A 56,034-nucleotide genomic window follows, 5' to 3' on the forward strand; every position below is an offset into this window, starting at 1 on the left:
CGGCCAGCAGGCGCATCGCGGGCAGCAGTTGCTCGTCGGGGGTCTCGCTGGTCAGGTAGACGCCTTCGGTGCGCTCGCCGCCCTCGTACAGGGCGGTGTAGACGTATGGCACGCGGTGCGCGATGCGGGGCGCGAGGGCCTGGCGCACCGAGGAGATGTGCCAGCCGGTCACGCCGTGCACCGCGCCGAGCGACACCAGCGCGTCGACCTCCGCGGCGACCCGCTCCGGGGCGGCCCCGCCGTCCACCGGCACCAGGCTCAGCTCCCGGCCCAGCACCCCGCCGTTGCGGTTGACCTCCTCGACGGCGAGCTGCGCGCACAGCTCGCAGGTCGGGCCGAAGATCCCGGCCGGGCCCTGCATCGGGAACACCAGTGCCACGTGGACGGTCTCCCGGAGGGTGCCCGTGTGCCGGCCGGGCAGTCCGGGGACGACCAGGCCGGGCAACCGCTGCGGCGGTACGGGCATGGGCACATGTTCCCGTGACCGGGGCATGATCTCCAGACGGTTCCCGCACTCGAAGCCATTCTGTAGCATGAGTCACGCCCATCGGTCGAGGAGGGACATGTCCGCCCCAGCGCCCCACGATCCGGCTCCCGATCTGCTGCACCTGCTCACCCAGGCTGAGCGTCTGCTGCAGCGGCGGTTGTCGGTGATCCTGCGCGCCGAGCAGTGCTCGCCGGAGGCGTGGCGGGTGCTGACGCTGCTGGCGGCCGAGGGCGGGCGGCCGATGACCGAGGTCGCCGACGGCGCGTTCCTGCCGCCCGGCACCCTGACGAAGGTCGTGGACCAGCTCGTCGAGCACAGCCTGGTGTACCGCCGGGTCGATCCGCTCGACCGCCGCCGCATCCGCGCCTACCTCAGCCCGCGCGGCCGCCAGCTGCACGACCGCATCGCGGCCCAGGTGCGGGGGAGCATCGGTGAGCTGCCCATGCCCGGGGCCGAACGCGACCAGCTCGCGGCGTTGCTGGGCACACTGACCGACGCGCTGTCGCGCCAGCCTGCCGCCGCCTGACGCGCCGCGGCCGCGGCCCATTGCCAGGCCGATAGACCTGTCTTAATATGAGGCTGCAGTGGGCGGGAGCGTTTCCACGGCTCGGGCAGGCACAGAGCCGTTCCGCGATGACATCGGGCGAACCGCGGGACGCAGCTCGGCTGCGCCGCCGGCCCGTGATGCACGCGTCGTGCCACACCCCTTCGACGACTGATGCTCGACGCCTTCACCGGCTTCCCTGACCCGTCCCGGTGCCCGGGGGTACAGCCCGCGCACCGGGACGCCTCTGTCGGCGCGTCGTGCTCAGGACACCATGTGCTGTTCGGCCAGCTCGGTCAGCCGTACCGTGCACAGGCCGCTGCGCTCGGCCTTGACGTCGGTGACCGTGAGCTGCGTGCCGGGCGCGAGGATGAACTCCTCCTCGCCGGTGAACGCGGAGAAGCTGCGGATGCCCACCGCCCGCACCGGCGTCACCTCGAAGATGGTCCGCTTGCCGCGACCGCCGAGGAACGCCTGCGCCACCCCGAGCTTCGAGGTGCACGACGACACGCCCCACCAGGTCACCGTCTGGCCGACCGGGTACTGCGCCCGCAGGTCCAGCGCCACCCCGCGCCACAGCGGCTCGGTGCGCGCGGGCAGCCGCGACACGGCCGAGAACAGCAGCCGCAGGTACGGCAGGAACGGCGTGATCCGGGTGCGGTCCGGGTGGCGCAGCGTGGCGTTGATCTGGCGGTAGAACGCCGATTCGCAGGTGTAGAGGTACAGCGCCGCGACCTCGTCGGCGGTCAGGCCGCCGGCCGCCTGCTCGGCGTGCCTGCGGCCGAAGTCGTGGGAGCTCTCCACGTACCAGTCGAGCCCGGACAGCACCTTCGCGGCCGGGGCGACGGCCTCGCGGAAGTCCATGAGCGGGGTGTCGAAGACGCCGGTGATCGCGGGCAGCGCCAGGCCCTCGTCCTTGACGCTGGCGAGCCGCTCCAGGTAGAGCTTGTGCAGCTCCATCGTGGACGCGATGAACGCCCCCATCCGGTCGGCGGTGTCCGTGTCGGCGCCCTGGCCCGCGCTCGTGTTCCAGCCCTTGCTCGGCAGCCAGTCGATCTCGTCGGCGCCGAGGTCGCGCAGCGCCTCGTTGACCGTGGCGAAGTGCTCGCCGTCGCAGAAGATGTCGCCCTGCGCCGCCGGGTTCGGGTGGTCGATGTGCCGGACCTCGACGTCCGGGTACTTCTTCTGCAGCCGGATCACGAGGTTCTTCAGGCCGCGGGCGTGCGCGCCCCACCACGCGAACACGACGCCCCGGTCCTGCTCGTCGGCGTTCTGCTTGGACCGCAGGATCTCCTCGACGAGCTTCTCGACCACCGGCCGCCAGAACGCGGTGTGCTGGTCGACGCCCATCGCCCCGTCACCGCTGGCCGTCAGCGAGGCGTTCAGCAGCAACACACCCTGGGTCAGCATCGCCTGGAACCACTCCGGCGGCTGCACCGTGTCATGCTGGCGCAGCAGCTTGCGGATGTCGGCGATCGGCGTCTTCTTGGGGATGCCGTGCTTCCACATCGCCGCGGCCTTGATGATGCACCGGATCGTGATGACCTTGCCGAACTGGCTGTCGTTCCAGTCGTGGAAGGTGTTGTCGAACATGGCGATGCCGGTCGCGCTCTCCGGCCGCGGGTAGGGGTTCTGCCCGAAGACGACGACTTTCCATTTGTGCGGCGGGTTCGGCTTGAGCGCCTGGAAGGTCAGCTCGCGGACGGGCACGACCTGCGGGCCGCGGCCCGGACCGATGAAGGTCGCCGCGGCGGGCTGGGCCTCGATGACCGGCTTGAGCACGGGCAGCCACGGCTCGCCGCCGCCGTTGAAGAGTTCGGCGAGGCCGAGCGGGTCGTCCTGCCCGGCGGGCGTCGGCGCGGCGTTGTCGCTCATGGAGTGCTCCCGGGGGCGGCCGTGCCGGGGCGGCACGGTGATCGGCTTGGACGCCGCGCGCGGCGACCCGAAGATCAGCCGCGCCAGGCGGACCGGACGCTAACACCGGACCACGACAACTCGCGGGGGTCCGTTCGATCACGACTCGGCCGCCGGGATTTCGTCGGTGCGGCCCGCTATCTTTCGAGCCGCTGGAACCACCCCTTCCCCGTGACCGGAGCGAACACATGACTGTCAGCGACATGAAGCCCCAGCTCAAGGTAGTGCTGAGCGACGTCAACACGAAGGTCGTGCAGGCGTGGCAGTCGGCGTTCGCCGACACCCCCGAAGTCGAGATCTCCCGCGGGTCGATCATCGACCAGCGCGTCGACGCGTGGGTCAGCCCGACCAACTCCCATGGGGAGATGAACGGCGGCGTCGACGCGGTCATCAAGCGGCACCTGGGCGCGGGCATCCAGCTGCGGGTGCAGCGGGCGATCCGGGACGGGTTCGGCGGCTCGCTGCCGATCGGCAGCGCGGTGTGTGTGCCGTCCGGCGCGGCCAACCCCAAGTTCCTGATTTCGACGCCGACGATGAACCAGTCGGTGGAGAACGTACGCGAGACGCTCAACGTGGCGCTCGCGTGCGCCGCCGCGTTCCAGGCCGTTCATCTGGCCAACGCGCGCGAGCCGGGCAGCATCACGTCGATCGCGCTGGTCGGCATGGGCGCGGCGACGGGCAAGGTGCCGCCGCAGGTGTGCGCGAACCTGATGTGGGCCGGCTACACGCTGTTCCAGGACCACTCGTTCGGCGACTACGACGAGCTGTGCTCGACGATCACGGCCCAGCTCGGCGACATCGAGAGCCGCCCGGTGCAGCGGGTGCGGATCACGCCCCCGGCCCGGCCCGCCGGTCGCCGCTGAGGCAGGCCGGTCAGCGGCGGGCGTGGTTGCCGCGGCGGCGTCGGGCGGCCGCGGAGAGCACCAGCCCGGCCGCCGCGATCACCGCGCCGAAGGCGAGCAGCGGCGGTGCGCCCGGCCCGCCGTCGCCCGCGAGCGCGTTCGTGCCCGTGCCCGGGGTGTCGGCGGCCTGGGCCGCCGCGGACGGGTTCGCGGCCGACGCGCCCGCGTCGACCAGCCGGCCGACCGAGGCGTCGGCGGGCTGGGCGAAGCCCCAGTCGAGCAGTGCGGCGCCCTGCTCCCAGCCGCGCAGCGGCACGTACTCGGCGCCGAGCACGCTGACGACCAGCCGCCGCCCGTTGCGCTCGGCCGCGCCGACGTACGTGTGCCGGGCCAGGTCGGTGTAGCCGGTCTTGCCGCCGAGCGCACCCGGATAGTTGTCGATCAGCAGGTTCTGGTTCTGGATCTGGAAGCCCTTGTGATGCTTGCCCTGGTCGGGGATCTGCGTGTACCGGGTGAGCGCGTACTTGCGAAACAGCGGCTCGGCCAGGCACGCCCGCATGATCAGGGCCAGGTCGTAGGCGCTGGTGAACTGGCCGGGTGCGTCGAGGCCGGACGGCGTCACCGCGTGCGTCTGGAACGCGCCCAGCTTCGCGGCCAGCTCGTTCATCTCGCGGACCCCGGCCTCGGCGGAACCCGCGCCCAGCCGGGCCAGCGTGTTCGCGGCGTCGTTGCCGGAGGCCAGCAGCAGCCCCAGCCACAGCGTCTCGACCGTGTACCGGCCGCCCTCGATCAGGCCCGCCGACGAGCTGCCCGGCTCGATGTCGACGTCCTCGCGGGTGATGGTGACGACGCGTTTCGGGTCGAGCCGCGCGATCATGGTCGCGGCGAGCAGCAGCTTCTGCACGCTGGCGGGGGTGGCGTACTCGTGTGCGCCGCAGGCGCCGAGCACCGCGCCGGTGTCGAGGTCGGCGACCAGCCAGGAGGTGGCGGTCACCGCGGGCGGCGCGGTGGCGGCCGCGGGCACGGCCAGCCCCGCGGTGGCCAGCTCGCCGCCGCCGACGGTGCGCAGGACCGGGTCGGCCGAGGGCGGCGAGGGGCGCGTCGGCGCGGACACCTTCGGGCCGGCGGGCTTGGGACAGGGCACGACACGCCAGGAGGCGGCCTGCGCTGGCGCGGCCCGGCCGGGCCAGACGGGTGCCTTCGCGGCCACGGGCGCGGCGGCGAGGGGGATCGCCAGCGCCGCGGTGGCCACCGCGAGAATGAGACGCTGCCGTGAAGGCGCAAACCGGTTCATGTACGGCAGAATAGTAATAATCGCCCGTAAGTGGAGATGTCTTCACGAAATTGTCTCGCCGGCTGCCCGCGGCGGCGGCTGCTGCTCGCCGCCGCCGGACTGTCGGCCGTCGCGGTGCTGGCCACGGCCGCGATCATGGTCGCCTCGGGCGCGGGCTCCGGGTCCGGGCAAGACGGTCGGCGCGAAATTCGCGGTCAATGTGCGGGACCACGACTACCAGGCGTTCAAGGCATACTCGGACGGCAGCGTCGCCTACCCGGCGGCGGGCGGCAGGAAACAGATCCATCCGGATCGCCCGGGTCCTGCCGCTGGCCTGAGCGGGCCGGAGACCATGTCCTCACCCCGCCCGCGCTCGACGTGGTCAGGGAGCGCGCGAACACGTTGTGGGACAGTCTGCCCTACGACCCGGACATCGACGGCCGAGCGGAGGCGGGCGGGTCGAACACCGCCAGCCGGGGATCGGTGGCCAGCGTGGTCACCTGCTCGCCGAGTGGCGTGTACTCGGCGCTGGCGGCCAGCGCGGCCCGCACGTCGGGCGTGTTGGTGATCGTCACCATGACCATGCTGTGGCCCGTGTAGACCGCCACCGACCACCAGTCCGCGTCGGTGCCCAGGCGGTGTCCCGCCTTCCGCGCCTCCGGCGTCTCGCGTACGCCGTACTGCTCGACGACCAGGCCGTCCTCGATGACGCTGGACAGCCGGCAGAGCGTGAGCCGGGCGCAGTGCCGCTCGTCCGGGAGGGCCGTGGTCGGGGCCACCGAGATGGTCACCGTGCCTCGCCCGCTCGCGGTGGTGATCCGCACCGAGACCGTCAGTGCCGCCGGGCCGATCGCCGGGTCGAGCAGCGCCGCCAGCGGCCGGGCGTCCCCGCGGTCGTCGAGCCCGAGATCGACTCGCTCCAGGCCGTCCGGGTTCACCCTGGTACGGAAGTACTCGGCGACCTCGCAGCTCAGCCGCTCTCGCCGGACCTGCTCGGGCATCACCGTCGCGCCCCGCAGCGGCAGGTCGCCGGTCAGCGCGGTCAGCCGGTCCATGCCCCCGTCGGCGGCGCTCGCCGACGGGTCCGGTGACGGGGTGGCGCTCGGCGGTGACGGGAGCCCGGCCATGCAGTCCTCTGCCTCGGGCAGCGGCGCTCCGCCCGGCACGGGCCGCAGCAGGAGCAGCGCCGCTCCGGCCGCGATCAGCCCCACCACGGTCACCGCCGCCGTGACGGCGCGGCGCACCTTCAGCCGGACCCGCCCGACGGCGATCAGCTCGTCGGAGGTGAACGGCGTCGGCGGCGCGAGCACATCCGGGCCTGCTGGCGTCTCGGTGTGATGATGGCGCAGCAGGCGGAGCAGCGCCTGCTCGGCGTACACCTCCGGGGGTTCGGAATGCGGAGAGTTCCCGCGCAGATAGACGTCCAGCAGAACCCGGCGGGTTAGCCGGTCGGCGGTGCCCCAGTCGCCGCAGCGCCCGTAGGCCAGCCGTCGCAACCGTCCGGCGTAGATGGTGACGAATTCGGTGAAGTCGGCCTCCCATAAGCGCACAACCGTCAGTGAACACCGCAGCTGGCATTGGCGTCATCCCCCGGAAGGCGAGCGCTCCTCAAGCGGTCGATCGAAAGCAAGTTCCCTGATGCTGGAAGGGCTGGAAGATCCTGGAGTCCGACCCCAGCTGGGTTGCGGCCGTGGTATTCGAACGAAATGCGGCCGACGCGGACAGCAGCTGCCGATCCGACCTCCACGCGCACGTCATGTCTGCCGTGCAGCCGGATCTCGCGCGATTTGCCGAGAAGCATTCGGCGTCGATCGCCGCGGTGAGGCAGCAATGGTCCGATTATCGGGCCAAAGTGACGAAGTAATTCATCGACCGGTCCGTGGCGGCGTTCGACCACTGCGGACCGTCTGTGTTGAAAGCTCGGTTGACCGCGTTTGTCGCCCGCCATGATCAGACGTCCAGGAAACCGCGTAGTACGTGTGCGTCCGGTGCGGTCGCGCTCACCAGCGTCGCCGGGCCGGACAGCGGCATACGCACCGCAGTGTCGGCGAGCACCACCGGTGGTCCGGGCAGGGCTTCCGGGTCGACGAGCAGCAGCGAGCCGGTCGCGCGAGCCCCGCCGAGCACGGCCGGCCCGTTCCAGCCAGGTGTGCCCGGCCCGATCGTCAGCGACTGGCGCAGCAGGGGAGCGCCGTCGTAGTCGACGATCGTGCTGACCACGGCGTCGCCCGGCTGCTCGTCGTGCCGCCCGCAGACCAGCTCCTCCCGCCACAGCAGCCGCGCCCCGCCGGCCAGCTCCACCGTGGACGTCGCCTGGTGCAGGCAGCCCGCCGCGGCGACCAGCTGCTCCGGCAGCCAGCGCAGCTCGCCACCAGCCGCGACGGTCGCGGTGACCGTCGTGCGGGACAGCGCCCCGTCCCGGCCGGGCAGGGCGATCGAGGCGGCGACGGTGCGTACGCACAGCGACGCGCCCTCGCCGACCTCGATCTCGATGCGCAGGTCGTCGCCGCCGAGCGGCCCGGCGGCGCTGCCGATCAGGTGCACCGTCGCCGTCGCCGAGCCGTCGGGGGTGTGCCGCAGCTGCAGCGGCGGCTCGCCGCGCAGGCGCGCCAGCCGGGTGCCGCCGCGGCCGTCGGCCTCGGCGACGATCCTGGCCAGCGCCCGCATCAGTGCGCCCCGGCGGGAACGTGGTCGTGGGCGTGAACGCCCGCGGCGTGGGCGACGACGTGTCGTACCCAGTCGGCGACCTGGCTCGCGTGCGGATCCTGCGCGATGGACTGGAAGATGGTGGGCAGCGTGCCGCGGCGGGCGCGGGCGTCGCGGTCCATCACGGCCAGGTCCGCGCCGACCAGCGGGGCGAGGTCGGTCTTGTTGATGACGAGCAGGTCCGACGTGGTGACACCCGGACCGCCCTTGCGGGGCACCTTGTCGCCGCCGGCCACGTCGACGACGAAGATCTGCTGGTCGATCAGGCCCTTGCTGAACGTGGCGGTGAGGTTGTCGCCGCCGCTCTCGACCAGCACCAGGTCCAGCGGCCCGAGCGCCTCCTCCAGCTCCTCGACGGCGTCGAGGTTGGCGGAGATGTCGTCGCGGATCGCGGTGTGCGGGCAGCACCCGGTCTCCACGGCCCGGATGCGCGCCGGGTCGAGGACCCCGGCCCGCTTGAGGAAGTCGGCGTCCTCGGTGGTGTAGATGTCGTTGGTCACCACCGCCAGCCGCAGCTCCCCGGCCAGCGCCCGGCACAGGGCGGCGACCAGCGCGGTCTTGCCGGAGCCGACCGGCCCGCCGATGCCGATGCGCACCGCCCGGTCCAGCCGCGGCAGCGGCGGGTGCGGGTCGACGCCCGGCTCCGGGTGGGTGTGGGGCACCGTTTCGTCGTGGTCGTAGGCGTTGTCAGCTCGCAAAGAGACGCACCTCCCAGGTGGCGTGCAGTTCGGCGGAGATGTCGGCCAGCGGCGCCGCGTGGGCCGGCAGCTCCTGCGGGGACTTGTGGGCGACCGCCGCGGCGGCTGCCGCGATCTCGTCGCATTCGCCGGCCATCCTGGCCAGCAGGTGCTGCACCCGATACGGGTCCAGCCCGAGCAGCCGCACCGCCGCGCTGGCCGGTCCGGTGAGCACCCCGTACGCCGCGATCTGCGCGGCCTCCTCCGTGGACAGTCCCGCCGCGGCCGCCGTCACGCCCAGCGCCAGCGGCTGGTGCGGCCCGTCCGGATGCTTCGGCAGGTGCCCGTACAGCTCGCTCGGCCACGTGTTCCGCCCGGCCCGCAGCAGCGCCTTACCCTGCCGCCGCGACGCCAGCCGCAGCGCCGGCGACACCGTCCGCGCCTCCAGCTCCCGATCCAGGGAAAGGAAGGGCACCTTCACATCGGATTCCGTGGAGGAAGGTGCCCTTCCCATCCGCGTGGCGGAGAGATGGGTGGCGGCGGTGAAGGCGGCGGTGACGGGGGCGGCGTAGCACAGGCGGCCGTGCAGGAAGGACTCCAGGCCGGCCAGGTCGGTGACCCGGCCGGCCGCGACGGCCGCTTCGAGGCCGCTGGAGTGGGCGTGGCCGCCGGACGGGAAGCGCCCGTCGGCCAGCAGCAGGTACGCGGTGCGGTGCATCAGAACAGACCGTGCCTCAGAAGAGGAAATACCGCTGGGCCATGGGCAGGACCGTCGGCGGGTCGGGGTCGACGACCTCGCCGTCGATGCGGACGGTGAACGTGTCCGCGTCGACCTCGATGCGCGGCATCGCGCTGTTGTGCGGCAGGTCGGCCTTGCCCCGCGAGCGTACGTTCGCGACGGGCACCAGGGCCCGTTTGACGTCCAGGTCCAGGCCCGCCTCCAGGGCCGCCGGGGCGACGAAGGCGAGCGAGGTCTTGGCGGGCACGACGCCGTACGCACCGAACATCGGGCGGGGCAGCATCGGCTGCGGGGTGGGGATGGACGCGTTCGCGTCGCCCATCTGCGCGTACGCGATCATGCCGCCCTTCATCACCAGGTGCGGCCGCACCCCGAAGAACGCCGGGTCCCACACCACCAGGTCGGCGAGCTTGCCGGGCTCGACGGAGCCGATCTGCTCCTCCAGGCCGTTGGCCATGGCCGCGCAGATGGTGTACTTCGCGACGTACCGCTTGGCCCGGTTGTTGTCGGCCGACGAGTCCCCGGCCAGCGAGCCGACCCGGTCCTTCATCACGTGCGCGGTCTGCCAGGTGCGCAGCACGACCTCGCCGATGCGGCCCATCGCCTGCGAGTCCGATCCGATGATCGAGATCGCGCCGAGGTCGTGCAGCAGGTCCTCGGCGGCCATCGTGGACGGCCGGATGCGGCTCTCCGCGAACGCCAGGTCCTCCGGCACGGCCGCGTTCAGGTGGTGGCACACCATCAGCATGTCCAGGTGTTCGGCCAGGGTGTTGCGGGTGTACGGCCGGGTCGGGTTCGTCGACGACGGCAGGATGTTGGGCAGGCTCGCCACCGTGATGATGTCGGGCGCGTGCCCGCCCCCGGCCCCCTCGGTGTGGTACGAGTGGATCGCCCGCCCGTTGATCGCGGCCAGGGTGTCCTGCACGAATCCGGCCTCGTTCAGGGTGTCGGTGTGGATCGACACCTGCACCCCGGACGCGTCGGCGACCCGCAGGCACGCGTCGATCGCCGCGGGCGTGGTGCCCCAGTCCTCGTGCAGCTTGAACCCGCCCGCCCCGGCCCGCAGCTGCTCCCACATGGCCTGCTCGGAGACCGTGTTGCCCTTGCCGAGCAGCAGCACGTTCACCGGGAACGTGTCCAGCGCCTCGAACATGCGGGCCAGGTGCCAGGCGTTCGCGGTGACGGTGGTGGCCTTGGTGCCCTCGGCCGGGCCGGTGCCGCCGCCGACCAGCGTCGTCACCCCGCCCGCCAGGGCCTCGTGCACGAGCTGCGGGCAGATGAAATGCACGTGCGTGTCGACCGCTCCGGCGGTCACGATCTTGCCGTTGCCCGCGACGACCTCGGTCGCCGGGCCGATGACCAGATCAGGGTGTACGCCCGGCATGGTGTCCGGATTGCCCGCGCGTCCGATCGCGACGATCCGCCCGTCGCGGATGCCGATGTCGGCCTTGACGATGCCCCAGTGGTCCAGGATCACCGCCCCGGTGATGACCGTGTCCAGCGCGCCCTGGGCCCGGGTGGCCCGCGACTGGCCCATCGACTCGCGGATCACCTTGCCGCCGCCGAAGACGGCCTCGTCGCCGCCCGCGCAGCGGTCCTCCTCGACCTCGATGAGCAGGTTCGTGTCGGCGAGCCGGATGCGGTCGCCGGTGGTGGGGCCGTAGAGCGCGGCGTACCGCTCACGGCTGACCAGGATCGTCACAGTGCCTCCGCTCGTTCGCGACTGCGGGGCTCGCCAGCTCGCTTCTCGCTGCTCACAGCTCGCCTCCGCATTCCCCGCGCAGGCCGGGCACGATGCGCGCCCCGCCCAGCGGGACCAGTTCGACCTCGCGCGTCACGCCCGGCTCGAAGCGCACCGCGGTGCCGGCGGGCACGGCCAGGCGCTGCCCCCACGCGGCGGTGCGGTCGAACGACAGGCCGGGGTTGGCCTCGGCGAAGTGGTAGTGCGAGCCGACCTGTACCGGCCGGTCCGCGGTGTTGACCACGGTCAGCGTGGTGATCGGCCGGTCGATGTTGATCTCCACGGGACCCGAGCCGAAGAGGATCTCGCCGGGGATCATCGGATCGGGTGGTGCACCGTCACCAGCTTGGTGCCGTCCGGGAACGTCGCCTCCACCTGCACCTCCTTCAGCATCTCGGGGACGCCGGGCAGGACGTCCGCCCGGGTGAGCACCTGGGCGCCCGCGTCCATCAGGTCCACGACGGTGCGGCCGTCCCGGGCGCCCTCCAGCAGGAAACGGGTGATGATCGCGACCGACTCGGGGTGGTTGAGCAGCAGGCCGCGGGCACGGCGCCGCTCGGCGACGTCGGCCGCCACGTGGATGAGCAGCCGTTCCTGCTCATGCTGGGTGAGGAACATGAACCGTCCTTCTACACGGTGAGGGCAGCGCGTACGGCGGGTTCGGCGCCGGTGCCGCCCGCGCCGGATGACGTCACTCTGCCCGATTCGAGCACGTGGTATCGGTGCGCCGCGCGCAGCGCGAACCCGAGATGCTGCTCGACCAGCAGCACCGACAGCCCGTCCACCCCGGCCAGGGACAGCACCGCCTGCTCGATCTCGGCGACGACGTTGGGCTGGATGCCCTCGGTCGGCTCGTCGAGCAGCAGCAGCTTCGGCCGGGTGATCAGGGCGCGGGCGATGGCGAGCTGCTGGCGCTGCCCGCCGGACAGCAGCCCGGCCCGGCGGCGCATGAGCCCGTGCAGGGCCGGGAACAGCTCCAGCGCGGACGCCATGGCCTGCCTGCCGCCGCGGCGGCCGTCGGCGACCAGCTGCAGGTTCTCGGCCGTGGTCAGGTGCGGGAAGCACTGCTGGCCCTGCGGCACGTACGCCATGCCGCGCGCCACCCGCACGTGCGGCGGCAGTTTCGTGACGTCCTCGCCGCCGAACAGCACCATGCCCTGCTTCGGGCGCAGCAGGCCGATCGCGGCCCGCAGCAGGGTGCTCTTGCCCGCGCCGTTGTGCCCGAGCACGGCCGTCACCGTGCCGTCGTCGACGGTCACGTCGACGCCGTGCAGCACGGTGCTGCGCCCGTACCCGGCGAACACGCCCTCGATCCGCAGCATCATGCCTCCGCCCCCTGGGCCGCCGGCTCGCCGGTGGCGTGTCCGAGGTAGACCTCCTGCACCTTCGGGTCCGCCTGCACCTGCGCGACCGTGCCCTCACTGAGCACCTTGCCGGCGTGCAGCACGGTGACGGTGCGGGCGAAGCGGCGCAGGAAGTCCATGTCGTGCTCGATGACCACCACGGTGCGCTCGCCGGCGACCTTGCCGAGCAGCTCGCCGGTGGCCTCGCGCTCTTCATGGCTCATCCCGGCGACGGGCTCGTCGAGCAGCAGCAGCCGGGCGTTCTGCACCAGCAGCATGCCGATCTCCAGCCACTGCTTCTGCCCGTGCGCGAGGGTGCCCGCGAGCACGTCCCGCCGGTCGGCCAGGCCGATCGTCTCCAGCGCGTACGCCACATCGTCGGGCACCGCCCCGCGCCTGCGCAGCATCGTCCACGGGCTGCGGCCCGCACCCGCCGCGATGTCGAGGTTCTGCAGCACGGTCAGTTCCTCGAACAGCGCCGCGGTCTGGAACGTGCGGCCCACGCCCAGCCGGGCGATGCGGTGCACCTCCCGCCCGAGCAGCTCCTGCTCGCCGAACAGGGCCGAGCCGGTCGCCTTGACCAGCCCCGTCACCGCGTCGACCAGGGTCGTCTTGCCCGCGCCGTTCGGCCCGATGAGGAACCGGATGTCGCCCGGCGCCACGTCCAGGTCGACGCCGTCCACAGCGACGAAGCCGTCGAACGCCACCCGCAGCCCGCGGATGCGCAGGCCGCCCGCCGTCTCGCTCATGCCCTGCCCCTTCCTGACGCACCGATGTGGTTCACGCCGCCGCCTCCTTCACCAGCACCGGCTGCTCCGCCGGTGGCGTGGGTGGCACGGTGGCCTCCCGGCGGCGCTTGACCAGGCCCCACAGCGAGGCCAGCCCGCCGGGTAAGAACGCCACCACCAGCACGAACATCGCGCCCTGCAGGTAGGTCCAGGTGCCCGGGAAGCGTTCCGACAGCGCCGTCTTCGCCCAGGCCACGGCGACCGCGCCGAGCACCGGGCCGAGCAGCGCCGCCCGGCCGCCGACCGCGACGCCGATCACGAACTCGATCGACGGCACGATGCCGATCAGGGCGGGGGAGATGATGCCGACCGCGGGCACGAACAGCGCCCCGGCCAGGCCCGCCATGCCGGCGGCGACGACGTACGCGACGAGCTTGACGTTGGCGGGGTTGTAGCCGAGGAAACGCACCCGCTCCTCGGAGTCGCGCACCGCGACGAGCAGCTCGCCGTAGCGGGAGTGCATGAGCTGCCGGGTCAGCGCGAGCAGGGCCAGCAGCACCCCGGCGATGATGAAGTAGACCATGCGCTGGTTGACCGGGTCGTCGAGGTCGTAACCGAAGAAGCCCTCGATGTCGGTGAGGCCGTTGGTGCCGCCGGTGGTGCCCTGCTGGCCGATCAGCAGGATCACCATGGCGGCGGCCAGGGCCTGGCTGAGGATCGCGAAGTAAGCGCCGCGCACCCGCCGCCGGAACACCAGCGAGCCGAGCCCGAACGCGACCAGCATCGGCAGCAGCACCGTGGCGGCCAGCGCGAACGCCGGGTTCGCGAACGGGGCCCACCACGCGGGGAGCTCGTCGAGCTGCCCGTACAGCTCCATGAAGTCGGGCATGTTGCCCTCGCCCGCGTCGGCGAGCTTGAGGTGCATGGCCATCGCGTAGCCGCCGAGGCCGAAGAACACACCCTGGCCGAGGGTGAGCAGTCCACCGCGGCCCCAGGCCAGGCCGATGCCGACGGCGACGATCGCGAAGCACAGGTACTTGGCCAGCAGGCTCAGCCGGAAGTCGGTGAGCAGCGCGGGCGCGGCCGCGAACAACACCACCGCGCCGAGCCCGAAGCCCAGCCCGGCCCGCAACCGTGGGTTCATCTCGGTCAGGGCTTTCATGCCAGGCTCCTGGTCCGCAGCGTGAACAGGCCCTGCGGCCGCCACTGCAGGAACGCGACGATGGCGATGAACACGATCACCTTGGCGACGCTGAGCGTGGTCAGGTACTCGACCATCGCCTGCAGCATGCCGAGCACGAAGGCCACGATCACGCTCCCCTTGAGCTGCCCGATGCCGCCGACCACGACGACGAGGAAGGCGTCGATGATGATGTTGGTGCCCATGGTCGGGCCGATGGGGCCGAGCAGGGTCAGCGCGACTCCGGCGACCCCGGCCAGGCCGGAGCCGATGAAGAAGGTGAGCCGGTCGACGCGCCCGGTCGGGATGCCGGAGACGGCGGCCAGGTCGCGGTTCTGCACCACGGCCCGGATGCGCCGGCCCAGCGGGGTGAACTTGAGCGCGGCGGTCAGCGCGGCGACGGCGAGCACGACCAGGCCCAGGATGAACAGCCGGCTGTTGGCGATGCTCAGGTCCGCGCCCAGCGACGTGCTCTCGGTGAGGATGTCGGGCGCGGCGGTCTGCACGTTGGGCGCGCCGAAGATGTCGCGGGCGAGCTGCTGGAGCATCAGCGAGACGCCCCAGGTGACGAGCAGGGTGTCCAGCGGCCGGGTGTACAGGCGGCGGATCAGCGCCCATTCCAGCAGCACGCCCATCGCGCCCGCGACGGCGAAGGCGATGGGCAGGGCGACGAGCAGCGACAGGCCCGCGTCGGTGATGGTCTGCTGCAGCACGTACGTGGTGTAGGCGCCGGCCATGATGAACTCGCCGTGCGCCATGTTGATGACGTTCATCTGGCCGAAGGTCAGGGCCAGTCCGAGCGCGATGAGCAGCAGCACCGCGCCGATGCTGACGCCGGTGAACAGCTGCCCGAGGATCACTGTCATGTGTTGCCGCCTAGAGCTGGGACGGGGCGGTGGAGCGGCCGCGCGGGTCGCTCCACCGCCGACGGTGGGTCAGGACAGGCCGGTCGCCCAGGTGTAGCCCTTGAGGTACGGGTCCGGCTTGACCGGTCCGCCCGAGTTCCACACCTCGGTGATCAGGCCGTCGTCGCCGATCTTGCCGATGCGCGCGGTCTTGTGGATGTGCTGCGTCGCGCCGTCGATGGTCACCAGGCCCTCGGGCGCTTCGAAGGTGACGCCGTCCGCGGCGCCCTTGACCTTCTCGACGTCGAACGAGCCGGCCTTCTCGACCATGGCCTTCCACAGGTAGACCGACACGTACGCGGCCTCCATCGGGTCGCTGGTCGGCTTGTCCGCGCCGAACTTCGCCTTGTACGCCTTGACGAACTTGTCGTTGGCCGCGCCGCTGGTGGTCTGGTAGTAGTTCCACGCGGTGAGCTGCCCGGCGAGGTACTGCGTGCCGATGCTCTTGACCTCTTCCTCGGCGATCGACACCGATACGACCGGCATCGACGCGGCGGTCAGGCCCGCGGACTTGTACTCCTTGAAGAAGGCCACGTTGCTGTCGCCGTTGAGGGTGTTGAACACGGCCTCGGCCTTGGACGCCTTGACCTTGTTGACGATCGTGCCGAACTCGGTGCTGCCCAGCGGGGCGTAGTCCTCACCGAGCACCTTGAGGCCGTTGGCCTCGGCGTACGCCTTGATGATCTTGTTGGCGGTGCGCGGGAAGACGTAGTCGCTGCCGACCAGGTAGACCGACTTCTTGCCCTGCGCCTTGAGGTAGTCCAGGCCGGGCACGATCTGCTGGTTGGTGGTCGCCCCGGTGTAGAAGATGTACGGCGACTGCTCCAGGCCCTCGTACTGCACCGGGTAGAACAGCAGTGCCTTGTTCTCCTCGAAGACGGGCTTGACGGCCTTGCGGCTGGCCGAGGTCCAGCAGCCGAACACGGCCGCGACCCGGTCCACCTTGATCAGTTTCTCGGCCTTCTCGGCGAACGTGGGCCAGTCCGACGCGCCGTCCTCACCGACCGGCGCGATCTTCTTGCCGAGCACGCCACCCGCGGCGTTGATCTCCTCGACGGCCAGCATGATGGCGTCGCGTACGGTCACCTCGCTGATCGCCATGGTGCCCGACAGCGAGTTGAGCAGGCCCACCTTGACGGTGTCGCCCGAGGTGTCGGCGGTGACGCCGCCGGCGGAGTCGTTCTCGCCGGTCTTGCTGCCGCAGGCGCTGACGGCCAGCGCGGCGGCCAGGGCGACGGCGCCGGCCGCGAGCCGGCGTCGGGGGAATCTGAGCATGGTGGGGTATCTCCCTGTTTCGGCGGAGCACAGGTCAAGGGGGAGAAGCACCTGGGCGCAAGACGTCGGCGTCCTCGGCGTGGCGCGTGCCGGCCCGTGGCGGTGCGGAGATCGGTCCTATGCGGATGCCGGCAGCGCGCAGCGGAGGCTTCGTCCGGTTGTGCCGGCCCGTGGGCGTCCGCCTGAATGCCAGGCACGCACAGCGTCGGCGAACGGGGTTTCAGTTCTGTTTCATCGCCGTTGATATGGCGTATCTGTCTGTGTGAAATTCGGCCGCTGACCTGCGGAAACAACGAAAGCCGACGCCACTGGTCCGCATCGGAGTGCGGCCTTGGCGTCGGCTTCGCGAGCTATTCGGACCGAGGTTGTCGCAGCACCGCGTCAGCGGAGATGCTTCACGCAAGAAGTATCTTGGGCCCCCGATGTCCTGTCAAGGCAGACGACTGCTCGCCAAACTCGGCTGACCCTATGTAGAGTCCCTACCATGAATGCCGAACTGCGTATGACGGTGCCGGTGGCTCGCGTGCTGGCGGCCCTCGTCGCCGATCCCGCCGGTGACCACTACGGAATGGCGCTGATGCAAGCGTCCGAACTGCCCAGCGGCACCCTGTATCCGATCCTGGCCCGGCTGACCGAGGCCGGCTGGCTGGACAAGCGCTGGGAGGAGGTCGACCCGTCCGAGGCCGGCCGCCCCGCTCGCGCGTACTACCGGCTCACCCCGGCGGCGCTGCCGGTCGCCCGCCAGCGCCTCGCGGAACTGCACGAGCAGACCCGCCAGGCGTCGACGCACTCCGTGACCAAGGAGGCCACCGCATGATCAAGCGCGTCTGCCACAGTTTCCTCACCGCCGCGGCCCGTCGCTGGCCCGCCGACCTGCGCGAGGAGATGCTCGCCGAGTGGCGGGCGGAGCTGCACGCCATGCCCGGCACCGCACGCCGCCTGCGGTACGCGGCGAGCCTGGCCACGTCGCGGCCGCACCGTGCGGTGGCGGTGGCGGTCCGGCCGGGTCGGAGCTTCGCGCACGCGGTGCTGTCGCTCGTCCTCGTCGCCGCCCTGCCGGTGCTCTACCTCCGGCTGTCGGTGGAGTGGACCACCTTCTACGACGAGGACAGCATCGGCTGGCAGGCATGGGCCGGGGTGGGCGGCATGGTGGGCGCGGTGCTGCTGGGGATCATCTGCGCAGGGGCCACCACGGGGGTGACGCAGCTGATCCGCCCGGCGCTCGTGCCGCTCTGGGTCTTCGGCATCCTGTTCGTCGTGCTGACGGCCTGGCCGCTGGTGGAAGGGTTCGCGTTCAACCGGTCCCACGCGGGCGACGGGCTCCGGTTGGCGCTGAGCGCCGGCCTGCTGTGCACCCTGGCCGGCCGGATCAGCCATGCGCCCTGGTCCTGGGGCGTTGTGGCGATCGCCGTGCCGGTCTCCTACTGGGCCATGGTTACGCGCTTCGATCCGTACGGGATGGAGATGTTCTTCGACGGCCGGATTCTGCCCGGATACCTGTTCATGTTCGTCACCCAGGCACCGATCCACGTGATGATCTTCCTGCTGGTGTACGCGAACCTTGTGGTCCGGCGGCATAGGGCACGGCAGGCGCGCCTGCTCCCGCAGGCGGCCCCGGCGTAGGTCTCGGCATACCGATCCGAACAGGACACGGCCACCACGCGCGGCGCTCGCGGCCTTACCATGACGGGATGCCGGCATCCAGGTGGAGCAGACCTCGGACGGTGCGGCATGAGCCGTGACTCCGGGCGCGGCGACGAAGTCGAGCACGGTCCGCAGGCCCACCACGAGATCGTGGGCCTGCGGCTGTCGCCGCCGCCGATGCCGGTGCTGCCCCTGGCGGCCGAACCGTCCGGAACGGCCGCGATCTACCTGTTTCCGACGGAGCGGTTCCGCGGCGAATGGCGACGGCACGGGGTCAGCCTGGTCAAGGCGCTCTGCCTGGTCGCCGTGTACACCGGCCTGCTTAGCATGCTAGCCGCGCAACAGGTCAGGCCGGAGTACACCACCCGCGTGATCGTGCTGATCGCCGCCGGCGGGGTGCTGTTCGCGGCGCACCGGGTGGCCGACTGGCGCGTGTCCCGGTTCGTGCTCACCAACAAGCGGCTGATGCTCGTCCAGGGGGTGTTCTCCCGGCGAGTGGCGATGATGCCGCTGCTGCGGATGGCCGACCTGAGCTACTACCAGTCGCCGCTGGGCCGGCTGTTCGGCTTCGGCGTCTTTCGCGTGGAGAGCGCCGGCTGGTTCAGCCCGCTGCGCCGGATCGCCGACCTGCCCTCACCTAACGAGCTCTACTTGCGCATCGTCGAGGAGCTGTACGAGCCCGACGCCGTCGAGGCCCGCCTGGGCGCTGCTGTCCCCGAGCCGGTCTCCCGGGGCACGGAGTTGGCGTAAGGCGGTGCCCCTGTGTCAGGGTCGCTGCGTGACCACCCTGGCGACCCCCGACGGCTGGCGACGTCCCGGCCCGACCGCCGAGCAGCGGCGCGCCGACCTGTTCATCGGGCTGGCCGTGACCGCGCTGGCGCTGTTCAACCTGACGCTGACCACCAGCGCGGGCGTGTTCCAGCTCGGTCCTCCGCCGAGCGTGCCGGAGCAGGTGTTCTGGGCGGTCGCGGTGACACTGCCGCTGGCGGTGCGGCGCCGGATGCCGATCATCGTGACCGCGGTCGTCTCCGCGGCGTTCATCGTCGCGCAGGTGCGGGCCGCTCCGGAGATGCAGCTGGCGACCGCGGCGCTGTTCTGCTCGCTGTACACCGCCGGGGCCTGGGCCGCCGACCACCGGCGTTCGCGGCAGGTGCGGGCGGCCATCATCGCGGCGATGCTGGGCTGGCTGGTGGTGTCGATCTGGCTGTCGGTGGACTCGGTGCCGGCGGACGCGTTCGAGGACGCGGCGGGGCCGGTCCCGCCGCTGCTTGCCACGATCGTCAACGCGCTGCTGGTCAACGTGCTCATGTTCGGCTTCGCGTTCTTCGCCGGTGAGACGGCGTGGGTGGCCGCACGGCGGCAGCACCAGCTGGAGGAGCAGGCCGAGGAGCTGCGTCGGGCCCGGGACGAGGCGGGGGAGCGGGCGGTGATGGTCGAGCGCCTGCGCATCGCCCGGGAGCTGCACGACGTCGTCGCCCACCACGTGTCGGTGATGGGGGTGCAGGCCGCGGCGAGCCGCCGGGTGATGGACAAGGACCCGGCGCGGGCGCGGACGGCGCTCGCGGCGATCGAGCAGAGCGCCCGCACCGCCGTCGACGAGCTGCGGCGCATGCTCAGCCTGCTGCGCCAGGGCACGGGCACCGAGGAGGGCCCCGCCACGGTCGGCGTCGAGCGGGCGGAGAGCCTGCTCGACGGGGCCCGGGACGCGGGCCTGACCGCCCGGTTCGGCGTGTTCGGCACGCCGGTGCCGCTGCCCGACTCGCTGTCGCAGGCCGCGTACCGGATCGTGCAGGAGTCGGTGACAAACACGCTCAAGCATGCCGGGGCGAGCACCATCGACGTGCGGATCCGCTACCTGGCGCAGGAGCTGGAGGTGGAGTCGACCGACGACGGCCGGGGCGGGCGGATGGCGGCCGGCGGCCTCGGGCTGATCGGCATGCGTGAGCGGGTCGCCGCGCACGACGGCACCCTGGAGGTCGGTCCGCGTCCGAAGGGCGGCTTCCGGGTGCGGGCCAGGTTCCCGCTCGCGGCGCAGCCGGCGTGTCCGGTCGAGGTCACGGAGGCGGCGGTATGAGCGGCCAGGAGCCGGGCGTGATCCGGATCCTGGTGGCCGACGATCACCGGCTGGTGCGCACCGGGTTCCGGGTCATCCTGGAGACGGAGGACGATCTGGCGGTGGTCGGCGAGGCCGCCGACGGCGAGCAGGCCGTCGCGTTGGCCGCCTCGACCGCGCCCGACGTGGTGCTGATGGACGTCGAGATGCCCGGCGTCGACGGGCTGGAGGCGACCCGCCGGATCACCGCGGCGGGCGACGGGCCGGCCGTGCTGATCCTGACCACGTTCGACCGCGACGACTACCTGTTCGCCGCGTTGCAGGCCGGGGCCAGCGGCTTCCTGCTGAAGAACGGTTCGCCGGAGGCGCTGATCGAGGCGGTGCGGGTGCTGGCGCGCGGTGACGCGCTGCTCGCCCCGGAGATCACCCGGCGGGTCATCGCCAAGTTCGCCCGGCCCGTCGCCGCGCTGCCCGCAGGCTCGACGCAGGAGCTGAAGGAGCTGACCCCGCGCGAGTACGAGGTGCTGGTGCTGCTCGCCGGCGGCGCGACCAACGCGGAGATCGCCACCCGGCTGTTCCTCGGCGAGGCGACCGTGAAGACGCACGTCAGCCGAGTGCTGGCGAAGTTGCGCCTGCGCGACCGCACCCAGGCGGTGGTGTTCGCGTACGAACACGGCGTCGTCACCCCGGGCGGCTGACCGGATCCTCCTCGTGGCGGAGGGAAGATCGATCCCCGGGCGGACGGCATCCCGCCACAGCGCACCTAGCCTCTGCGGGTATGACGAAAGTGCTACGCCTCGACGCGGTGAGCCGCAGGTTCGGCGACCGGCAGGTGCTCGACGGGGTGTCCTTCGACGTCACCGGCGGGCGCATGACCGGGTTCGTCGGCGCGAACGGCGCGGGCAAGACCACCTCGATGCGCATCATCATGGGCGTGCTCGCCCCCGACGCGGGCGAGGTGACCTGGGACGGCGGTCGGCTGACCCGCCAGATCCGCCGCCGGATCGGCTACATGCCCGAGGAGCGTGGCCTGTACCCGAAGATGACCGTGCGCGACCAGCTGGTCTACCTGGGCCGCCTGCACGGTCTCGGGGCCGCGGCGGTGCGCCGCAACGCCGAGGACCTGATCGAGTGGCTGCGGCTGGGCGAGCGGGCCGGCGATCCGCTGGAGAAGCTGTCGCTGGGCAACCAGCAGCGGGCCCAGATCGCCGCGGCGCTGATCCACGACCCGGACATCCTGGTGCTCGACGAGCCGTTCTCCGGCCTCGACCCGCTCGCCGTCGACACCGTCGTGGAGGTGCTGCGCGACCGGACGAAGCGGGGCGTGCCGGTGCTGTTCTCCAGCCACCAGCTCGACGTGGTCGAGCGGCTCTGCGACGACCTGGTCATCATCGCCGGCGGGCGGATCCGCGCCTCCGGTCCGCGCGGCCAGCTGCGCAGCGAGCACACCCTGCCCCGGTACACGCTGACCGTCGACGGCGACGCGGGCTGGCTGCGCGACCAGCCCGGCGCACGGCTGCTCGACCTCGACGGCGCGCACGCGGTCTTCGAACTCGACCCCTCCGCCGACGACCAGCAGGTGCTCCGGGCGGCGCTCGCCCGCGGCCCGGTCCGCGCGTTCGGCCCCGTCACCCCGTCCCTCGCAGAGATCTTCCGGGAGGTCGCCCAGTGAACACCTTCGAAGCCGTGCGCATCGTGGCCGCCCGCGAGATCCGGGTGAAGCTGCGCGACAAGGCGTTCCTGTTCAGCACGGCGTTCTTCCTGCTGTTCGCACTGGGTGCGACGGTGGTGCCGGCGATGTTCGCCGATGACGCGGCCACGGTCGCGGTGAGCGGAACCGCCCCGCCCGCCCTCGCGGCCGCGGGGCTGGACGTGCGCACCGTCGCGGACGACGCGGCCGCGCGGGCACTGGTCCGCGACGGCGCGGCCGACGGCGGGCTGCTCGCCGACGGCACCGTGATCGCGCTGACCGACGCCCCGAACACCCTGGTCAACGCCCTGAGCACCCGGCCGACCGTCGAGCTGCTCGACCCGAGCGCCGTGGACGACACGCTGGCACTGCTGGTGCCCATGGTCTTCGCCATGATCTTCTTCTTCGTGTCGCTGACGTTCGGCCTGCAGATCGCGCAGAGCGTCACCGAGGAGAAGCAGACCCGGGTCGTGGAGATCCTGGTCGCCTCGGTGCCGGTGCGGGTGCTGCTGGCGGGCAAGGTGCTGGGCGGCGGCGTGCTCGCGATGGGCCAGATCGCGCTGATCGCCGTGGTCGCGCTGGCCGGGATGCGCTTCTCCGAGGGCGGTGGCGCGCTGCTGACCCTGCTCGGGCCCGCGATCGGCTGGTTCCTGCCGTTCTTCCTGGTCGGCTTCGTGATGCTGGCGGCGCTGTGGGCGGCGGTCGGCGCGCTGGCCAACCGGCAGGAGGACCTCAGCGGCGCGTCGATGCCGCTGCAGATCCTGGTCCTGCTGCCGTTCTTCGGGGTGGTGATGTTCAACGGCGACCCGGTCGCGATGAAGGTGCTGTCGTACATCCCGTTCTCGGCCCCGGCGGCGATGCCGGTGCGGCTGTTCCAGGGTGACGCGGCGGCCTGGGAGCCGGTGCTGTCGCTGGTCGTGCTCGCCGTCGGCGCGCTGGTGGTGCTGTCCGTCGGCGCCCGCATCTACGAGGGCTCGCTGCTGCGCAGCAACGGCCGCACCTCGCTGGCCACCGCCTGGCGCGACCGCGAGGCCCGCCGCCTCGCCGACCTCGAAGCCGAATCCGCCTGACCCCCACCCACCCACCCCACCGGGGTGATCATGAACTTATGGCACGGTTCGACCGCGTGTCGACGGCACAACTTCATGATCATCCAGGTGGGGTGGGTGCCCCGCATTGGTCCAGGCGGCGCAGTGTCTGCGGGGACAGCGCACCCGGAAAGCCGTCTGGCGACGGGAATGTGCGGTTTTGACGCGTTCGCTCGTTACTTGATCGTGCGGGAACGTGAGGGCGTGTCGATCAGGCTCGTGATCCGGAGCGAGGGCAGGACGTACGTGCGCGTGACCTGGCTGCGCAACCGGCACGCGGCGCTGTCCACGTCCCGGGCGGGCCGCTCCTACCTCGCCGCGGTACGCGAGCTGCAGGTGGCCGCGGGACGGCTGCGGGCGGCGGGGGCGTATCCGGGCGGGGCCGACCAGGTCGCGGCGTACCGTCAGGTCCGCGCGGCCTGGCTCGCCGTCATCCTGTCCCGCCACCGCCTGCAGCGCTGACGCCCGCGAAACCAGGAGCCCCGCCGTGACCATGCATCCACTGGCCGATCCCCTCGCCGACCTCGACGCGCAGCGGGCGCAGTTCGACTGGGACGCCCACGACGTGATGCGCCTGGACGAGCGCTACCGGACCCGGCACCTGCCGCTGCTGCACGAAACGCCCCGCCTTCCGATGCGACCTGGTGAGCTGCGGGAGGCGGAGTACTGGCCGCCGATCCGGTCGGTGGTCCTGCCCGTCGACGACGCCGCTCTGCGCGCCGACGCCGTGTTCGGCGCGTTCCTCGACGACCTGCGGGCCGCGCTCGGGTCCCGGGTGTGGTGGCCGGGGCTCGCCCTGCGCGCCGACCGGGTGCACACCACCCTGGCCCCGGAACTGAATCCCGCCGCGACCCTGCCCGAAACACCGCTGCCGGCGGTCCGCCTGATCGTGCGCGGCCCCTGGGTCGGCCGCCACAACACCGGCCGCGTCTACCTGCCCGTCCAGGCCGCCGACAGCGCCTCGGTCCGGCGGCTGGACGAGGTCCGCGCGCTGGTGGGAGCCGAGCGCCGCCCGATGCTCGCCGGCTATCTGCAACTGACCGGGGACCTGCGCGGCGAGCCGTACGCGGCGCTGCGCCGACTGGTCCGCCACTACCAGACCCGGGTGCGGGTTCCGCTCAGCCCGGCCGAGCTGTGGCTGATGGACACGATGGACGACCTGGTGTTGCGCTCCCGGGTCGTGCAGCGTGTCCCCTTCGCCGTTTGACCGTGCCGACCGCTCAGCCCAGCTCGTCCAGCAGGTGCGGGGTGCGCAGGTTCGGCGCGACCAGCGCGCGGCGCTCGACATAGGTCACCAGTACGGTCGGAAACAGCAGCATGGCGACTGGCAGCTCCAGCGCGGCCGACGCCGCCACCGCGGCGAACGCGAACCCCGCCCGTTCGTCGATCGTGCCGGCGAACCCCACCATTCCGGCCGCACCGTCGATCACCTGGTTGTAGCGGTACGCGAGGAACAGCACGACCCCGGGCACGGCCAGGCGCACGACGGTGGGCCAGAACGCGTTGTTCACCGTGTCGAAGGCCCGCACCAGCGGTCTGCGGTGTTCGAACAGGACCGCCGGCCCGACCATTCCCGTGATCATCATCAGGTAACCGAGCACGATCACCGCGGGCACCAGCCCGGCCACCGAGAAGGCGGAGGCGAAGCACAGCAGGACCAGGAAGACGACGACGAAGGTCAGCACGTAGGCGACCAGGCTCCACGCGAACATCACCGGCACTCGGCGCAGGCCGAACCACAGGGCGCGCGAGAGCTGCGCGGGCAGGCCCGCCGCCTGGCGCACCGCCGACCAGGTCGCCGCCGCGTACCCCAGCAGCCGGAGCGGCAGCGCCAGGACCATCATGAGGCCGATCACGATCAGGATGCGCACGACGAGCTTCTCGGCCAGGGCGTCGTCCACGGCCGCCGCCCGCGCGACGTCGCTGTTCAAGAGCGCCAGCAGACCCACCACCGCGAGGGCGTACAGCACGAGACTCGGCAGCGCGTGCGTGATCGTGAAGATGGCGAGCTGCTGCTGCCAGCCGCGCCGCAGCACGCCGGCGACCTTGCGCGCCCAGCCGGCCAGGCCTTCGCCGGGCAGATTGACCAGCACCTCGGGCCCGCTGGCCCGCTCGGCCGGGAACGCGTCGTCGGGAGGCAGGAAACCGCTGGTCGGAACGGTTCCGGGGAACTGCTGGGGGTCGTTGGTGGACAACGCGTACTCCAAGATCGCGGGGTGATGGCGGCCAGTGTGACATGTGTCCGTTGCGGCCGTTGTCCGCTCGGTCGGACCGGCGGGCGCGTGCCTTCGGCATGGCACACGCCAAGTGCGGCTCGTCGCGGCGGCCGCGCGATAAGGTCACCCCAGCAAGATCCGGTTGGGGGGCCGATGGACGTGCTGGACGTGGAGTCCGCTGAGCAGGCGACGCAGCCCGGCGGCGGCCGCGCGCGGCACCGGCGGCCGCGCGCACGGCGTCGCCTGCTGCACATCGGCGTGGCCACGCTCGTGGTCGTCCTGCTGGTGTTCTGGTACGCGCTGTCGCGTGAGCACACACCGCACGACCCGCGCGCGTACCCCGGCAGCCAGTCCCAGGACCTGCCCGGCACGCTGCACCGCTACCACCTCGGCCTGCCGGACTGCGCCGCGCGCGGCGTGCGCTACCACCGGTACGCCGAATGGGAGGCGGACTCGTTCTACCTGCACTTCACCGGCGACCGGCACTGTATGAACCAGTTCCTGGCGCTCAACGGCATGTTCCTGACGGGCAAGCGCACGGAGTCGGTCGGCCTGCCGTTCGACGCGAAGACGACCGCGGGCTTCGGCTGGCCGCAGGACCCCGAACGGCGTTACCGCTCGTTGCGGCACCGGCCGCCGTCCGGCGAGGTGCTCGTCGAGGTGGCGGTCGCGCTGTACGAGTCCGGCGACGCCGCCGAGGTGTACCTGCACGCCGGCATCGTCTGAGCCCGGTCTATCCGTGTAAACGGTTGCCGTCCGCTGGGGACACTCTGGATGGGAGCGTGCCCATTGATCTACGCTCATCGCTGCGCCCTGCCCGGGGTGCGCGCCTGCCCATCGAACCGAGGTAACCGGTATGAGCGTAGAACTGGCCGCCCCCGACGGCCCCACCGACCCCGCACCCTCGCCCGAGAGCCTCCGCACACAGGCCGCCGCCTGGCGCAACGGCCTGACCGCGGTCACCGCGCTGCTCGCCGCCGCGCTCATCGTCCGCGGCCCCGACGACCTGGCCGAGCTGCACTGGACCGTGCGGTTGCTGGCCGGTGCGCTGCTGCTCGCCGGCTTCGCGCTGCTGGTGCGCGCGATCCTGCTGGCCGCCACCGCCACCGCCACCGCGCCTGCGTCGCACGACGTGGCGAGTGTCCCGCGGCTCGCCGTCACCGGCCTCGGCCTGGTCGGCATCGCCGTGCTCGGTGCCTGGCTGGCCCCCGCCGCGCCCGCGCCCGGCAAGCTCATCCAGCTCACCTACGACCACGGGATCATCTGCGGCCTGGTCTCCCTGGAGCCCGAGGGTTATGTCACCGTGCTGCCCGATCCGGGTCAGCAGGCGAACCGGATCACCGCGAAGGCGCGCACGCTGGTGCCGATCTCCTCGATCCACGGGATGACCGAGGTCGGCGTATGCGAGCCGCCCGCGACACTGCCCACGCCCGCCCCCTGACGGCGGCCTCGCCGGCGACACCAGCTGGCTGACGGCCGCACCCTGGGCACCGTGCCCGCTGACGGGGTGGGCGCCGCGCGGGTTGCGGCGCCCACCCCGTCAGGTCCACCCTCCGGATCTTGGTGTCGGTGAGGTCACGCCTGGGTAACACTGTCGGCACCACCCCCTGTGGCACCCGCCGAACGCGGTGATAATCACCATCGCGCGATCGGGAGACCCCCGCCACGAGCCAGGAGCCGCACACGATGCCAGCACAGCCGACGCCGACGCCCGCACCGGTCGGACGCGGGATCACCGTTCCGGACCTGGCGTCCCACGCCCGCATCCTCGGCCTCGGCGGCTACCGGCCGCGCCGCGTCCTCACCAACGAGGAGATCTGCACCTGGATCGACTCGACCGACGAGTGGATCCGGACCCGGTCCGGGATCACCGAACGCCGCTGGGCCGAACCCGACGAGACGCTCGCGTTCATGTCCGTCGAGGCTTCAGCCGCCGCGCTCGCCGATGCCGGAGTCGACGCGGCCGACATCGGCTGCGTGATCCTGGCTACGGTGTCGCACCTCGAACAGACCCCGGCGCTCGCCCCGCAGGTCGCCCACCGGCTCGGCGCGGTGAACGCGGCGGCGTTCGACATGTCGGCCGGGTGCGCGGGCTTCTGCCACGGCGTGGCGCTGGCCCGCGACATGATCCACAGCGGCAGCGCCCGGTACGTCCTGGTGATCGGCGCGGAACGGCTCACTGATCTGATCGACAAGAACGACCGGGCGACCGCGTTCATCCCCGGCGACGGCGCGGGCGCCGTGGTCATCGGCCCGGCGGAACGGCCGGGCATCGGCCCGGTCGTGTGGGGTGCCGACGGCAGCCAGGCGGGCGTGATCAGCCAGACCCGCGACTGGAAGTCGTTCGCCGACGACCCGAGCGGGCCGCGGCCCATCTGGCAGATGTCCGGGCAGCAGGTGTTCCGGTGGGCCTCGTACGAGATGGTGCCCGTGGCGCAGCGGGCGCTGCAGGCGGCCGGAATCACCGTAGACGACCTCGACGCCTTCATCCCGCACCAGGCCAACCTGCGCATCATCGACGCGATGGTCCGGGCGCTCAAGCTCCCGGCGGACGTGCCCGTGGCCCGTGACATCGCCGAAGCGGGCAACACCTCGGCCGCCTCGGTCCCACTGGCGATGGAGCGGATGCGGCGTGACGGCCAAGCCCCCAGCGGGGGTACGGCGCTGCTCATCGGGTTCGGGGCCGGACTGTCGTACGCCGCACAGGTCGTGACCCTGCCCTAGAGCCGTGCCGCGTCATCCAATGGTGACCGGCAGGTGCGTGTGGCCGCGCAGGGTCAGCTGAGCGCGGTACGCGGGCTCGCCGGCGAGCGCCAGCCGCGGGAATCGGGTCAGCAGCCGGGGGAAGGCGATCTGCGCCTCGGTGGTGGAGAGCAGCGCGCCGGGGCAGAAGTGCAGGCCCGCGCTGAAGGTCAGGTGCGCGTTGTCGGAGCGCTCAGGCTGGAACGAGTCCGGGTCGGCGAACCGCGCCGGGTCGCGGTTGGCCGCACCGAACAGCACCAGCACCGAGGAACCGGCCGGGACGGCGATGCCGTCGATCTCGGCGTCCACCGCGGTCCACCGTGTCGTCAGCTGCGCCGGAGCTTCCAGGCGCAGGAACTCCTCGACGTAGGACGGGGCGAGTTCCGGCCGCTCTCGCAGCCGCTGTGCCGCGTCCGGGTGGCGCAGCAGCACCTCCAGCCCGTTGCCGAGCAGGTGGGTCGTGGTCTCGAACCCGGCGTTGAACACCAGCACCAGCGCCGACAGGAGTTCCTCGTGGGTCAGCGGGTCGTCGTCGGCGCCGGCGGCGGACAGTACGGTCACCAGGTCGTCACGAGGGTCCTGCCGCCGCTGCCGAACCAGGTCGGTGAAGTATGCGCTGAGCTCGGTCGCGGCCTTGTCCGCCACCGCGAACTTGTCGGGACCGCCCGCGTCGAGCACCGCGCCGATCGCCGAGACGTGGGGCTGGAACCAGGGGCGGTCCTCGGCGGGCACGCCGAGCAGCTCACCGATGACGTTGGAGGGCAGCGGGAAGGCGAACTCCTTGATGAAGTCGACCTCGCCGCCGTGTTCGGCGAGGCGGTCGAGCAGGTGGTCGACCTGCTGGGTGACGGTCTCGGTCAGGGCGGCGACCCGGCGGGCGGTGAACTCGCGCGTGATCAGGCGGCGCAGGCGCGCGTGCTGCTCGCCGTTGATGAACATCATCGAGTTCATCAGCACGGTCAGGGACGGGTGCTCGTGCCAGGTGGGCAGCTGCGAGCCGAGCTGCTCGGCGTCCAGGACCCGGAAGGCCGGATCGCGCAGCACCCGGCTGACCGCGTCGTAGCCGTGCACGACGGCCGCGTAGTGGCCGGTCAGCGGCGCGACCGGGCCTGCGGCGTGCAGTGCGGCGTAGTGCGGATACGGGTTGCGGCGGCCCTCTTCGGTGTGCAAGGCCTGGAGCGTGGCAGCAGCGGACACCCGTCCCATGGTATTGATGAACATGGATGGAATGGGTCAGTGTCGGATGTGCGACTCACGTTGAGTAGCCGAACTGCTGCACGATGTCGCCGTACCGCGCGGTGATCGCCTTCAGGTGCACCTCGTTCAGGTGGTTGCGCCAGTCGCCGGCCACCCCGCGCCGGTAGTGGCTGTGCACGTCCTCCTCGCCCGGCCGCCGTCCCCGGGACAGCCGCTCGAAGGAGAACCGGGCCAGGGCTCCCGCGACGTGCGCGGGTGGCAGGCGGCGCAGCGGCACCGGTGGCAGGAGGCGGCGCGCTCGGGCCAGTGCGCGCGGCGTCTCGCGGCGGTCGGCCAGGTTCCAGGTGCTCGCCGCGTGCCGGAGCCGTTCGAACCTGCCCGGTGCGACCAGGTCGAGGTGGGTCAGCGCGCGGGTCCAGGCGGCGTACGGGTCGGCGACCATGTCCTCCATGCGCAACTCCAGCACACCCGGGTTGGCGTAGTTCCACTCGCACATCGGGTCCAGGAACACCCCGCTGAACTCGATCTCGGCGAGCAGCCCGGCCTCCACGTCGACCTCGGAAAGCACCCGCCGGTGTGCGACGAGTTCGTGCCACACGATGCCCATCAGTTGCTCGGGGTGGCTGTTGCGGTGGCTGAAGTAGCCGGAGACGATGATGTCGCGCGGGTCGCGGATGACGTTGAGCCCCCGCAGCGGCGGCAGGGTCTCGAACTGGGCCTGGGTCACGTTCGTCATCACCAGCAGGTCCGGCTGCTCCGCCCGGACGTAGTCGCCGACGCTGGCGTGCCCGGCCCACTGGTCGGGCACGTGCAGGGTGAGCACCTTCAGGCCCAGCGCGTGGGCCGCGTCGTGCAGGATGCTACGTGCCCACGTCGAGGCGGTCTTGTGACGTCCGAAGAAAGCGCGCAACATTGAGTGGCCCCGGTATCGACGCAAGATTACAGTCACATGTGTCTATCGGTATCCGCGCCGCGATGTCAAGGGCGAGATCACTCGACTTGCCAGGCACCTGTGCGTATCTTGCGACGTCATTCGCCCAGGTGCCTGGCAACTCGGATGATCTACGACGGTGGGCCGAGCGGTCAGGCCGATCCGTCGAGGGGGAGCTTGCCCGGGTTGAGCAGGCCGTCCGGGTCGTTGACGGCCGCGGCGGCGCGGATGCCGGGCAGGGCCGGGCCCTCCAGCAGCCAGGTGTGCGGGTCGACGACGTGCACGCCCAGCTCGCGCAGCCGCTGGACGCCGGCGTACAGCGCCGCCGCGTCGTGGAACGGGGCCAGCAGCAGGCCGCCGAAACCGCGTCCGCGTGTCGGGTCGTTCGGGTCGAGGAACGGCCGCATGCCGTCCAGGTGCAGCATCGCGCCGGGCAGGGCCGCGCGTACCTTGTCCGGGTCGGTGACCAGCGGTGCGCCGCCGACCTGCAGGTGGCACAGCTCGGGCCGGGCCTTCTTGGCCCGCAGGGTGACGTGGTTGAACGACAGTGTCGACACGTAACCCACCGCGTCGGCGTCGGCCTTGTCGACCCGCCCGCCGTGCGCGGTGACGAGCGCCGCGACGGCGTCCACGAGCGAGGCGTCCACCACGGACCGCAGGCTGTGCCGCCCCTCGGGCAGCGCCGGGTCGGCGGGGTACGTGGCGGTCAGCGCCGGTTCGTCCAGCGACACCAGACGCGGCGCCGGGTCGAGGCGCAGCAGGCCGAGCCCGGCCTGGGTGGCGGCCGCGCCGTCGGGGAACGAGGCGAGCACCGCGGTCCAGTCGCGGGCCGGGGCGAGCTTGACGGTGGCGGTGGCGATGATCCCGGTGACGCCGTACGCGTGCAGGTAGGGCAGGCACTGCGCGCCGTACACCCGGCGGGGTTGATCTTGCGGTGGGCAGCCGACCACCTCCAGGGCCTGCACGAAGCCGTCCCAGAGCCAGCCGTGCTCGATCGAGCCGAGCCCGCCCGCGCCGCCGCCGAGGAAGCCGCCGATGGTGCTGCCGACGGTGGTCGGCATCATCGCGATCTCCTGACCGGTGCGCCGCGCCGCGGCCTCCAGCGCGACGAACGTCGCCCCGGCCTGGGCCTGGACCCAGCCGTTGCCGACTTCGAGGACGCGGTCGGCGTCGCTGAGGTCCACGACCAGCCCGCCCGCCAGCGGCACGGCCTGGCCGTAGTTGCCGGTGCCCCGGCCGCGGGGCACGACCGGGATGCCGTGCGCGTGCGCGAGCCGCACCGCGGTCTGGAGCTGCTCGGTGGAGTGCGGGCGCACCACGACGTCGGCGAGGCGGTCGGGCAGCACGGCCGACAGCAGCGGAGACAGGTAGGCCCCGTCGCGGGAGGCGGCCTGGCGCGCCGACTCCAGGGTGGAGACGCGGTCGGCCGGCAGGGCGGCGGCGAGCGCGTCGAGGAAGGCGGCGAGAGCCGCCGGGCTGGGGGCCCGGCGGCTCGCCCGCTGCGCGATGTGCGCCAGCGGTGGTGGTTCCACGGTGCTCACGAGGTCAGCTCAGCCCGATCGCCGGGTCGATGAACTCGTTGGTCACCAGGTCCTGCGCGGTCAGGCCCGCCTTGACCTCCTTGCGCTGGCCCGCGTAGATCGGGCCGACGATGCCGATGACCTGCTTGACCCGGTCGACGTCGAAGTCGCCCAGGGTCGCGTTGCCGCCGTTGCCGACGATCTTCAGCTTGAGCTGCTGCTCGACGCTGAACGCCGCCTGCTCCTTGCTGTACGGGAAACCCTTGTACGCGTCGTTCAGCTTGATGATCAGGTCGTTGGTGGCGGCGAAGTCCTTCACGTACTCCACCTGCGAGCGCTGGATGATCGGGACCAGGCGCTTGAGGCACGCGGCGTGCTCGGCCTTCTTGTCGGCGCGCACCACGACGGCCTCGGGGTAGATCGGGTAGCCGGTGTCGTGGATGAGCTGGAACTTGACCGGCTTCTTCCACTGCGGAAGGGCCTTCTCGTAGATGAACGGCTCGTTGGTGGCGAAGCCCTGCTGGGCGATCTTGCCCTTCTCCGCGAGAAAGCGGGTCGGGCTGCCGTCGTACGCGCCGTCGACCTGCCCGCGGCGCAGCGTGCCCGAGCCGGTCAGGTAGTCCATGTAGGTCGCGCCGTTGAAGAACAGCACCTTGGTGTCGGTCTTGCCGATGTCGACGATCGAGTTGAAGCCCGGGTTCGCCGCCGGGTCCCACATGATCATGTAGGGGGCGATGTCGAACGGGGCGACGACCGCGACGACGGGCTGCTTGGCCGACAGGCCGATGGCGTCGTCGGTGGCCACCTGGCCGAGCATGATCGACGGGTCGGCGTACATCTGCGCGCCGGCGTTCTGGAAACCGATCGCCGGACCGCCCGCCCGGATCTCGATGTTCACGCCGGTGCTCTGCCCGCCCGCCATCAGCGGGCCGGTGACCTTCTTCGCCGCGGCGTCGATGGTCGGCGTGGGGCCGAGCAGGTGGTAGAGCGCGCCGTGCTCGGCCTCGGGCGTCCACGCCGCCTGGACGACCACGGTCGCGGGGCACACCGCGGCGAGGTCGGTGGAGCCGCTGCCCGCGCTGGGCGCGGGCGGCGTGGCGGGGTCGGCGGACTGGCAGCCCCCGGCGAGCAGCATCGCGACCAGCACGGTCGCGGCACCGGCCCGGTGCAGCGGCCTTCGCGAGGCGGGAAGGGCGTTCATATATCTCCTTTGTGGGGGTGTGGGGTGAGGAGAGCGGGTCAGTGGGCAGCGCCGCCGGTGTCGGGCCGGCGCTGCTGCGAGGAGTGCCAGGCGGTGGCCCGGCGGGCCAGCACGCCGAACAGCCAGAAGACGGCGACGCCGAACGCCGAGGCCAGGAACACCGTGGCGAAGAGCATCTCGGACTGCAGCCGCCGCGGGTACACGTAGATGAGCTGGCCGAGGCCGGGTTCGCCCTGCTGGAAGAAGAAGTCGCCGACGATCGCGCCGATCACCGCGGCCCCGGCCGAGATGCGCAGCCCGGTGAGGATCGCGGGCAGTGCCGCCGGCAGCTGCAGCTTGACCAGCCGGGTCAGCCGCCCGGCGCGGTGCAGGGTGAACAGGTCGTGCAGCGCGGGGTCCACCGAGCGCAGGCCGAACAGCGAGTTCGCCACGATCGGGAACAGCGCGATCAGTACGCACGTCAGCACCCGGCTCGGGAAACCGAACCCGAACCAGAATCCGAACAGCGGCACCAGCGCCAGGATCGGCACGGTCTGCAGCGCGACGGCGTACGGGTACAGCGAGCGCTCCACCCAGCGGGCCTGGCTCATCAGGATCGCCAGCGCCAGGCCGAGCACCGCCGCGCAGATCAGCCCGGTCACCGCGACCTCGGCCGACAGCCGCAGCCCGGCCAGCAGCTCGGCGAGGTTGACCGGGTCGAGGAAACCGACTTTGACGACCTCGTGCGGTGCGGGCAGCAGGAAGCGCCGGTCGGCGTCGATCAGCACGTAGCTGCCGAAGTACCAGGCGGCCAGCACGATCGCGGCCACCGCCGTGGGCGGCACGAGCCGCCGGGACTGCCGGGTCAGGGCGTGTGTCATGCGGCGGCCTCGATCCGGTCGGCGGCGCCGCCCTGCAGCAGGGCGGTCACCTGCGAGGTCAGTTCGGTGAAGGCGGGGGAGAAGCGCACCTCGGGCAGGCGGGGGTACGGCAGTGGCACCGCCACCTCGCCGACCAGCCGACCCGGGCGGTCGGCCATCACCAGCACCCGCTGCGACAGGTAGACGGCCTCGGCGACGGAGTGGGTGACCAGCAGGCCCGCGAACGCGTCGGCGGCGAACAGCTCCTGCAGGTCGTCGCCGAGCCGGCCGCGGGTGATCTCGTCGACCGAGCCGAACGGCTCGTCGAACAGCATCAGGTCGGGCCGGCCGGTCAGGGTGCGGGCCAGCGAGACCCGCATCCGCATGCCGCCGGACAGGGTGCCGGGCAGCGCGTCGGCGACGTGCGACAGGCCGACCCGGCGCAGCGCGTCCTCGGCCCGTTCGCGACGTTCGCGCGGGGGCACGCCGGTCAGCTCGCCGGCCAGCTCGACGTTGCGCCGTACGCTGCGCCAGGGCAGCAGGGTCGGGTCCTGGAACACGAAGCCGAGTCGCTCGGTGGCGCGGGCGACCGTGCCCGTGGTCGGTGCGAGCAGCCCGGCGGCCAGCCGCAGCAGGGTGCTCTTGCCGCAGCCGGAGGGCCCGACCACGGCGGTGAACTCGCCGGCGGCCAGGTGCAGGGTCACCCCGTCGAGGGCCAGGGTGCCGCCGGGATATCGCACCCCGACCGCCTCCATCGTCAGGGCGGGGATGCCGTCGTCGGTCACGCGGTACGTCCTATCTGTGCAGGGCTTGTCTGTGCCTCGTGGTCGTCCGGGTCGTGCCTGGTGACCGTGGTGCGGGCGACGATCCGCCCGCCGTGGACCACGAGCCGGTGGGGGGTGGTGGTGGCCAGCGCCTCGCGCAGCGAACCCGCGCGGACGGCCAGCAGTTCGGCGGGTGAACCCGGCGCGACGGCGACGGGCGGCAGGCCCGCGGCGCGCCGGGCCTGGGCGCTGACCGCGTCGTACGCGGTCTCGGGGGTGTCGTGGCCGGCCAGCACCAGCAGCGCGGCCGTCTCCAGGGGGTCGCCGCGGCCGAGGATCTGGAACGGGTCCTGCAGGTTGTCGCCGCCCGCGGCGACCGTGACGCCCGCAGCGCGCAGCGTGCGCAGCGCGGTCAGCCCGCGCGGCACGGCCCGGTCGTGGTCACGTCCCTGCAGGTACAGGTTGGTCTGCGGCAGGCAGGCCACGGCGATCCCGGCGCGGGCGACCTTGTCGGCGAGCGGCCCGGCCCGCTCGGGGTCCATCATGCCGAGGCTGACGCAGTGCCCGGCGAGCACGCCGTGCGGGAATCCGGTCGCGACGACCGCGTCGGCCAGCAGTTCCAGCGAGCACGGCTCGGGGTGCAGCCACTCGTCGATGTGCAGGTCCACCGGGACACCGTGCCGGGCCGCCAGGTCGAGGCAGATCGCGATGCAGCCGGCCGGGTCGGGGTCGAGCCCCGGGCACGCCCCGACCGCGTCGGCGCCCGCCGCCAGCGCCTCGGCCAGCAGCGCGCGGTTGGCGGCCCCGGCCGCGCCGGTCAGCGGCACGGCCGCGAACGCGGTGACCTGCACGGCGCAGCGCCCGGCGGCCGCGTCCCGCACCGCGAGCACGGCCTGCAGCGCCCGCAGGCCGATCCCCTCACCGAGGTCTGCGTGGGTGCGCACGGCCGTCGCGCCGTGGCCGAGGTAGCCGTCCAGGGCCGTGCGGGACGAGCGCTCGACCTGCTCGCGGGTCAGCGACGGCCGGTACGCCAGCCACGCGGTGACCGCGCCGAACAGGTCCCCGGCCGGGTTGGGCACGGCGTCGGCGCTCAGCGCCTTGTCCAGGTGGGCGTGGATCTCCATCGGGGCGGGGAGCAGCAGCTGACCGTCCAGCTCGACGACCTGCGCGCCGGTGGTGTCCACGGTCCCGGCCGGCTCGACCCGTTCGATCGCCGCGTCGTGGACCCGCACGTCGACGCGGCGTCCGTCGGTGAGCAACGCGTCCCGCAGCAGCAGGGGCAGGCCGGTCACGGCTTCGGCTCCGGGCTGCTCCACCGGGGCCGGGTCGAGGCCAGCTCGATCGGGTACACCAGCCGGTAGGCGCGGTCCTGCCACTGCTCGACGACGGCGGCGGCGAACTGGTTCTGCCCGTCGTCACCGAAGCGCACCCCGTCCCACGGCATGATCAGCTGTACGGCGGACAGCGACGTGCGGCGCAGCGCGGTCCGGATCGCGGCCGGGTCGGCGGAACCGGCCGCGTCCACGGCCGCGGCCAGGGCCATCGTCGCGGTGAACGCGTCGGCGGCGACCGCGCTCATGGGTTTGCCGTTGCGCCGCTCGTACAGCTCGGCGACGAGCCGGGCGGTCGGGTCGCGCTGGGCGAGGTCGGCCGACCACGGCACCGCCCGCAGCAGCGCGGCCCCGCTGTCGGGCCGTTCCAGCGACCGGAAGCCCTGGCCGAGGCCGACCAGCGTCGGACGCCCCTTGGTCTCGCCGACGGCGACGGCGACGGCCCGCGCCCCGGCCGCGGTCTGCGCCCACGCGACGACCGTGTTCTCGGGTTTCTCGGCGAGCGGGTCGCGCAGCCGCTCCGCGTCGGTCGCGCCTTCCTTGATCGTCAGCGACGCGGTGACCGGGACACCCGCGCGGCGCGCAAGGTCCCGCAGGCTCGCCACGGCCGCCGAGGAGCCGCCCCGCCCTGACTCGGTGATCAGGGTGATCCCGCCCGATCCGGCCCCGCGCCGGGCCAGCAGCGCGAACGCGGCCTCGGTGAGCCGGCTGTCACTGGGGCCGATCCGGAAGTACCAGTCGATGCCCAGTTCGGTGAGGTAGTCGTCGCTGCTGCGCGCGTCGAGCAGCGGCACCCGCAGGCGCTGCGCCTGGCTGGCGGCGGACTCGGCCATGTCGGCGGAATCGGCCAGCACCAGCCCGGCCACGTGCTCCTGCTCGGCGAGCACGGTCATCGCCGCAGACATGGTCTCGGCCTGCCCTGCGGTGTCCCGGGCGGCCAGGCTCAGCCGCGCGCCGCGCCGGCCCGGCACGCCGGTGCCCGCCGCCAGCGGCAGTGGCAGGTCGGGGTGGGCGTCGTTGACGATGTCGACGGCCAGCCGCGCCCCGTTCACGGCGTCGACGCCCCAGCTCGCGTCCGGGCCGCTGAGCGGCGCCAGCACGCCGATCGCCAGCGGCTGCGGAGTGTCCGGGGTGGACGTGCACCCGGCGATCAGCAGGGCGACCGAGGCCAGGCAGCACGCCAGGCGCAGCGGATTCATGGAAACACGCTCCGATGTGGAAACCAGCCGGTGCCGATGATCGTGGACCGGGGTATCTTTTCGTGCGCGCCTGAGAGTTTCAAGCCCTGGCGTCGTATGTGTTCCGTTAAATAAGTTCATCCCGGATCCTCTTGCTGCGGCGTCACAGCCGACGGTTAGATGTACGCAGCAAGACCTAGATCACTCTGATGTGGACTGAGCAAAGTGTACGGAGGTCGTCCGGTGACGGATCAAGGGCGTCGCAGCGGGCGGGCGACCGGGGCGCACCGCCGCACATCGCCGCTGCGTACGCGGCTCTGGCGGGTGCCGACCAAGCTCGCCGCGGTGCTCACCGTGCCGCTGCTGGGCTTCCTGGTGGTCGCCGGTGTGCAGATCTCCGACTCCGTACGCACCGCCACGGACCTCGACGCCTTCTCCCACCAGGTCTCCCTCGGCGACGAAATCACCACCCTGGTCCACGAGCTGCAGAACGAACGCGACCGCACCGTCGGCATGCTGGTCTCGCTGTCGGCGGGCGGCGTCCCGGCCCGGGACGTCGCCGGGCTGGCCCCCGAGCGCACCGCCGTGGACCGCGCCGCAGCCCGCTGGCGAACGGCTGCCGCGGAACTGGCGGCCGAGGCCGCGCTGGCCGTGCCCTACCGGGCCGCCCAGGACCGGCTCGACGAGGTCGCCCGGCTGCGCGCCGGGGTCGCCGGCGGCTGGCTACGCGCCCAGGCCGCCTTCGACGCGTACTCCGGCGTCATCGCCTCGCTGCACGCGCTGCTGCCGACCCCGGCCGACGTCGGCGGCGACGCCGCGCTGGGCCGCCTGGTGCGCGGTTTCAGCAATCTGGCCCGCGCCAAGGAACTCACCGCGCAGATCCGCGGCCGGTTGTACATGCTCTGCTACGGAGCCGCCTTCGAGTCCGCGCCCGGCGCCCGCATCGCCCAGGCCCGCGCCCAGCGTCAGGCCGCGCTGGCCGGCTTCCGCGCCGACGCCGACCCCGCGCAGGTCGCCCGCTTCGAAGACGTCGTCGCCGGTCAAGCCGTGCGCAACGCCAACCGCCTCGCCGAGACGATCGTCGCCGCCGACCCCGAAGCCGGCGTCGACCCGCAGCAGTGGTGGTCGGCCAGCACCACCGAACTCGAACAGCTGCGCACCGTCGAGCAGGACCTGCTGGCCGACGCGTCCGAAGCGGTCGCCGCGGCCAGCGGCAGCCAATGGCTGACCACCCTGTTCGGCTCGCTGGTCACCATCGTGCTGCTGCTCGCGGCACTGCTCATGTCCATCGTGATCGGCCGCAACATGGCCTCGACACTGCGCTCGCTGCGCGCCCAGGCCCTGCTGGTCGCCGAGGTCGCGCTGCCCAGCGTCATCGAGCAGCTCCGGCTGGCCCCGACCGCCGCGCCGCCGGTGCACGTCGAGCCGATCGTGGTCGGCTCGCAGGACGAGGTCGCCGAGGTAGCCGAGGCGTTCACCGCCGTACACCTGAGCGCGGTGCGCCTGGCCGCCGAGCAGGCCAGCATGCGGCGCAACGTCAACGAGATCTTCATCAAGCTGTCCCGGCGCAGCCAGACCCTGGTCGAGCGGCAGCTCCAGCTGCTCGACACCATGGAGTCGGCCGAGGTCGACCCGGACAAGCTCGGCAACCTGTTCCGCCTGGACCACCTCGCGGCCCGCCTGCGCCGCAACGACGAGAACCTGCTCGTGCTCGCCGGCGGGGACACCGCCCGGCACTGGAACCGGCCCAAGGACCTCAACACGATCGTGCTCGCGGCGACCGCCGAGGTCGAGCACTATCAGCGGGTCCACCACGACACTCCCGACGGGGTCTTCGTCGTCGGCCACGCCGTCGCCGACGTCGTCAACCTGCTCGCGGAGCTGCTGGAGAACGGCACCGCGTTCTCCCCGCCCGACACCACGGTGCAGGTGCGCGGCCACGCGCTGGATGACGGCTCGGCCGAGCTGGTCGTCGCCGACGACGGCATCGGCATGTCCGCGCAGCTGCTCGCCGAGGCCAACCAGCAGGTGTCCGAACCTGTCAGCATCGACACCTCGGCCGCCGAACGGATGGGCCTGGTCGTGGTCGGACACCTGGCCCGGCGGCACGGCATCACCGTGCAGCTGACCTCGGGCATCCGCGGGGTCACCGTGCGGGTGGTGCTGCCCGAGGCGCTCATCGCGCCCGCGCCCACCGACGAGCTCGGCACCACGCCGCCGGAGGCCGAAACCGGCGAGGCCGCCCTGTCCAGCCTGCGCCGCCGCGTGCCGACCAGGTCGGAGGACGTGCTCGCGCCGGAGCGCCGGACGCCGAGCATCTGGTGGAACCGCGACGCCGGTGAGCATGCCGTCGCCACGCCCGCGGCCGAGTCCGAGCCGCAGCCGCCCACGCTGACCAAGGCCGGGCTGCCCGCCCGTACCCGCAGGTCCGTGCCGGAGGCGGCCCAGGCCGTGACCACCCGCTACGAGGCCGACCCGGACGCGCTCGGTGACACGCTGACCAGGCTCTACGCGGGAGTGCGGCGCGCCGAGGCCGAGGACGCCGCCGGCTCGGATCCGGTCCCGTCGGCGGTGCCCGCACCCCGGACGTCACCCGAGGCGGCCACGGCATCCGAGACGGCGCCTGAGCCACCGGCCGCGACCGAGCAACCAGCACCGACCGAGCCGACGGCCCCGACCGGGCCCGAGCCGGAACAAGACGACGCCGAGGGGCGGACCGAGGCGGAGCGGCAGCTGACCCAGCCGGCCGGCAAGTGACAGGAGAGTGGACGCAAATGGCGATCAGCGCAGCGGCGCGTGACTTCAACTGGCTCATCAACGGATTCGCCGAACGCGTGGCCGGTGTCGTGCACACCGTGGTCGTCTCGTCGGACGGCCTGCTCGTGGCCGCCTCGGACCGGCTGCCGCGCGACAGCGCCGACCAGTTCGCGGCGGTCACGTCGAGCCTGGTCAGCGTGACCAAGAGCGCGGCGGGCCTGTTCGACGGCGACTCGGTGCGCCAGACCGTCGTCGAGATGGGCCGCGGTTTCCTGCTGGTGATGCCGATCCGCGACGGCTCGATCCTGGCCTCGCTGACCGCCGCCGGGGCCGACGTCGGCGTGGCCGGCTACGAGATGGCCAAGCTGTGCAAGCAGGCCGGCGAGGTGCTCACGCCGGCGATCCGCGCCGAGCTGCAGCAGTCGCTGCCGCAGGTGCAGCACGTCGGCTAGCTTTCGGCGCACCCGGCGAGTACCCGCCGGAGTTCCACCATCGCGCGATCGGTGCCCCAGCGCGCGAGCTCTGCCCAGCTGTACGCGCGGCGCAGCTGCCCGACGGCCCGGACGCCGACCAGATAGCCGATCCGGTCCGGCAAGTGGTGCCCGCCGTTGAGGTTCAGATAGCGCCGCTGGACGCCGGGTTCCGTCGTGTCCAGGCACGCCAGGATCTCCGCGCGGGCCTCGGGCAGCCGCCGCTCGGACTCGGCCAGCCAGCCGTCATGGCCGGGGCCGAACCACAGGTGCTCGGCGGTTGCGTACTCCGGTAGCAGTTCGGCGGTCAGCCGCGTGGCGAACCCCTCGGCGAAGACCCCGTGTCCCAGCGGGCCGTCCTGCGGCCACGGCGTCGCGGGCAGCCGCAGCTGGATGGCGTGCGCCATCTCGCGGCCTGCTGCCAGAAGTCGAGGAAAGCAGGGACCAGATCGCGTACTTCGACGGGCATCGCGCGATGGTATCTGCGCGCGGCTACATCAATTTTGATGTGACCACATCAAAAAAGTTGTACAGCTCGCTGGACCGACATCAGGGTACCGATGTTGCGGTTCGCCGATGCTGTTTGATCTCAGACGTGCCCGTGCGACGATGAGCGCTCGTTCGCTCGTCGACGGGTGGGAGTGGTCATGCGCTGGGTGTGGCTGGTGCTCGGAGTGCTGCTGGTGCTGTCCGGGATCGTCTGGACCCTGCAGGGCCTGGACCTGCTCGGCCAGTCCGGTGGCATGAACGGCCAGAAGATCTGGGCGGTCATCGGCCCGATCACCGCGGTCGTCGGCCTGCTGCTGGTCCGGCTCGGGCTGCGGCGTCCGGCTGATCAGTAAGTCGCTCAGCCGGCATCACGCCATGTCCGCCTCAATCACCCACCGCTACGGACACTCCGAGGACTACTCGCCGGACAAGATCCCGGAGCTGATCGCCGAACTCGATGCGTACATTGACGACGAGCATCCCGATGTTTGGGTCTCCTGTGGCGGATGGACCCTGTCGGCGTTCCCCAGCGGCCTCGTCATCTGGGAGGACGACGTCGACGAGGCACCGAGGCATCTGCGCGGAGTGTCGCGCTCGCACCTCGCCGTGCTGATGGACCTGTGCGGTACCGGACGGTTCCACGAACTTGAGCGCCTTCCGTGGATGGAGGGCTACGGCTGATCGGGCCGTAGCCCTCGACGTCATTGTTCGCCGGTAGCCTTGCTCACGGTCTCGGCAGCGTCGGCGTCAGTGCCCCGGCCGGTGCGCAGCGTGAGCCGGTCCAGCACCAGGACCTGCACCGCGCCGATGGCGGCCGCGACGAGCAGGCAGATCGGCAGCGGATACAGCCAGCCGGTCGGGATGCCGCCGTCTTCGCCGGTGTAGCCGAAACTCGTGATCGCCTGCATCACGACGACCTGCATCGGGGCGCTGTCGGGCCGGAAGCCCGCGATGAGCGGCCACAGGGTGTCCTGCGCCTGGACGATCCACGTCACCAGGCCCGCCAGCCCGACGACGGGCAGCGCCAGGGTCCACCGGACTCCCCGGAACAGCAGCGCCGACCCGAACAGCACCGGGATGGCCAGCGAGGCGGGCGGGATCAGGAACAGGAACTCGCTGCCGTCCTCGGTACGGTGCATCCAGGCGTCCGGGGCGAGCCCGGCGAGCCCCACGAACAGCCAGGGCGCGAACGGCAGCAGCAGCAGTTCGCTGCGGTCGCCGAGGGGCCGTAGCGCGCCGATGCCGTATCCGGCCAGCGCCGCGGCGAGCACCCCGACGACGGTGGAGATCAGCGGCGGCAGCCAGGTGTAGGACAGGTGCGTGAAGAGGCTGCCGATGACGGCCTCGGTGCCGAAGCTCACCGAGTTCAGCAGCCACGGGGTGAGCCCGGCCAGGCCGAGCAGCAGCAGGCCGCCGGTGACGACGGCGGCGGCCGCCCGCCACCCGGCATTGCCGAGCGGAGTCGTCGTGTCCACGGGCTGGTCCGCGGCGACGACCCGGGCGCGGGCCAGGACCAGCCACAGCCCGATGCCGATGCCGAGCACGCCCAGCACCAACCACAGCAGGACCGCGTCGGCCGAGGCGATGCCCACCCGGAAGGTCCGGTACGCGTTGTCGAAGATGAGCACCGACGGCGACGCGTGGCGCGGCCCGTCGGGGCTGCGGCCCAGCAGGTAGGGGAAGCCGAACGCCTGCAGGCCGACCGCCAGCGCCGAGGCCGCGATGACGCCGGTGACCAGCAGCGCGCCGGGCACGGCGTCGCGCGGCCGGGTCGAGCGCCGGAACACCAGCAGGTACGCGGTCGCGCCGAGGCCGACGACGAGCCCGAAGAAGGTGAGGTACTGGGCGAGCAGCGGGTTCAGCCCGCCCGGCTCGTCGAACGTGATCACCCAGGCGAGGGCCGCTCCGGAACTGGCGAGGGCGGCCATCGGCAGCGCGAACGCGATCCGGGCCGTCCACCGCCCGGCCCGGCCCGCGCGTGCGGCGAGGTAGGCCAGCGTGCCGCCGGCGCCGACCGCGGTGAGCGTCACCAGCACGGCGAAGACCAGCGGCCAGACCAGCGAGCCTGCGAAGTCGGAGAACGTGGCCGAGTAGTTGTCGAGCCCGACAGCATCCGAGTCCTCGCGCAGCATGTCGACGTCGGTGAAGCTCGCCAGCACGGTCCGCGCGGTCGGCACGACATACCCGCTGATCAGCAGGATGAGGGCCGGCACGGCGGCAAGCAGGCCGAGCAGCACGCGAACGGGGCCGGCGGAGGTCTTCGGCCCGGTGTCGGTCACAGCGGCCGATCATAGTGCCCGCCTGCGACATCGGCCTACACATCTGACCGAAGTGGACAGTCGGCCACAATCGCCCAGGGTTGTCGCGCCTCGGGCGTACGGGGGACAGGCAGGTCGGTCCCGAGGTGCTTGAATGCCTCATGCCGTTCTCCTCCACGCTCGCGGCGATCGACGGCTGGCTGGCCGAGCACGCGCCGCTGACCCTGCGCGACCTGCCGCCGCCGGCCACCCGCGATCAGCTCGCGGCGGTGCGCGCGCACCTGGGCGTGGACCTGCTCAAAGAGGTGGAGGAACTGCTGAGCTGGCACAACGGCGCGGGCGCGGCCACCCCGGCGTTCTGTCTCGCGCCGGGGTTCGTGTTCCTCGGCGCCGCCGACATGATCGCGGTGTCGCGGCGGCGCCTCACGGCCGACGCCGACCGGCACTGGCACACCTGGCACCGGCAGTGGCTGCCGGTCGCGTCCGGCAGGCGCGGTTCGTGCCTGGCCGTGGACCACAGCGACCGCGACACCCACGGCCATGTGACGATCATGTCCGCGGAGGAGTCCCGCGACGCCCCGAAGACCTGGCCGGACCTCGGCGCGCTGCTGTCGCGCTCGTACGAGGCGATGCGCTACGGCAGCCCGTTCCTGAAGTCCCGCCGCTCGGTACACAACGGCCGCCTCGACTGGGAAGAGGCCTGACGGCCCCGGTCAAGGCACGGGCACGGCGAGCCGGCCGCCGAGCACGGTGTACCACTGGTTGGCGGTCTGCATGGTGCTTCGCAGCGCGTCGGCCACGAGCCTGAGCACTTGCGGCGCGATCCGGACGATGCCCGGGCCTTCCGGGGCCACCGTGCAGGCCTGGCTCGCCACCTGCAGGAAGGCCATGCCCGCAACGGCTTCGATGGCGAAGATGCCCAGCACGGCGAGCATGCCGACGCCGGACGCGATGGCGAGGGCCTCCATCTGCTGCCGGTCCAGCAGGCGGTTGTTCAGGTACTGCGGGGTGAGCCACGGTGTGAGCGTCTGCCCGTACGGCACCGCCTGGCGCCGACGTTCGTCGCGCTCCTGTTCGGCCAGCTTGTCCAGCACCGGCTTGGGGATCCGGCTCTCCTCCAGCGGGAGAGAGTGGATCTCGTAAAGCAGCAGGCCCGGCGGGTTGCCCTCGATGAAGGTCGGCTGGAAGCAGATCCACTCGACGCACCGTTTGCCGTCCTCGCGCGGCCGCAGCGGCAGCACCACGATACGTTTCCAGTACTCGACCGGCCGCCACGGCGACGGCCCGATGGAGAATTCGAGCTTCTGCGCCGAGAGCGTCTGGCGGATCAGGAAGTCGCGGGCGGTGAGGACCTCGCGCAGCTTGCCGAGTTTGTAGAGCACGTCCTCGCGGTGCGTCTTCTGCGCCTGTGTCAGCGTGGTGACCTCCAGGATCTCCACGTCGACCCGGTAGCGGTTGGCATGCGGGGTGACGGACACGCCGAGGATGTCGGGGCGCAGCAGCCCTCGGGCCTTGTGGTCGCGGCGGAAGTCCTGAGCCAGCTCCCCGAACATGACGTCCACCGCGTCGACGCCGGTGAGCAGGCTGGCGTAGGCGGCCTCGGCGAGCACGAACCCGAACGTCGGGTGGGTACGCAGGAAGTCGGCGTAGTAGTGGGCGAACATGGCGTTCTGTGCCCACTGCCACTCCATGATCCGGCGGCCTTCGGGGCCGACCGGGCCAGGCTGCGGCTTGGGCTCAGTGCCGTACACGACCCCCGCCGGGCGGGTGTCCTTGCCGATGCCGGGGCAGATCAGCACCGGCGTGAGACCAGTCATCGTCGCCGCCCGTCACTCGAACACGGGCAGCTCGGGGCCGGGCTGCAGCCAGACCAGGGTGGTGGGCACGGTGTAGTCCCACGGGTCGCCCTCGGGCGTCGCACCGGCGAGGTCGTCGGTCTGGCCTTTGATCTCGTCGACGATGGAGGTGTACATCAGGTCGTCGTAGGGCACCGGCTCACCGCCGCGCCACACGCGTTTGGCGAGATCCGGCTCCGGCCAGTTGAGCATGAACAGGACCGCGTCGGCGTACGCCATCGGCACCGGCACCAGCACCCGGGCCGCGCCCGCGGTGAGGAACTGGGCGAACACCGGATCGGTGTCGGACTGGTGCAGCACCTCCACCCAGCGCCGCTTGTCGCCCCAGAAGTACGGGTAGTACAGGTAGGTCATCTGCTCCCACTCGAAGGCCTGCTCCAGGAACTGGATGATCGGGCCGTTGCGCAGCGCCTCGTCGATGCGGACCTCGGGGTGCTGCGCGGGTTTGTCGGGCGGGTCGGTGACCGCGTGGTAGCGGCCGAAGTGCTCGCCGGTGAGCAGGGTCAGGCAGAGCTTCTTCAGCTCCGTCTGCTGGACCTGCTTGTTGAGCGCGGGGTTCTGCCCGCTGATCACGATCCCGGCGGCGGCCTCGGCCTGGGCGACCTTCTGGTCGTACGCCGCCTGCAGCACCTGGTACGCGTCGTAGATCACCGCGTAGGTGGCGAGCCGCCACTTGTCGAGCGTGGTGGTGAGCCGCCGGCAGTAGCCGTTGAAGTTCGCGGCGTAGCCGAGCACGTCGTAGCCGGTCACGCTGACCGGGACACTGCCGACGAACGAGGTGACCTGGTCGGGCAGCCCGAGCACGTCGCCGTACAGGTAGGCCTGCTCGGTGGCGTTGTTGGCGTTGCTGTTGTGCAACTCGTACCGGTCGCGGCCGACGTGCACGACGAAACCGGGGTTGTTCTTGCCGACGAAGGACACGGCGAGGCTGTAGTACCGCAGCTCGTAGCCCTCGGGGATGACGAACTTCTCGTCGGCGACCCCGATCGCCTTGGCGATCTCGACGCTGTCCTTGGCCAGTGCCAGGTGCGCGTACGTGTACTCCGGCGGCGGCGGGGACACCTTCGCCCCCCAGGTGGCCGCGATGGTCGCGTAGTTGTCCTCGGTGATGTCGCGTGGGGTCAGCGGCACGCCGTACAGGTTGACGAACGGCTCCGGCGGCGCGGCGTGCCGCGGGGCGATCGCCGCGGCGGTACGGGCGGCGCGGTAGAACGCGGCCGGCTCGGGCACCACGAACTCGAACATCAGCCGCCGGCCGTAGTTGTACACCTGGGCCCGGTAGCGCTTGTCGACCCACCGGTACACCCCGCTGATGTGCTCGGCGCCGCCGACGTTGTCCAGCCGGTGGTCGTTGATCTCCTCGACCTCGTCGACGGTCTTGACGGTCCGCTCCGTGCGCACCTTCGTCTGCACCTTGCTCACCGACCGGTCGACGATCTCGCGGGCGTAGTTGGCGCTGCTGCGCGTCGACTCCTGCTTGGCCGTCGAGTACGCGAACTCCCCGGTGGCGGTCGTGACGACCGGGCCGAACGTGCCGGTCACCGACAGCCCCGCCTTGACGCTCATGTCCTCCTTGACGGTCTGCTCGGCCTCCCGCTTCACCTCGAACCGCTCCGTGGACTGGGTGTCGCGTTCGGTGTCGCGGGTCTCCTCCTCGGCGGTGAAGAACGTGTTCTCGGTCCGGTGCAGGGTCCGGAAGCGCCTCTCCTTGGCCTCGCCCCGCAGCACCGACTCGATGTGCGCGACCTCGCCGGCCTCGTAGCGCAGCAGCCGCTGCTTGACCACCTTCAGGTCGCCGATGCCGAGCGGATGGATCCGGCCGAGCACGTTCTCGTCCATGGCGGTGCCCGGGTCGGGCTTGCCGGCGGGCAGCCTGCGGCGGATGTCGTCCACGCCGTCGTGGGCGGCCAGTGCGGTGGTGAACCGGGAGTCCGTGCGCAGCTCCCACGCGCGGGTGTCCAAGCCGGACATGTGTTCGCGCAGCGCGAGCACCGCCTCCGGCACCGACGCCTGCGCGGTCAAGCCGAGCCGGTCGCGCAGCGCCACCTCGGCGTCGTCGGTGAGGTCGGCCAGCGGGCGGGGCATCGTGTCCAGCGCCACCGCGACCCGCTGCCCGGCCGGGCCCTGCTCGAACCGGGCGGCCGCCGGCCGGGCCCGCTGCACCCGGTCCAGCAGGCGCTGGGCGGCGGCCCGATCGTGGATCAGCCGGGTGATCGCCTCGGAGCGGATAGGCGACTCGTCGACGTCGGCGCGAGCGCTGGCGGTCGTCCGGTGCTCGGCCACGGCGTCCCGCAGCACCGCCGGCACCAGCGGGGTCGCCTCCAGCAACGCCACGGCCCGCGCCGGTGTGGGCTGCGGCTCGTCCGCCAGCGACGCGACGAAATGCAGCACCCGCAGCGCCTGCACCGGCGCGTCCAGGCGCGGCCCCGCCCCGGAGCCCGTCATGTAGGCGGTGTGCACCGCGTCCCAGACCTCGCGGAGCAGCCGCTCGTCGCGATCCAGCGCGGGCTGCGGCACCCCCGCCGCGCGGGCCGCCGCCAGGCCGTCACCAGGGTCGCCGCTCGCCGCCCGGTACGCGTCGAGCAGCCGTGGCCGGGCCGCCGCCACCTCGTCCACGGCGGACAGGTCGAGCTGCCGCCAGGCCTGCACCGCCTCGGGCTCGACGGCGAGCCGCTGGGCCAGTTCCGTCAGCCGGCTGCGGCCCTCCCCCGACAGCGACCGAGGGTCGCGGATGAACCGATCGGGCGGTGTCCCGCCCAGCGGCCGCTCCGGCGCCCGCAGGGCGAGGAACTTGAAGACCTGTGTCTCATCGAGTGCCACCGTCACACCGCCTCACGACGACCGGACATCCCTCTGCCCGATGGAGTGCGGCCGAGCGTAGGTCCGGCGGAGTCCGCCGAGCTCGGCTGAGCCGGATTCCCGACCGGGGACACGAACGGGGGATCGGTTCACCGACGGCCGCGCTGTTCGGTTCCAGACAGTGGGGGTAGTCGATGTCCGCTACCGTGCGCGGCGTGACGGTCCTGATGATGTTCGCCGCCTGCTACGGCGTATGGCAGCTGACGATGCTCGCCTCCGCGACCCGTACGGTGCGGATGCCGCTGCTGATCCTCGGCGTCGTCGCCGGGCTCTACGGCGCCGGCATGCTCGCCCTCGGCCTGCAGCTGCTCTACACCCGCGGCATGGCCGCGCTCAGCGGAGACCCGCTGCCGGAGATAGTCCGCACCGCCAGCTACACCGTCGACCCGCTCATCGAGGAGCTGGCCAAGGTCGCCCCGTTCGCGCTGCTCGCCCTGCTGCACCGCAAAGTACGCGCGCAATGGGGCCTGACCGACTTCCTGCTGCTCGGTGCGGCCGGCGGGGCGGGGTTCGGGCTCGTCGAGCAGTTGCTGCGCCACGCCGACGAGGCGGCGGCGATCACCGGCGGCGGGCCGTTCGAAGGCTGGTCCCGGATGCAGGGGTTCAGCTTCGTCCAGATCTGGGGCCTGCCCGACCTGGTCAGCTCCTGGCTGCCGACTCCGGTGTCGTACATCGACGCGTTCTCCACGGACGCGCCCAGCCCCGAGGTCAGCCTGCACCTGGTTTGGAGTGCCCTGGCCGGGCTCGGCCTCGGCCTGCTGATCCGCGGCAGCGCCCTGCAGCGCCTGGCCGGTGCCGCGCTGCTGCTGTTCCCGTGGCTCGACCACGCCGCGTACAACCACGAGGTCGCCGACCCCGACGGCGCGGGCGTCATCAACGCGCTCGCCACCCCGCTGGCGTTCCTGCGCCACGCGCTGTGGCTGTACCCGCTGCTCGCGCTGGCCGCCGCGACGTTCCTGGACCGGCGCACCCTGCTCGCGGGCAAACGCGCCTGGCCCGACACGCTGACCGCGTCCGAGCAGGCGGGCCGCCCCGCGATCGCCGCCCTGGGCGGCCACGCCTTCGCGGGCCTGCCCTGGACCCCCTACCTCACCTGGACGTACGCGCTGACCCGCCGCGCCGCCCTGTTCGGCCACGACCGGGCCACCCCCGACGACCCGATGCGCCAAGCCGTGGCCCAGGCGACCGCCGCCCTCGACGCCACCGACGCGCAGGCGTGGCGGGGGACCGGCCTGCGCCGCCGAGAGGGCACCACCCCGCCGCGCGGCATCAAACCCTGGCTGCCGCTGCTGGTATGGGCGGCCCTGCTCGTGCCCGCCGTGCTGTACTTCCTGCCCGGCAGCCTGCCCACCTTCTCCGGCGTGCAGGGCCTGCTGGCCGAGCCGTGGGTGTTCCCGCTCGTGCTGGTCTTCTCCGCGGCCGGACTCGGCTGGCTCGGCTGGCAGCTGTACGCCACCGCCCGGCGGCTGCGCCCGCTGCTGGCCGCCCCCGCCGCCGACGCCGCCGTACGCGCCGAACTGAGGCTGCTCACCGGCTTCGGCAGCATCGCCGCCGGGATCGGCAGCCTCGTGCTCGGCCTCGCGGCGGGCGGGCCCGACCAGCCGATCCTCACCTCGCACATTCTCGACGCGATCAGCCAGACCCTGTTCCTGGCCTCGCTGCTGCTGGCGATGATGGCCATGATCTGGTTCCCGCCGTTCGGCCTCGCGGCGCTGGCCGGTGGCGGTTTCCAGCTCGTGCTCACCGCCGCAGCGGCCGACTTCCTGGCCACCCTCGCCGGAGCCGGGGCGCTGGCGATCCTCGCCGCGATGATGAGCGGCAACGGCAGCGGCGGCCGTGGCGACGACTACTGGGAGGAGAAGTACGGCCAGGACGACCCGCCGCCGCGCCAGGAGCGCATCAGCGACGCCAACAAGGCCGAGCTGGAGGACTCCGGGTGGCTCAAGAGCAAGCTGAAGGACCCGCAGATGCGGCGCGACTTCATGAAGTGGCTGGAACAGGGCCACAAGCAGGGCGAGGCACACGAGCACCTGCGGCCGGGCTCCCCGGAGGCCGAAGCCAAACTCGCCGAATTCCTCGCCGAGATGCTCTAGGCGACACCTACGGCCGGTCCCGGACCGCGTGCTGCGGTTTCGGGGAACTGTCCCTTCGCGCTCGGCGATGGGTGCAGTTTCCCCGAAACTGCAGGATCAGCTCTGGACGGACTTGGTCTCCAGGAATTCCTCCAGTCCGAAGTGGCCGAACTCGCGGCCGTTGCCGGACTGGCGGTAGCCGCCGAACGGGGCGAGCGCGTTCCACGGTGCGCCGTTGATGTCGACCTGACCGGCGCGCAGCCTGCGGGCCACGGCCAGGGCGTGCTCGGGTTCCCCGAAGACCCCGCTGGTCAGGCCGTACATCGTGCTGTTGGCGATGGCCACCGCGTGGTCGTCGTCGGTGTACGGGATGATCGTGAGCACCGGGCCGAAGATCTCCTCCTGAGCGATGGCGGAGTCCGGGTCGACGTTGGCGAAGATCGTCGGCCGGACGTACGCGCCGTCGAGCCCGTCGGGCCGCCCCGGGCCGCCGAACAGCAGCGTCGCGCCGTCGGCGATGCCGCGCTCGATGTACCCGTCGACCTTGCGCCGGTGCTCCTCGGAGACCATCGGCCCGAGCCGGGTGGCCTCGTCGGTCGGATCGCCCACGGTGTACTGCGCCGCCGCCGCGATCGCCAGCTCGACGATCTCGTCGTGGCGGGCCGCGGGGACCAGCATCCGCGGCCACGCGCCGCAGACCTGGCCGCTGTTGGTGAACACCATCATCAGGCCCTTCTCGACGGCCTTGGCCAGGTCGGCGTCGTCGAGGATGACGTTCGCGCCCTTGCCGCCGAGTTCGAGCGCGACCCGTTTGACGGTCTGCGCGGCGACGGCCGAGATCCTCCGCCCGGCCCGGGTCGAGCCGGTGAACGAGATCATGTCGATGTCGGGGTGCGCGGAGATCGCCTCGCCGACGACCTCGCCGGTGCCGTACACGACGTTGAACACGCCCGCCGGCAGGCCCGCCTCGGCGGTGACCTCGGCGAGGATCCGTGCGGTCAACGGCGCGACCTCCGACGGTTTGAAGACCATCGTGTCCCCGGCGACCAGGGCGGGAGCGAGCTTCGAGACGATCTGCTGGAGCGGGAAGTTCCACGGTGTGATCGCGCCGACGACGCCGATCGGCTCACGCACGATCAGGGAGTTGCCGACCTGCTCGGTCCACGCGAAGTCCGCGGCGAGCGCCGCGAAGGAGTTCGCCACGGCGACCGGGAACCCGATCTGGGCGGTACGGGACAGGGCGATCGGCGAGCCCATCTCGGCGGTGATCGTGACGGCGATCTCCTCGGCGCGGGCCTGCAGGCCTTCGCCGATGCGCCGTACGGCGGCGGCCCGCTCGGCCGGGTCGGTGGCGGCCCAGCCGGGGAAGGCGGCGCGGGCTGCGGCGACGGCCTGGTCCACGAGCGCGGAGGTGCCGGCGGGCGCTTCGGCGACGATCTCGCCGGTGGCCGGGTTCGTCACGGGGATGGTCTCGCCGGAGCCGGCGACGGTGCGGCCGTCGATCCAGTGGCCGATCGGGGTGTGTGCTGGGTTGTTCATGGGTTCGACTGTGCTGCCGTCGCGAGGCCGTAACCAGGCACAACCTGTCCGTGGCTGAGCACCGCGGCCCCGTACAGGATCGGGTTGCCCCGGTGTGATCGTCGTCGCGATGGAAACAGGGCTGACCTGGGCGTTGTTTGCAAGATCAGAGGAACGGAGCCGCGTCATGCAACGGGAACGACTCGCTGAATTCCTCCGGACGAGGCGCGAGGCGCTGCAGCCGGAGGACGTGGGGCTGCCTCGGGGACGGCGGCGGCGCACCGGCGGGCTGCGCCGCGAGGAGGTGGCGGCGCTCAGCGGCATGTCGGCCGACTACTACAGCCGGATCGAGCAGCAGCGTGGGCCGCATCCGTCGGAGCAGATGCTCGCCGCGATCGCCCGTGGCCTGCGGCTGTCGCTGGAGGAGCGGGACCACCTGTTCCGCCTCGGCGGTCACCCGGTGCCGCAGCGGGTGCAGCGGACCGACCACATCAACCCGGGCATGATGCGCATCTTCGACGGGCTCGGTGACGCGGCCGCGCAGGTGGTGAGCGACCACGGTGAGACGCTCCGGCAGACCCGGCTCGCCGTGGCGCTGCTGGGCGACGAGACCGGCTACACCGGGCTTGCGCGCAGCCTGCACTACCGGTGGTTCACCGACCCGGTGGTGCGCGACCTCTACGACCCGGACGACCATCCGGTGCACAGCCGCCAGCTCACCGCGGACCTGCATCGGGTCTACACCCGCGACGGCGCGCGCTCGCGTGCGGGCACCGTCGCGGACGTCCTGCTGCGCAGCAGTGCGGAGTTCGCCGAACTCTGGCGCGAGCATCCCGTCCCGGGCCCGTACTGCGCTGCGAAGCGGATCCGGCACCCGCAGGTCGGCCTGATCGAGTTGCACTGCCAGACCCTGATCGATCCCGACCAGTCTCAGAAGCTGCTGGTCTACACCGCCGAGCCGGGCAGTGAGAGCTACGAGAAGCTGCAGTTCCTGTCGGTCACCGGCGGACTGCCCGCCTGAACCGCTCGGGAGCCGCGGTTGCCCGCCGCGCCGGGCCTGTTCGACGCACGCGGGCCCCGATGGTCTTGCCTTCCCCTCGCCGTCGCGATTGGATCTCCATGCCGCGCTGATGGCCGCGTGGCACTGGCGTGAACGGGGGAAGGAATCTTGCCGCAGGCAGCTGTCGTGCCCTCCTTGATGAGGTGGGGGGTCGCACCGCACGCGGATCTCATCTACCGCTTGCTGGTCGCGTTCGGGCCTCGGACCGTGAACTACATAAGCCAGTCCCTGGATCTGAGGGCGCCACAGGTGCGGGTCGCACTGGACGAACTGGCCGCGCTCGGGGCCGCGTCGCCGGACGGTCCGGCCGGCGGTGACGACCGCACCTGGACCGGCCATGACCCCGCCCAGGTCGTCGCCGTGCTGCGGGATCGGCATCAGCGCAGCATGCTGGCCCAGCACCGCCTGCAGTTGCGGCTGACGCGGATCGCCCACCCGCCGGCGGTCGGTGACCTGAGCCGGCTGCCACGTGACGAGGTGCACCGGCTGGACGGGATGGTCCGCACCCGGGCGCGGCTGTCCACGGTGCTGCAGTCGGCGCACCACGAGACCCTGACCATGAATCCCGAGCCGGCGTTCAACACCGCCGAGCTCAAGGAGAGCTCCCAGCAGATGCGCAAGGTGTCAGCCCGGGGTGGTGTCACTCGGCTGATCCTCGGCATCCCGGCCTCGGCCGGGGACGATTCGGCCTGGTACTCGGCGGAGTCGCGGGCCCGCGGCGCACGGTATCGCGAGTTGCCGACCATGCCGATGAAACTGTTCGTCTTCGACCGCCGGAGCGCCTTCATCGTGGTCGATCCGGCCGACCGCAGCAAGGGCTACTGGGAGATCACGGCGGCTCAGGCGGTGAGCGATCTGATCGCCATGTTCTACCAGCACTGGGAGATGTCCAAGCCGCCCCGGATGTGGATGCCGCCGAAAGGCCTCTCGCCGCGGGAGAGCGCCATCGTGGTGCTGCTGGCCGACGGCCATACCGACGCGGCCATCACCACGAGACTCGACCTGAGCATGCGGACGATCGCCTACACCGTGGCCGGCCTGATGGAGCGGTATCAGGTGACCAACCGCTTCCAGCTCGGGCTGCGGCTGGGCGCCGAAGCGGCACAGCAGGCCGCCGCCTCCGCCGCCCCGCCCCCCGACACCCCCCACCAGCCAACCCGCTGAGCGACCAGCGTACGGGTGTGGAAGGGCACCTTCCACAACGGATAGCGATGTGAAGGTGCCCTTCCTCTGGCTACTTCAGGGTGTGGAGCCAGGGGAGGAGGTGGTCGGTGAGTTCTTGGGGGTGTTCGAGTTGGGGGACGTGGCCGGAGTCGAGTTCGACGTAGGTCCAGTGGGGCAGGCGGGCGGCGACGGCGCGGGCAGAGCCGATGGGGACGTGCCGGTCGTGCACGCCGTGGGCGAGCAGGACCGGCATGGGCAGGGACGCCATGGCACGCCAGTAGCCGTCGGGGCGGGCCAGCAGGCGCAGCAGGGAGCGGCTCGCGCCCAGGTAGGCCAGGTCGCGGCGCGGGTTGGCGGCGGTCATCTCCTCGTCGAGCGCGACCGCGTCGACGATGATCTGCTCGGGCACCCGGGACGCGTCGGCGCAGGTCATGGCCAGGGTCTCTTCGATGCGTCGCCGGGCGGGCACGGTGGCCAGGCGGCGGCGCATGGCCCAGCCGGCGACGCCCGGGATGAGATTGACCAGGAACAGCCGCCGGATCTCCGGATCGATCTTGACGTTCGGGGCGAGCGGCACGCTCGGGTCGACCAGGGCCAGGCCGCGTACCGCGTCCGGGGTGGCCGCCGCGGTCAGCGTGGAGATCATGCCGCCCATCGAGTTGCCGACCAGCACTGCGGGCTCGCCGACGACCTCGGTGACGTAACGCCGCAGCAGTTCGGCGTTGGCGGTGACCGTGGTCGGCCCGGCCGCCGCGCCCGTGCGGCCGAACCCCGCCAGATCAAGAGCACTCACCCGGGCGTACGGCGTCAGCAGCGGTGCGAGCCGCGTCCAGTTCAGGTGCGAGCCGCCCAACCCGTGCACCAGCACGACGGGCGGCGCGTCGGCCGGCCCGCCGAAGTCGATGTGGTGCACGGGCCCGCCGAGGTCGGCGTACGCACTTTTCAAGGTCAGCTCCGCTCCGCGCTGTACTTGCGCAGTTCCCGCTTGGCCAGTGAGGCCTTGTGCACCTCGTCGGGGCCGTCGGCCAGGCGCAGCGTACGCGCGGCGGCCCACATGTGCGCGAGCGGGAAGTCCTGGCTGACACCGCCGCCGCCGTGCACCTGGATCGCCTTGTCGATCACCCAGCCGGCCATCTCCGGCACGACGATCTTGATCGCCTGGATCTCGGTGTGCGCGCCCTTGTTACCGACGGTGTCCATCAGCCAGGCGGTCTTCAGCACCAGCAGGCGGGCCTGTTCGATGCGGACCCGGGCCTCGGCGATCCACTCGCCGACGACGCCCTGCGCCGACAGCGGCTTGCCGAACGCGACCCGCTCGGTGGCCCGCCGGCACATCAGCTCCAGGGCCCGCTCGGCCATGCCGATCAGCCGCATGCAGTGGTGGATGCGCCCCGGGCCGAGCCGCGCCTGCGCGATCGCGAAGCCTTCGCCCTCGCCCGCGATCAGGTTCGCGGCGGGCACGCGGACGTCGGTGAAGGTGATCTCGGCGTGGCCGCCGTGCCAGCCGTCGTCGTAGCCGAACACGTGCATGCCGCGCTTGATCTCGATGCCGGGGGTGTCCCGGGGCACCAGGATCTGGCTCTGCTGGCGGTGCCGGTCGGCCGTCGGGTCGGTCTTGCCCATCACGATGAAGATCTCGCAGCGCGGGTTCATCGCGCCCGACGACCACCACTTGCGCCCGTTGACGACGTAGGAGTCGCCGTCGCGCTCGATGCGGGTGGTGATGTTGGTGGCGTCGGACGAGGCCACCTCGGGCTCGGTCATGCAGAACGCCGAACGGATCTCCCCGGCGAGCAGCGGCTTGAGCCAGCGGTCCTGCTGCTCGGCGGTGCCGAACATGGTCAGCACCTCCATGTTGCCGGTGTCCGGGGCGTTGCAGTTGATCGACTCCGGGGCCAGGTGCGGGCTGCGACCGGTGATCTCCGCCAGCGGCGCGTACTGCAGGTTGCTCAGCCCCGCACCCAGCGGGTGGTGCGGGAGGAACAGGTTCCACAGGCCGCGCTTGCGGGCCTCGGTCTTCAGCTCCTCCATGACCGGCGGCGTGGTCCACGGCGCGATCTCGCCGAGCTGGTGCTCGGCGACGGCCTCGGCCGGGTACACGTGCTGCTCCATGAAGTCGAGCAGCTCCGCGCGCAGCTGCTCGGTGCGCTCGTCGTACGAGAATTCCATGGTCTTACGCCTCCTGCAGCGTGCGGTGACCGAGCTTGATCAGATGCGGGACCATCGCGCCGACCCGGTCGAAGCCTTCGCCGACCGTCTGCCCGGCGAGGTACCGGTAGTGGATTCCTTCGAGGATGCCGACGAGCTTGTAGTGCGCGAACGCGACGTACCAGGGCAGTTCCGACAGGTCCGCGCCGCGCCGGGCGGCGTAGCGGGCCGCCATCTGCGCCGACGTCGGAAAGACCCCCGCCGGGGGAGCCTCGCCGAACAGGCCGTCCATCACCGGTTCGGTCCACATGCGCCAGTAGCACAGGAACAGGCCCAGGTCGGCCAGCGGGTCGCCGATGGTGGCCATCTCCCAGTCGAGCACCGCGACGATCTGGTCGCCGGGTCCGACGATGCAGTTGTCGAGCCGGTAGTCGCCGTGCAGGATCGACACCTGCGCGGCCTGCGCGGGCATGCGCGCCACCAGATCGTCGTGCAGCTCGGCCAGGCCGGGCAGCTCGCGGTTGTGCGAGTGCTGCAACTGGGTGCTCCAGCGGCGCAGCTGCCGGGCCAGGTATCCCTCCGGCTTGCCGAAGTCGCCGAGGCCGACCGCCGCCGGGTCGACCGCGTGCAGGTCG

At 72.0% G+C, this 56,034-nt stretch carries 54 protein-coding genes (2 of these 54 cut by a window edge); 22 read left to right on the forward strand and 32 right to left on the reverse strand.

The window, feature by feature from the left end:
* On the reverse strand, positions 1-466 hold the beginning of the coding sequence (locus ACFQO7_RS04340) for a substrate-binding domain-containing protein (RefSeq protein ID WP_361042479.1). Its footprint begins 653 nt before the window's first position; only the first 466 of its 1,119 coding nucleotides appear in the window; the start codon lies at positions 464-466; its stop codon lies beyond the left edge, outside the window.
* A 97-nt stretch (positions 467-563) separates the two neighbouring features.
* Between ACFQO7_RS04340 and ACFQO7_RS04345 the strand changes: the two genes are divergently transcribed.
* Complete coding sequence (locus tag ACFQO7_RS04345) at positions 564-1,013, forward strand: MarR family winged helix-turn-helix transcriptional regulator (RefSeq protein ID WP_376805156.1); 450 nt, start codon at positions 564-566, stop codon at positions 1,011-1,013.
* Between the two features lie 282 nt (positions 1,014-1,295).
* Here ACFQO7_RS04345 and ACFQO7_RS04350 read toward each other — a convergent pair whose 3' ends face one another.
* A complete protein-coding gene (locus tag ACFQO7_RS04350; protein WP_376805157.1) occupies positions 1,296-2,906 on the reverse strand; it encodes an ADP-ribosyltransferase domain-containing protein in 1,611 nt (536 codons plus the stop codon).
* A 227-nt stretch (positions 2,907-3,133) separates the two neighbouring features.
* Here ACFQO7_RS04350 and ACFQO7_RS04355 point away from each other — a divergent pair, with 227 nt between their 5' ends.
* Entirely contained in the window at positions 3,134-3,808 is a 675-nt protein-coding gene (locus tag ACFQO7_RS04355; protein ID WP_376805158.1) for a macro domain-containing protein, read from the forward strand.
* A 10-nt stretch (positions 3,809-3,818) separates the two neighbouring features.
* On the opposite strand, the gene ACFQO7_RS04360 is transcribed toward ACFQO7_RS04355, so the two are convergent.
* The 13 genes from ACFQO7_RS04360 to urtA form a co-directional block, all read right to left on the reverse strand.
* Positions 3,819-5,081 (reverse strand): D-alanyl-D-alanine carboxypeptidase family protein, encoded by a 1,263-nt coding sequence (locus tag ACFQO7_RS04360; RefSeq protein WP_376805159.1) that lies wholly within the window; start codon positions 5,079-5,081, stop codon positions 3,819-3,821.
* A 398-nt stretch (positions 5,082-5,479) separates the two neighbouring features.
* Positions 5,480-6,610 (reverse strand): hypothetical protein, encoded by a 1,131-nt coding sequence (locus ACFQO7_RS04365; protein WP_376805160.1) that lies wholly within the window; start codon positions 6,608-6,610, stop codon positions 5,480-5,482.
* 400 nt (positions 6,611-7,010) lie between these two features.
* Entirely contained in the window at positions 7,011-7,727 is a 717-nt protein-coding gene (locus ACFQO7_RS04370) for an urease accessory protein UreD (RefSeq protein ID WP_376805161.1), read from the reverse strand.
* Positions 7,727-8,464: an urease accessory protein UreG gene (ureG, locus tag ACFQO7_RS04375; protein ID WP_376805162.1), complete on the reverse strand. Its 738-nt coding sequence runs from the start codon at positions 8,462-8,464 to the stop codon at positions 7,727-7,729. The genes ACFQO7_RS04370 and ureG overlap by 1 nt, the downstream gene beginning before the upstream one ends.
* Entirely contained in the window at positions 8,454-9,161 is a 708-nt protein-coding gene (locus tag ACFQO7_RS04380; RefSeq protein ID WP_376805163.1) for an urease accessory protein UreF, read from the reverse strand. Before ACFQO7_RS04380 ends, ureG begins: the two co-directional genes overlap by 11 nt.
* Positions 9,162-9,177: 16 nt before the next feature.
* Positions 9,178-10,884 carry an urease subunit alpha gene (locus ACFQO7_RS04385; RefSeq protein ID WP_376805164.1) on the reverse strand — a complete coding sequence of 569 codons (1,707 nt, stop codon included), beginning with the start codon at positions 10,882-10,884 and terminating at the stop codon, positions 9,178-9,180.
* Between the two features lie 52 nt (positions 10,885-10,936).
* A complete protein-coding gene (locus ACFQO7_RS04390; protein ID WP_376805165.1) occupies positions 10,937-11,242 on the reverse strand; it encodes an urease subunit beta in 306 nt (101 codons plus the stop codon).
* The gene (locus ACFQO7_RS04395) at positions 11,239-11,541 is read right to left on the reverse strand and encodes an urease subunit gamma (RefSeq protein ID WP_155375192.1); all 303 of its coding nucleotides are present in this window, start codon (positions 11,539-11,541) and stop codon (positions 11,239-11,241) included. Before ACFQO7_RS04395 ends, ACFQO7_RS04390 begins: the two co-directional genes overlap by 4 nt.
* Positions 11,542-11,552: 11 nt before the next feature.
* Positions 11,553-12,248: an urea ABC transporter ATP-binding subunit UrtE gene (urtE, locus tag ACFQO7_RS04400; protein WP_376805166.1), complete on the reverse strand. Its 696-nt coding sequence runs from the start codon at positions 12,246-12,248 to the stop codon at positions 11,553-11,555.
* The gene (urtD, locus tag ACFQO7_RS04405) at positions 12,245-13,015 is read right to left on the reverse strand and encodes an urea ABC transporter ATP-binding protein UrtD (protein WP_361042513.1); all 771 of its coding nucleotides are present in this window, start codon (positions 13,013-13,015) and stop codon (positions 12,245-12,247) included. Before urtD ends, urtE begins: the two co-directional genes overlap by 4 nt.
* A 31-nt stretch (positions 13,016-13,046) precedes the next feature.
* The gene (gene urtC, locus ACFQO7_RS04410) at positions 13,047-14,156 is read right to left on the reverse strand and encodes an urea ABC transporter permease subunit UrtC (protein ID WP_376805167.1); all 1,110 of its coding nucleotides are present in this window, start codon (positions 14,154-14,156) and stop codon (positions 13,047-13,049) included.
* Positions 14,153-15,040 (reverse strand): urea ABC transporter permease subunit UrtB, encoded by an 888-nt coding sequence (urtB, locus tag ACFQO7_RS04415; RefSeq protein ID WP_376805168.1) that lies wholly within the window; start codon positions 15,038-15,040, stop codon positions 14,153-14,155. Before urtB ends, urtC begins: the two co-directional genes overlap by 4 nt.
* A 69-nt stretch (positions 15,041-15,109) precedes the next feature.
* Complete coding sequence (gene urtA, locus ACFQO7_RS04420) at positions 15,110-16,354, reverse strand: urea ABC transporter substrate-binding protein (RefSeq protein WP_360527487.1); 1,245 nt, start codon at positions 16,352-16,354, stop codon at positions 15,110-15,112.
* Between the two features lie 484 nt (positions 16,355-16,838).
* Here urtA and ACFQO7_RS04425 point away from each other — a divergent pair, with 484 nt between their 5' ends.
* From ACFQO7_RS04425 to ACFQO7_RS04465, 9 genes are all read left to right on the forward strand, one after another.
* Positions 16,839-17,171, forward strand: a complete 333-nt coding sequence (locus tag ACFQO7_RS04425; RefSeq protein ID WP_376805169.1) for a PadR family transcriptional regulator — start codon at positions 16,839-16,841, stop codon at positions 17,169-17,171.
* Positions 17,168-17,977: a hypothetical protein gene (locus ACFQO7_RS04430; RefSeq protein WP_376805170.1), complete on the forward strand. Its 810-nt coding sequence runs from the start codon at positions 17,168-17,170 to the stop codon at positions 17,975-17,977. The genes ACFQO7_RS04425 and ACFQO7_RS04430 overlap by 4 nt, the downstream gene beginning before the upstream one ends.
* Positions 17,978-18,085: 108 nt before the next feature.
* Complete coding sequence (locus ACFQO7_RS04435) at positions 18,086-18,748, forward strand: PH domain-containing protein (RefSeq protein ID WP_376805171.1); 663 nt, start codon at positions 18,086-18,088, stop codon at positions 18,746-18,748.
* A 28-nt stretch (positions 18,749-18,776) separates the two neighbouring features.
* Positions 18,777-20,072, forward strand: coding sequence for a sensor histidine kinase (locus ACFQO7_RS04440; protein ID WP_376805172.1), 1,296 nt, complete (start codon positions 18,777-18,779; stop codon positions 20,070-20,072).
* Entirely contained in the window at positions 20,069-20,749 is a 681-nt protein-coding gene (locus ACFQO7_RS04445; protein WP_376805173.1) for a response regulator, read from the forward strand. Before ACFQO7_RS04440 ends, ACFQO7_RS04445 begins: the two co-directional genes overlap by 4 nt.
* Positions 20,750-20,829: 80 nt before the next feature.
* A complete protein-coding gene (locus ACFQO7_RS04450; protein ID WP_376805174.1) occupies positions 20,830-21,723 on the forward strand; it encodes an ABC transporter ATP-binding protein in 894 nt (297 codons plus the stop codon).
* Positions 21,720-22,811 (forward strand): ABC transporter permease, encoded by a 1,092-nt coding sequence (locus ACFQO7_RS04455; protein WP_376805175.1) that lies wholly within the window; start codon positions 21,720-21,722, stop codon positions 22,809-22,811. Before ACFQO7_RS04450 ends, ACFQO7_RS04455 begins: the two co-directional genes overlap by 4 nt.
* Before the next feature lie 222 nt (positions 22,812-23,033).
* Positions 23,034-23,291, forward strand: a complete 258-nt coding sequence (locus ACFQO7_RS04460; protein ID WP_360527505.1) for a hypothetical protein — start codon at positions 23,034-23,036, stop codon at positions 23,289-23,291.
* A 25-nt stretch (positions 23,292-23,316) separates the two neighbouring features.
* On the forward strand, positions 23,317-24,036 hold the full coding sequence (locus ACFQO7_RS04465) for a hypothetical protein (RefSeq protein ID WP_376805176.1): 720 nt from the start codon (positions 23,317-23,319) through the stop codon (positions 24,034-24,036).
* A gap of 13 nt (positions 24,037-24,049) precedes the next feature.
* Here the strand turns inward: ACFQO7_RS04465 and ACFQO7_RS04470 are convergent, their stop codons facing one another.
* Positions 24,050-25,036 carry a hypothetical protein gene (locus tag ACFQO7_RS04470; RefSeq protein ID WP_376805177.1) on the reverse strand — a complete coding sequence of 329 codons (987 nt, stop codon included), beginning with the start codon at positions 25,034-25,036 and terminating at the stop codon, positions 24,050-24,052.
* Positions 25,037-25,198: 162 nt separating this feature from the next.
* Here ACFQO7_RS04470 and ACFQO7_RS04475 point away from each other — a divergent pair, with 162 nt between their 5' ends.
* From ACFQO7_RS04475 to ACFQO7_RS04485, 3 genes are all read left to right on the forward strand, one after another.
* Positions 25,199-25,771, forward strand: a complete 573-nt coding sequence (locus ACFQO7_RS04475) for a hypothetical protein (RefSeq protein WP_376805178.1) — start codon at positions 25,199-25,201, stop codon at positions 25,769-25,771.
* A 130-nt stretch (positions 25,772-25,901) separates the two neighbouring features.
* A complete protein-coding gene (locus ACFQO7_RS04480) occupies positions 25,902-26,486 on the forward strand; it encodes a hypothetical protein (protein WP_376805179.1) in 585 nt (194 codons plus the stop codon).
* A gap of 245 nt (positions 26,487-26,731) precedes the next feature.
* Entirely contained in the window at positions 26,732-27,769 is a 1,038-nt protein-coding gene (locus tag ACFQO7_RS04485; protein WP_376805180.1) for a beta-ketoacyl-ACP synthase III, read from the forward strand.
* Between the two features lie 12 nt (positions 27,770-27,781).
* Here ACFQO7_RS04485 and ACFQO7_RS04490 read toward each other — a convergent pair whose 3' ends face one another.
* The 8 genes from ACFQO7_RS04490 to ACFQO7_RS04525 all read right to left on the reverse strand — a co-directional run bounded on the left by ACFQO7_RS04490 (position 27,782) and on the right by ACFQO7_RS04525 (position 36,769).
* Positions 27,782-28,984, reverse strand: coding sequence for a cytochrome P450 (locus ACFQO7_RS04490; protein ID WP_376805181.1), 1,203 nt, complete (start codon positions 28,982-28,984; stop codon positions 27,782-27,784).
* Between the two features lie 55 nt (positions 28,985-29,039).
* Positions 29,040-29,897, reverse strand: a complete 858-nt coding sequence (locus tag ACFQO7_RS04495) for a sulfotransferase family protein (protein ID WP_376805182.1) — start codon at positions 29,895-29,897, stop codon at positions 29,040-29,042.
* 170 nt (positions 29,898-30,067) lie between these two features.
* Positions 30,068-31,456: an FAD-binding oxidoreductase gene (locus tag ACFQO7_RS04500; RefSeq protein ID WP_376805183.1), complete on the reverse strand. Its 1,389-nt coding sequence runs from the start codon at positions 31,454-31,456 to the stop codon at positions 30,068-30,070.
* 4 nt (positions 31,457-31,460) lie between these two features.
* Positions 31,461-32,636, reverse strand: a complete 1,176-nt coding sequence (locus tag ACFQO7_RS04505; protein ID WP_376805184.1) for a hypothetical protein — start codon at positions 32,634-32,636, stop codon at positions 31,461-31,463.
* A gap of 38 nt (positions 32,637-32,674) precedes the next feature.
* Complete coding sequence (locus tag ACFQO7_RS04510; RefSeq protein WP_376805185.1) at positions 32,675-33,496, reverse strand: ABC transporter permease; 822 nt, start codon at positions 33,494-33,496, stop codon at positions 32,675-32,677.
* Positions 33,493-34,260: an ABC transporter ATP-binding protein gene (locus tag ACFQO7_RS04515; protein ID WP_376805186.1), complete on the reverse strand. Its 768-nt coding sequence runs from the start codon at positions 34,258-34,260 to the stop codon at positions 33,493-33,495. The genes ACFQO7_RS04510 and ACFQO7_RS04515 overlap by 4 nt, the downstream gene beginning before the upstream one ends.
* Positions 34,257-35,531 (reverse strand): amidohydrolase family protein, encoded by a 1,275-nt coding sequence (locus ACFQO7_RS04520; RefSeq protein WP_376805187.1) that lies wholly within the window; start codon positions 35,529-35,531, stop codon positions 34,257-34,259. The genes ACFQO7_RS04515 and ACFQO7_RS04520 overlap by 4 nt, the downstream gene beginning before the upstream one ends.
* The gene (locus tag ACFQO7_RS04525) at positions 35,528-36,769 is read right to left on the reverse strand and encodes an ABC transporter substrate-binding protein (protein ID WP_376805188.1); all 1,242 of its coding nucleotides are present in this window, start codon (positions 36,767-36,769) and stop codon (positions 35,528-35,530) included. The genes ACFQO7_RS04520 and ACFQO7_RS04525 overlap by 4 nt, the downstream gene beginning before the upstream one ends.
* A 222-nt stretch (positions 36,770-36,991) precedes the next feature.
* Between ACFQO7_RS04525 and ACFQO7_RS04530 the strand changes: the two genes are divergently transcribed.
* Together ACFQO7_RS04530 and ACFQO7_RS04535 are read left to right on the forward strand one after the other, a co-directional pair.
* A complete protein-coding gene (locus tag ACFQO7_RS04530) occupies positions 36,992-39,505 on the forward strand; it encodes a sensor histidine kinase (protein ID WP_376805189.1) in 2,514 nt (837 codons plus the stop codon).
* 17 nt (positions 39,506-39,522) lie between these two features.
* The gene (locus ACFQO7_RS04535) at positions 39,523-39,957 is read left to right on the forward strand and encodes a roadblock/LC7 domain-containing protein (RefSeq protein WP_465252377.1); all 435 of its coding nucleotides are present in this window, start codon (positions 39,523-39,525) and stop codon (positions 39,955-39,957) included.
* On the opposite strand, the gene ACFQO7_RS04540 is transcribed toward ACFQO7_RS04535, so the two are convergent.
* Positions 39,954-40,382, reverse strand: coding sequence for a hypothetical protein (locus ACFQO7_RS04540; RefSeq protein WP_376805190.1), 429 nt, complete (start codon positions 40,380-40,382; stop codon positions 39,954-39,956). The two genes, ACFQO7_RS04535 and ACFQO7_RS04540, sit on opposite strands and share 4 nt — an antisense overlap.
* 240 nt (positions 40,383-40,622) lie before the next feature.
* Between ACFQO7_RS04540 and ACFQO7_RS04545 the strand changes: the two genes are divergently transcribed.
* Both ACFQO7_RS04545 and ACFQO7_RS04550 read left to right on the forward strand, forming a co-directional pair.
* A complete protein-coding gene (locus tag ACFQO7_RS04545; protein WP_376805191.1) occupies positions 40,623-40,817 on the forward strand; it encodes a hypothetical protein in 195 nt (64 codons plus the stop codon).
* Positions 40,818-40,839: 22 nt separating this feature from the next.
* Positions 40,840-41,145, forward strand: a complete 306-nt coding sequence (locus ACFQO7_RS04550; RefSeq protein ID WP_376805192.1) for a hypothetical protein — start codon at positions 40,840-40,842, stop codon at positions 41,143-41,145.
* A gap of 20 nt (positions 41,146-41,165) precedes the next feature.
* Here the strand turns inward: ACFQO7_RS04550 and ACFQO7_RS04555 are convergent, their stop codons facing one another.
* The gene (locus ACFQO7_RS04555; protein ID WP_376805193.1) at positions 41,166-42,743 is read right to left on the reverse strand and encodes a sugar ABC transporter permease; all 1,578 of its coding nucleotides are present in this window, start codon (positions 42,741-42,743) and stop codon (positions 41,166-41,168) included.
* A 140-nt stretch (positions 42,744-42,883) separates the two neighbouring features.
* Here ACFQO7_RS04555 and ACFQO7_RS04560 point away from each other — a divergent pair, with 140 nt between their 5' ends.
* Complete coding sequence (locus ACFQO7_RS04560) at positions 42,884-43,426, forward strand: SMI1/KNR4 family protein (RefSeq protein WP_376805194.1); 543 nt, start codon at positions 42,884-42,886, stop codon at positions 43,424-43,426.
* A gap of 9 nt (positions 43,427-43,435) precedes the next feature.
* On the opposite strand, the gene ACFQO7_RS04565 is transcribed toward ACFQO7_RS04560, so the two are convergent.
* Both ACFQO7_RS04565 and ACFQO7_RS04570 read right to left on the reverse strand, forming a co-directional pair.
* The gene (locus tag ACFQO7_RS04565; RefSeq protein ID WP_376805195.1) at positions 43,436-44,539 is read right to left on the reverse strand and encodes a hypothetical protein; all 1,104 of its coding nucleotides are present in this window, start codon (positions 44,537-44,539) and stop codon (positions 43,436-43,438) included.
* 12 nt (positions 44,540-44,551) lie between these two features.
* Positions 44,552-47,398, reverse strand: coding sequence for a hypothetical protein (locus ACFQO7_RS04570; RefSeq protein ID WP_376805196.1), 2,847 nt, complete (start codon positions 47,396-47,398; stop codon positions 44,552-44,554).
* A 194-nt stretch (positions 47,399-47,592) separates the two neighbouring features.
* Here ACFQO7_RS04570 and ACFQO7_RS04575 point away from each other — a divergent pair, with 194 nt between their 5' ends.
* Positions 47,593-49,530: a hypothetical protein gene (locus ACFQO7_RS04575; RefSeq protein ID WP_376805197.1), complete on the forward strand. Its 1,938-nt coding sequence runs from the start codon at positions 47,593-47,595 to the stop codon at positions 49,528-49,530.
* A gap of 96 nt (positions 49,531-49,626) precedes the next feature.
* Here the strand turns inward: ACFQO7_RS04575 and ACFQO7_RS04580 are convergent, their stop codons facing one another.
* A complete protein-coding gene (locus ACFQO7_RS04580; protein ID WP_376805198.1) occupies positions 49,627-51,048 on the reverse strand; it encodes an aldehyde dehydrogenase family protein in 1,422 nt (473 codons plus the stop codon).
* A gap of 166 nt (positions 51,049-51,214) precedes the next feature.
* On the opposite strand from ACFQO7_RS04580, the gene ACFQO7_RS04585 reads away from it, so the two are divergent.
* Positions 51,215-52,048 carry a helix-turn-helix transcriptional regulator gene (locus ACFQO7_RS04585; RefSeq protein WP_376805199.1) on the forward strand — a complete coding sequence of 278 codons (834 nt, stop codon included), beginning with the start codon at positions 51,215-51,217 and terminating at the stop codon, positions 52,046-52,048.
* A gap of 288 nt (positions 52,049-52,336) precedes the next feature.
* Positions 52,337-53,251, forward strand: coding sequence for a helix-turn-helix transcriptional regulator (locus ACFQO7_RS04590; protein WP_376805200.1), 915 nt, complete (start codon positions 52,337-52,339; stop codon positions 53,249-53,251).
* A gap of 70 nt (positions 53,252-53,321) precedes the next feature.
* Here ACFQO7_RS04590 and ACFQO7_RS04595 read toward each other — a convergent pair whose 3' ends face one another.
* The 3 genes in view from ACFQO7_RS04595 to ACFQO7_RS04605 are tightly spaced (at most 4 nt apart) and all read right to left on the reverse strand, a layout consistent with a single transcriptional unit that may run on beyond the window.
* Positions 53,322-54,197 carry an alpha/beta fold hydrolase gene (locus ACFQO7_RS04595; RefSeq protein ID WP_376805201.1) on the reverse strand — a complete coding sequence of 292 codons (876 nt, stop codon included), beginning with the start codon at positions 54,195-54,197 and terminating at the stop codon, positions 53,322-53,324.
* 2 nt (positions 54,198-54,199) lie between these two features.
* Entirely contained in the window at positions 54,200-55,420 is a 1,221-nt protein-coding gene (locus ACFQO7_RS04600; protein ID WP_376805202.1) for an acyl-CoA dehydrogenase family protein, read from the reverse strand.
* A gap of 4 nt (positions 55,421-55,424) precedes the next feature.
* A protein-coding gene (locus tag ACFQO7_RS04605; protein ID WP_376805203.1) for a phosphotransferase family protein crosses the window boundary here: on the reverse strand, positions 55,425-56,034 show its 3' portion. The gene runs 416 nt beyond the window's last position; only the last 610 of its 1,026 coding nucleotides appear in the window; its start codon lies off the right edge, out of view; the stop codon is at positions 55,425-55,427.

The sequence above is a fragment of the Catellatospora aurea genome, assembly GCF_042663325.1.
Taxonomy (GTDB): Bacteria; Actinomycetota; Actinomycetes; order Mycobacteriales; family Micromonosporaceae; genus Catellatospora; species Catellatospora aurea.

Excerpts from the sequence above, each read along its gene's own strand:
- ACFQO7_RS04345 (WP_376805156.1), top strand. The coding sequence starts at position 564 with ATGTCCGCCCCAGCGCCCCACGATCCGGCTCCCGATCTGCTGCACCTG.
- ACFQO7_RS04350 (WP_376805157.1), bottom strand. The coding sequence starts at position 2,906 with ATGAGCGACAACGCCGCGCCGACGCCCGCCGGGCAGGACGACCCGCTC.
- ACFQO7_RS04355 (WP_376805158.1), top strand. The coding sequence starts at position 3,134 with ATGACTGTCAGCGACATGAAGCCCCAGCTCAAGGTAGTGCTGAGCGAC.
- ACFQO7_RS04360 (WP_376805159.1), bottom strand. The coding sequence starts at position 5,081 with ATGAACCGGTTTGCGCCTTCACGGCAGCGTCTCATTCTCGCGGTGGCC.
- ACFQO7_RS04370 (WP_376805161.1), bottom strand. The coding sequence starts at position 7,727 with ATGCGGGCGCTGGCCAGGATCGTCGCCGAGGCCGACGGCCGCGGCGGC.
- ACFQO7_RS04380 (WP_376805163.1), bottom strand. The coding sequence starts at position 9,161 with ATGCACCGCACCGCGTACCTGCTGCTGGCCGACGGGCGCTTCCCGTCC.
- ACFQO7_RS04390 (WP_376805165.1), bottom strand. The coding sequence starts at position 11,242 with ATGATCCCCGGCGAGATCCTCTTCGGCTCGGGTCCCGTGGAGATCAAC.
- ACFQO7_RS04395 (WP_155375192.1), bottom strand. The coding sequence starts at position 11,541 with ATGTTCCTCACCCAGCATGAGCAGGAACGGCTGCTCATCCACGTGGCG.
- urtE (WP_376805166.1), bottom strand. The coding sequence starts at position 12,248 with ATGATGCTGCGGATCGAGGGCGTGTTCGCCGGGTACGGGCGCAGCACC.
- urtD (WP_361042513.1), bottom strand. The coding sequence starts at position 13,015 with ATGAGCGAGACGGCGGGCGGCCTGCGCATCCGCGGGCTGCGGGTGGCG.
- urtC (WP_376805167.1), bottom strand. The coding sequence starts at position 14,156 with ATGAAAGCCCTGACCGAGATGAACCCACGGTTGCGGGCCGGGCTGGGC.
- urtB (WP_376805168.1), bottom strand. The coding sequence starts at position 15,040 with ATGACAGTGATCCTCGGGCAGCTGTTCACCGGCGTCAGCATCGGCGCG.
- urtA (WP_360527487.1), bottom strand. The coding sequence starts at position 16,354 with ATGCTCAGATTCCCCCGACGCCGGCTCGCGGCCGGCGCCGTCGCCCTG.
- ACFQO7_RS04425 (WP_376805169.1), top strand. The coding sequence starts at position 16,839 with ATGAATGCCGAACTGCGTATGACGGTGCCGGTGGCTCGCGTGCTGGCG.
- ACFQO7_RS04430 (WP_376805170.1), top strand. The coding sequence starts at position 17,168 with ATGATCAAGCGCGTCTGCCACAGTTTCCTCACCGCCGCGGCCCGTCGC.
- ACFQO7_RS04435 (WP_376805171.1), top strand. The coding sequence starts at position 18,086 with ATGAGCCGTGACTCCGGGCGCGGCGACGAAGTCGAGCACGGTCCGCAG.
- ACFQO7_RS04445 (WP_376805173.1), top strand. The coding sequence starts at position 20,069 with ATGAGCGGCCAGGAGCCGGGCGTGATCCGGATCCTGGTGGCCGACGAT.
- ACFQO7_RS04450 (WP_376805174.1), top strand. The coding sequence starts at position 20,830 with ATGACGAAAGTGCTACGCCTCGACGCGGTGAGCCGCAGGTTCGGCGAC.
- ACFQO7_RS04475 (WP_376805178.1), top strand. The coding sequence starts at position 25,199 with ATGGACGTGCTGGACGTGGAGTCCGCTGAGCAGGCGACGCAGCCCGGC.
- ACFQO7_RS04480 (WP_376805179.1), top strand. The coding sequence starts at position 25,902 with ATGAGCGTAGAACTGGCCGCCCCCGACGGCCCCACCGACCCCGCACCC.
- ACFQO7_RS04485 (WP_376805180.1), top strand. The coding sequence starts at position 26,732 with ATGCCAGCACAGCCGACGCCGACGCCCGCACCGGTCGGACGCGGGATC.
- ACFQO7_RS04495 (WP_376805182.1), bottom strand. The coding sequence starts at position 29,897 with ATGTTGCGCGCTTTCTTCGGACGTCACAAGACCGCCTCGACGTGGGCA.
- ACFQO7_RS04505 (WP_376805184.1), bottom strand. The coding sequence starts at position 32,636 with ATGAACGCCCTTCCCGCCTCGCGAAGGCCGCTGCACCGGGCCGGTGCC.
- ACFQO7_RS04510 (WP_376805185.1), bottom strand. The coding sequence starts at position 33,496 with ATGACACACGCCCTGACCCGGCAGTCCCGGCGGCTCGTGCCGCCCACG.
- ACFQO7_RS04525 (WP_376805188.1), bottom strand. The coding sequence starts at position 36,769 with ATGAATCCGCTGCGCCTGGCGTGCTGCCTGGCCTCGGTCGCCCTGCTG.
- ACFQO7_RS04535 (WP_465252377.1), top strand. The coding sequence starts at position 39,523 with ATGGCGATCAGCGCAGCGGCGCGTGACTTCAACTGGCTCATCAACGGA.
- ACFQO7_RS04540 (WP_376805190.1), bottom strand. The coding sequence starts at position 40,382 with ATGGCGCACGCCATCCAGCTGCGGCTGCCCGCGACGCCGTGGCCGCAG.
- ACFQO7_RS04545 (WP_376805191.1), top strand. The coding sequence starts at position 40,623 with ATGCGCTGGGTGTGGCTGGTGCTCGGAGTGCTGCTGGTGCTGTCCGGG.
- ACFQO7_RS04550 (WP_376805192.1), top strand. The coding sequence starts at position 40,840 with ATGTCCGCCTCAATCACCCACCGCTACGGACACTCCGAGGACTACTCG.
- ACFQO7_RS04560 (WP_376805194.1), top strand. The coding sequence starts at position 42,884 with ATGCCGTTCTCCTCCACGCTCGCGGCGATCGACGGCTGGCTGGCCGAG.
- ACFQO7_RS04565 (WP_376805195.1), bottom strand. The coding sequence starts at position 44,539 with ATGACTGGTCTCACGCCGGTGCTGATCTGCCCCGGCATCGGCAAGGAC.
- ACFQO7_RS04580 (WP_376805198.1), bottom strand. The coding sequence starts at position 51,048 with ATGAACAACCCAGCACACACCCCGATCGGCCACTGGATCGACGGCCGC.
- ACFQO7_RS04585 (WP_376805199.1), top strand. The coding sequence starts at position 51,215 with ATGCAACGGGAACGACTCGCTGAATTCCTCCGGACGAGGCGCGAGGCG.
- ACFQO7_RS04600 (WP_376805202.1), bottom strand. The coding sequence starts at position 55,420 with ATGGAATTCTCGTACGACGAGCGCACCGAGCAGCTGCGCGCGGAGCTG.